Annotated in this window: 61 protein-coding genes, 1 pseudogene and 1 CRISPR repeat array (2 of these 63 only partly in view); of the genes and pseudogenes, 25 read left to right on the top strand and 37 right to left on the bottom strand. The window is 52.8% G+C overall.

Annotation, left to right across the window (positions count from 1 at the left end; translation table 11 throughout):
* From B5F19_RS02370 to B5F19_RS02345, 6 genes are all read right to left on the bottom strand, one after another.
* On the bottom strand, positions 1–1,008 hold the beginning of the coding sequence (locus tag B5F19_RS02370) for a DEAD/DEAH box helicase family protein (protein ID WP_087287467.1). The gene continues 2,097 nt to the left of window position 1, outside the view; the window shows 1,008 of its 3,105 coding nt (coding positions 1–1,008); it begins with the start codon at positions 1,006–1,008; its stop codon lies beyond the left edge, outside the window.
* Between the two features lie 12 nt (positions 1,009–1,020).
* A complete protein-coding gene (locus tag B5F19_RS02365) occupies positions 1,021–1,209 on the bottom strand; it encodes a hypothetical protein (RefSeq protein WP_087287464.1) in 189 nt (62 codons plus the stop codon).
* Positions 1,202–2,260 carry a hypothetical protein gene (locus B5F19_RS02360; RefSeq protein ID WP_087287460.1) on the bottom strand — a complete coding sequence of 353 codons (1,059 nt, stop codon included), beginning with the start codon at positions 2,258–2,260 and terminating at the stop codon, positions 1,202–1,204. The genes B5F19_RS02365 and B5F19_RS02360 overlap by 8 nt, the downstream gene beginning before the upstream one ends.
* 121 nt (positions 2,261–2,381) lie before the next feature.
* A complete protein-coding gene (locus tag B5F19_RS02355; protein ID WP_087287457.1) occupies positions 2,382–3,686 on the bottom strand; it encodes a restriction endonuclease subunit S in 1,305 nt (434 codons plus the stop codon).
* Positions 3,679–5,457: a class I SAM-dependent DNA methyltransferase gene (locus B5F19_RS02350; RefSeq protein ID WP_087287454.1), complete on the bottom strand. Its 1,779-nt coding sequence runs from the start codon at positions 5,455–5,457 to the stop codon at positions 3,679–3,681. Before B5F19_RS02350 ends, B5F19_RS02355 begins: the two co-directional genes overlap by 8 nt.
* A gap of 89 nt (positions 5,458–5,546) precedes the next feature.
* Positions 5,547–5,762, bottom strand: coding sequence for a helix-turn-helix transcriptional regulator (locus B5F19_RS02345; RefSeq protein WP_087287451.1), 216 nt, complete (start codon positions 5,760–5,762; stop codon positions 5,547–5,549).
* Between the two features lie 239 nt (positions 5,763–6,001).
* Between B5F19_RS02345 and B5F19_RS02340 the strand changes: the two genes are divergently transcribed.
* Together B5F19_RS02340 and B5F19_RS02335 are read left to right on the top strand one after the other, a co-directional pair.
* Positions 6,002–6,472 carry a sigma-70 family RNA polymerase sigma factor gene (locus B5F19_RS02340; RefSeq protein ID WP_087287448.1) on the top strand — a complete coding sequence of 157 codons (471 nt, stop codon included), beginning with the start codon at positions 6,002–6,004 and terminating at the stop codon, positions 6,470–6,472.
* The gene (locus B5F19_RS02335; protein WP_207740556.1) at positions 6,472–7,131 is read left to right on the top strand and encodes a zf-HC2 domain-containing protein; all 660 of its coding nucleotides are present in this window, start codon (positions 6,472–6,474) and stop codon (positions 7,129–7,131) included. Before B5F19_RS02340 ends, B5F19_RS02335 begins: the two co-directional genes overlap by 1 nt.
* Before the next feature lie 56 nt (positions 7,132–7,187).
* On the opposite strand, the gene B5F19_RS02330 is transcribed toward B5F19_RS02335, so the two are convergent.
* Genes B5F19_RS02330 through B5F19_RS02320 form a run of 3 tightly spaced genes read right to left on the bottom strand, consistent with a single transcriptional unit; the run spans position 7,188 to position 9,232 of the window.
* Positions 7,188–7,502 (bottom strand): DUF6809 family protein, encoded by a 315-nt coding sequence (locus B5F19_RS02330; RefSeq protein ID WP_242823752.1) that lies wholly within the window; start codon positions 7,500–7,502, stop codon positions 7,188–7,190.
* Positions 7,503–7,556: 54 nt separating this feature from the next.
* Positions 7,557–8,525, bottom strand: a complete 969-nt coding sequence (locus tag B5F19_RS02325) for a site-specific integrase (protein ID WP_006574959.1) — start codon at positions 8,523–8,525, stop codon at positions 7,557–7,559.
* Positions 8,522–9,232 carry an integrase gene (locus B5F19_RS02320; protein ID WP_087287444.1) on the bottom strand — a complete coding sequence of 237 codons (711 nt, stop codon included), beginning with the start codon at positions 9,230–9,232 and terminating at the stop codon, positions 8,522–8,524. Before B5F19_RS02320 ends, B5F19_RS02325 begins: the two co-directional genes overlap by 4 nt.
* Before the next feature lie 598 nt (positions 9,233–9,830).
* Between B5F19_RS02320 and tnpA the strand changes: the two genes are divergently transcribed.
* The 6 genes from tnpA (at position 9,831) to B5F19_RS02290 (ending at position 16,319) form a co-directional block, all read left to right on the top strand.
* The gene (gene tnpA / locus B5F19_RS02315; RefSeq protein ID WP_087287441.1) at positions 9,831–10,307 is read left to right on the top strand and encodes an IS200/IS605 family transposase; all 477 of its coding nucleotides are present in this window, start codon (positions 9,831–9,833) and stop codon (positions 10,305–10,307) included.
* Between the two features lie 418 nt (positions 10,308–10,725).
* Complete coding sequence (locus B5F19_RS02310; protein ID WP_087287438.1) at positions 10,726–11,058, top strand: TnpV protein; 333 nt, start codon at positions 10,726–10,728, stop codon at positions 11,056–11,058.
* Positions 11,055–11,312 (top strand): DUF6809 family protein, encoded by a 258-nt coding sequence (locus B5F19_RS02305; RefSeq protein ID WP_087287435.1) that lies wholly within the window; start codon positions 11,055–11,057, stop codon positions 11,310–11,312. The genes B5F19_RS02310 and B5F19_RS02305 overlap by 4 nt, the downstream gene beginning before the upstream one ends.
* Positions 11,313–11,475: 163 nt before the next feature.
* A complete protein-coding gene (locus B5F19_RS02300) occupies positions 11,476–13,161 on the top strand; it encodes an AAA family ATPase (protein WP_087287431.1) in 1,686 nt (561 codons plus the stop codon).
* A complete protein-coding gene (locus tag B5F19_RS02295) occupies positions 13,161–14,693 on the top strand; it encodes an ATP-dependent helicase (RefSeq protein WP_087287429.1) in 1,533 nt (510 codons plus the stop codon). The genes B5F19_RS02300 and B5F19_RS02295 overlap by 1 nt, the downstream gene beginning before the upstream one ends.
* Before the next feature lie 435 nt (positions 14,694–15,128).
* Complete coding sequence (locus tag B5F19_RS02290; RefSeq protein ID WP_087287426.1) at positions 15,129–16,319, top strand: IS256 family transposase; 1,191 nt, start codon at positions 15,129–15,131, stop codon at positions 16,317–16,319.
* Here the strand turns inward: B5F19_RS02290 and B5F19_RS02285 are convergent.
* The 12 genes and pseudogenes from B5F19_RS02285 to B5F19_RS02230 all read right to left on the bottom strand — a co-directional run bounded on the left by B5F19_RS02285 (position 16,306) and on the right by B5F19_RS02230 (position 24,730).
* Complete coding sequence (locus B5F19_RS02285) at positions 16,306–16,527, bottom strand: DUF2200 family protein (protein ID WP_087287422.1); 222 nt, start codon at positions 16,525–16,527, stop codon at positions 16,306–16,308. The genes B5F19_RS02290 and B5F19_RS02285 overlap by 14 nt on opposite strands.
* A gap of 4 nt (positions 16,528–16,531) precedes the next feature.
* Positions 16,532–17,041, bottom strand: a pseudogene (locus B5F19_RS02280) (RNase III inhibitor); the annotation flags it as partial.
* Between the two features lie 92 nt (positions 17,042–17,133).
* Complete coding sequence (locus tag B5F19_RS02275) at positions 17,134–18,762, bottom strand: site-specific integrase (RefSeq protein ID WP_087287419.1); 1,629 nt, start codon at positions 18,760–18,762, stop codon at positions 17,134–17,136.
* Positions 18,755–19,963 (bottom strand): site-specific integrase, encoded by a 1,209-nt coding sequence (locus tag B5F19_RS02270; protein ID WP_087287416.1) that lies wholly within the window; start codon positions 19,961–19,963, stop codon positions 18,755–18,757. The genes B5F19_RS02275 and B5F19_RS02270 overlap by 8 nt, the downstream gene beginning before the upstream one ends.
* Positions 19,964–19,966: 3 nt before the next feature.
* The gene (locus B5F19_RS02265; RefSeq protein ID WP_087287412.1) at positions 19,967–20,269 is read right to left on the bottom strand and encodes a DUF6809 family protein; all 303 of its coding nucleotides are present in this window, start codon (positions 20,267–20,269) and stop codon (positions 19,967–19,969) included.
* A 216-nt stretch (positions 20,270–20,485) separates the two neighbouring features.
* Positions 20,486–20,821 (bottom strand): type II toxin-antitoxin system RelE/ParE family toxin, encoded by a 336-nt coding sequence (locus tag B5F19_RS02260; protein WP_087287409.1) that lies wholly within the window; start codon positions 20,819–20,821, stop codon positions 20,486–20,488.
* On the bottom strand, positions 20,814–21,068 hold the full coding sequence (locus B5F19_RS02255) for a type II toxin-antitoxin system prevent-host-death family antitoxin (RefSeq protein WP_009260451.1): 255 nt from the start codon (positions 21,066–21,068) through the stop codon (positions 20,814–20,816). Before B5F19_RS02255 ends, B5F19_RS02260 begins: the two co-directional genes overlap by 8 nt.
* A gap of 87 nt (positions 21,069–21,155) precedes the next feature.
* Complete coding sequence (gene mobP3, locus B5F19_RS02250) at positions 21,156–22,961, bottom strand: MobP3 family relaxase (protein ID WP_087287406.1); 1,806 nt, start codon at positions 22,959–22,961, stop codon at positions 21,156–21,158.
* The gene (locus B5F19_RS02245; protein WP_242972672.1) at positions 22,961–23,368 is read right to left on the bottom strand and encodes a hypothetical protein; all 408 of its coding nucleotides are present in this window, start codon (positions 23,366–23,368) and stop codon (positions 22,961–22,963) included. The genes mobP3 and B5F19_RS02245 overlap by 1 nt, the downstream gene beginning before the upstream one ends.
* 359 nt (positions 23,369–23,727) lie before the next feature.
* Positions 23,728–24,090, bottom strand: coding sequence for a hypothetical protein (locus B5F19_RS02240; RefSeq protein WP_242972671.1), 363 nt, complete (start codon positions 24,088–24,090; stop codon positions 23,728–23,730).
* Positions 24,084–24,524: a helix-turn-helix domain-containing protein gene (locus tag B5F19_RS02235; RefSeq protein WP_087287400.1), complete on the bottom strand. Its 441-nt coding sequence runs from the start codon at positions 24,522–24,524 to the stop codon at positions 24,084–24,086. The genes B5F19_RS02240 and B5F19_RS02235 overlap by 7 nt, the downstream gene beginning before the upstream one ends.
* Positions 24,521–24,730, bottom strand: a complete 210-nt coding sequence (locus B5F19_RS02230; protein ID WP_006877022.1) for a helix-turn-helix domain-containing protein — start codon at positions 24,728–24,730, stop codon at positions 24,521–24,523. Before B5F19_RS02230 ends, B5F19_RS02235 begins: the two co-directional genes overlap by 4 nt.
* Before the next feature lie 508 nt (positions 24,731–25,238).
* Here B5F19_RS02230 and B5F19_RS02225 point away from each other — a divergent pair.
* Positions 25,239–26,204 (top strand): DUF6076 domain-containing protein, encoded by a 966-nt coding sequence (locus B5F19_RS02225; protein WP_087287397.1) that lies wholly within the window; start codon positions 25,239–25,241, stop codon positions 26,202–26,204.
* Between the two features lie 245 nt (positions 26,205–26,449).
* Here B5F19_RS02225 and B5F19_RS02220 read toward each other — a convergent pair whose 3' ends face one another.
* Positions 26,450–27,505, bottom strand: a complete 1,056-nt coding sequence (locus B5F19_RS02220; protein ID WP_087287395.1) for a HindVP family restriction endonuclease — start codon at positions 27,503–27,505, stop codon at positions 26,450–26,452.
* A gap of 116 nt (positions 27,506–27,621) precedes the next feature.
* Between B5F19_RS02220 and B5F19_RS02215 the strand changes: the two genes are divergently transcribed.
* The 3 genes from B5F19_RS02215 (at position 27,622) to B5F19_RS02205 (ending at position 29,830) form a co-directional block, all read left to right on the top strand.
* On the top strand, positions 27,622–28,779 hold the full coding sequence (locus tag B5F19_RS02215) for a DNA cytosine methyltransferase (RefSeq protein ID WP_087287392.1): 1,158 nt from the start codon (positions 27,622–27,624) through the stop codon (positions 28,777–28,779).
* A 5-nt stretch (positions 28,780–28,784) separates the two neighbouring features.
* Positions 28,785–29,204, top strand: coding sequence for a very short patch repair endonuclease (locus B5F19_RS02210; RefSeq protein ID WP_087287388.1), 420 nt, complete (start codon positions 28,785–28,787; stop codon positions 29,202–29,204).
* 377 nt (positions 29,205–29,581) lie between these two features.
* A complete protein-coding gene (locus B5F19_RS02205; RefSeq protein WP_087287386.1) occupies positions 29,582–29,830 on the top strand; it encodes a hypothetical protein in 249 nt (82 codons plus the stop codon).
* 736 nt (positions 29,831–30,566) lie between these two features.
* Here the strand turns inward: B5F19_RS02205 and B5F19_RS02200 are convergent.
* Both B5F19_RS02200 and B5F19_RS02195 read right to left on the bottom strand, forming a co-directional pair.
* The gene (locus tag B5F19_RS02200; protein WP_235370174.1) at positions 30,567–30,728 is read right to left on the bottom strand and encodes a hypothetical protein; all 162 of its coding nucleotides are present in this window, start codon (positions 30,726–30,728) and stop codon (positions 30,567–30,569) included.
* A gap of 203 nt (positions 30,729–30,931) precedes the next feature.
* Positions 30,932–31,618 carry an FCD domain-containing protein gene (locus B5F19_RS02195; protein ID WP_087287383.1) on the bottom strand — a complete coding sequence of 229 codons (687 nt, stop codon included), beginning with the start codon at positions 31,616–31,618 and terminating at the stop codon, positions 30,932–30,934.
* Between the two features lie 291 nt (positions 31,619–31,909).
* On the opposite strand from B5F19_RS02195, the gene larA reads away from it, so the two are divergent.
* From larA to B5F19_RS02170, 5 genes are read left to right on the top strand one after another with little or no spacing between them, the layout of a single operon-like run.
* Positions 31,910–33,199, top strand: coding sequence for a nickel-dependent lactate racemase (gene larA / locus B5F19_RS02190; protein ID WP_087287380.1), 1,290 nt, complete (start codon positions 31,910–31,912; stop codon positions 33,197–33,199).
* 37 nt (positions 33,200–33,236) lie between these two features.
* On the top strand, positions 33,237–34,658 hold the full coding sequence (locus B5F19_RS02185; protein WP_087287377.1) for an FAD-binding oxidoreductase: 1,422 nt from the start codon (positions 33,237–33,239) through the stop codon (positions 34,656–34,658).
* Between the two features lie 41 nt (positions 34,659–34,699).
* Complete coding sequence (locus tag B5F19_RS02180) at positions 34,700–35,839, top strand: acyl-CoA dehydrogenase family protein (protein WP_087287371.1); 1,140 nt, start codon at positions 34,700–34,702, stop codon at positions 35,837–35,839.
* A gap of 19 nt (positions 35,840–35,858) precedes the next feature.
* Positions 35,859–36,650, top strand: a complete 792-nt coding sequence (locus B5F19_RS02175) for an electron transfer flavoprotein subunit beta/FixA family protein (RefSeq protein ID WP_087287368.1) — start codon at positions 35,859–35,861, stop codon at positions 36,648–36,650.
* 13 nt (positions 36,651–36,663) lie between these two features.
* On the top strand, positions 36,664–37,653 hold the full coding sequence (locus tag B5F19_RS02170; RefSeq protein WP_087287365.1) for an electron transfer flavoprotein subunit alpha/FixB family protein: 990 nt from the start codon (positions 36,664–36,666) through the stop codon (positions 37,651–37,653).
* A gap of 257 nt (positions 37,654–37,910) precedes the next feature.
* Here B5F19_RS02170 and B5F19_RS02165 read toward each other — a convergent pair whose 3' ends face one another.
* Positions 37,911–38,381, bottom strand: coding sequence for a phage integrase SAM-like domain-containing protein (locus B5F19_RS02165; protein WP_087287362.1), 471 nt, complete (start codon positions 38,379–38,381; stop codon positions 37,911–37,913).
* 194 nt (positions 38,382–38,575) lie between these two features.
* On the opposite strand from B5F19_RS02165, the gene B5F19_RS02160 reads away from it, so the two are divergent.
* From B5F19_RS02160 to B5F19_RS02150, 3 genes are all read left to right on the top strand, one after another.
* Positions 38,576–39,325, top strand: a complete 750-nt coding sequence (locus tag B5F19_RS02160) for a metallophosphoesterase (protein ID WP_087287359.1) — start codon at positions 38,576–38,578, stop codon at positions 39,323–39,325.
* Positions 39,326–39,901: 576 nt separating this feature from the next.
* Positions 39,902–40,474, top strand: a complete 573-nt coding sequence (locus B5F19_RS02155) for an SGNH/GDSL hydrolase family protein (protein ID WP_087287356.1) — start codon at positions 39,902–39,904, stop codon at positions 40,472–40,474.
* A complete protein-coding gene (locus B5F19_RS02150; protein ID WP_242972669.1) occupies positions 40,471–40,713 on the top strand; it encodes a hypothetical protein in 243 nt (80 codons plus the stop codon). The genes B5F19_RS02155 and B5F19_RS02150 overlap by 4 nt, the downstream gene beginning before the upstream one ends.
* Before the next feature lie 96 nt (positions 40,714–40,809).
* Here the strand turns inward: B5F19_RS02150 and B5F19_RS17380 are convergent, their stop codons facing one another.
* The 7 genes from B5F19_RS17380 to B5F19_RS02115 all read right to left on the bottom strand — a co-directional run bounded on the left by B5F19_RS17380 (position 40,810) and on the right by B5F19_RS02115 (position 45,069).
* Positions 40,810–41,088: a hypothetical protein gene (locus B5F19_RS17380; protein ID WP_162612497.1), complete on the bottom strand. Its 279-nt coding sequence runs from the start codon at positions 41,086–41,088 to the stop codon at positions 40,810–40,812.
* 296 nt (positions 41,089–41,384) lie between these two features.
* Positions 41,385–41,996 carry a carboxymuconolactone decarboxylase family protein gene (locus tag B5F19_RS02140; RefSeq protein WP_204248285.1) on the bottom strand — a complete coding sequence of 204 codons (612 nt, stop codon included), beginning with the start codon at positions 41,994–41,996 and terminating at the stop codon, positions 41,385–41,387.
* Positions 41,997–42,024: 28 nt separating this feature from the next.
* Positions 42,025–42,372 carry a cyclophilin-like fold protein gene (locus B5F19_RS02135; RefSeq protein ID WP_087287352.1) on the bottom strand — a complete coding sequence of 116 codons (348 nt, stop codon included), beginning with the start codon at positions 42,370–42,372 and terminating at the stop codon, positions 42,025–42,027.
* Positions 42,373–42,447: 75 nt separating this feature from the next.
* A complete protein-coding gene (locus tag B5F19_RS02130; protein WP_087287348.1) occupies positions 42,448–42,882 on the bottom strand; it encodes a cupin domain-containing protein in 435 nt (144 codons plus the stop codon).
* A gap of 49 nt (positions 42,883–42,931) precedes the next feature.
* Positions 42,932–43,294, bottom strand: a complete 363-nt coding sequence (locus B5F19_RS02125) for a MerR family transcriptional regulator (RefSeq protein ID WP_087287345.1) — start codon at positions 43,292–43,294, stop codon at positions 42,932–42,934.
* A gap of 96 nt (positions 43,295–43,390) precedes the next feature.
* A complete protein-coding gene (locus tag B5F19_RS02120; protein WP_087287342.1) occupies positions 43,391–44,281 on the bottom strand; it encodes a LysR family transcriptional regulator in 891 nt (296 codons plus the stop codon).
* 389 nt (positions 44,282–44,670) lie between these two features.
* Positions 44,671–45,069 (bottom strand): TIGR04076 family protein, encoded by a 399-nt coding sequence (locus B5F19_RS02115; RefSeq protein WP_087287340.1) that lies wholly within the window; start codon positions 45,067–45,069, stop codon positions 44,671–44,673.
* Positions 45,070–45,099: 30 nt separating this feature from the next.
* On the opposite strand from B5F19_RS02115, the gene B5F19_RS02110 reads away from it, so the two are divergent.
* Complete coding sequence (locus B5F19_RS02110) at positions 45,100–45,906, top strand: Crp/Fnr family transcriptional regulator (protein WP_242972668.1); 807 nt, start codon at positions 45,100–45,102, stop codon at positions 45,904–45,906.
* A gap of 112 nt (positions 45,907–46,018) precedes the next feature.
* Here B5F19_RS02110 and B5F19_RS02105 read toward each other — a convergent pair whose 3' ends face one another.
* On the bottom strand, positions 46,019–46,912 hold the full coding sequence (locus B5F19_RS02105) for a LysR family transcriptional regulator (protein ID WP_162612498.1): 894 nt from the start codon (positions 46,910–46,912) through the stop codon (positions 46,019–46,021).
* A gap of 122 nt (positions 46,913–47,034) precedes the next feature.
* Here B5F19_RS02105 and B5F19_RS02100 point away from each other — a divergent pair, with 122 nt between their 5' ends.
* Positions 47,035–47,880: an aldo/keto reductase gene (locus tag B5F19_RS02100; RefSeq protein ID WP_087287334.1), complete on the top strand. Its 846-nt coding sequence runs from the start codon at positions 47,035–47,037 to the stop codon at positions 47,878–47,880.
* A 13-nt stretch (positions 47,881–47,893) separates the two neighbouring features.
* Positions 47,894–48,382, top strand: coding sequence for an aldo/keto reductase (locus B5F19_RS02095; protein ID WP_087287331.1), 489 nt, complete (start codon positions 47,894–47,896; stop codon positions 48,380–48,382).
* A 50-nt stretch (positions 48,383–48,432) separates the two neighbouring features.
* On the opposite strand, the gene B5F19_RS02090 is transcribed toward B5F19_RS02095, so the two are convergent.
* Positions 48,433–49,470: an aldo/keto reductase gene (locus tag B5F19_RS02090; protein WP_087287328.1), complete on the bottom strand. Its 1,038-nt coding sequence runs from the start codon at positions 49,468–49,470 to the stop codon at positions 48,433–48,435.
* 322 nt (positions 49,471–49,792) lie between these two features.
* On the opposite strand from B5F19_RS02090, the gene B5F19_RS02085 reads away from it, so the two are divergent.
* Complete coding sequence (locus B5F19_RS02085) at positions 49,793–50,041, top strand: flavodoxin (protein ID WP_255378390.1); 249 nt, start codon at positions 49,793–49,795, stop codon at positions 50,039–50,041.
* 16 nt (positions 50,042–50,057) lie between these two features.
* Positions 50,058–50,267, top strand: coding sequence for a tautomerase family protein (locus B5F19_RS02080; RefSeq protein ID WP_087287323.1), 210 nt, complete (start codon positions 50,058–50,060; stop codon positions 50,265–50,267).
* A gap of 192 nt (positions 50,268–50,459) precedes the next feature.
* Positions 50,460–53,210: a CRISPR direct-repeat array (repeat unit 33 nt; unit sequence ATTTCAATCCACGCTCCCCGTGAGGGGAGCGAC).
* Positions 53,211–53,393: 183 nt separating this feature from the next.
* Here B5F19_RS02080 and cas2 read toward each other — a convergent pair.
* The 3 genes in view from cas2 to cas4 are tightly spaced (at most 9 nt apart) and all read right to left on the bottom strand, a layout consistent with a single transcriptional unit that may run on beyond the window.
* Positions 53,394–53,684 (bottom strand): CRISPR-associated endonuclease Cas2, encoded by a 291-nt coding sequence (cas2, locus tag B5F19_RS02070; RefSeq protein ID WP_087287321.1) that lies wholly within the window; start codon positions 53,682–53,684, stop codon positions 53,394–53,396.
* A 9-nt stretch (positions 53,685–53,693) separates the two neighbouring features.
* Positions 53,694–54,725 carry a type I-C CRISPR-associated endonuclease Cas1c gene (gene cas1c / locus B5F19_RS02065; protein WP_087287318.1) on the bottom strand — a complete coding sequence of 344 codons (1,032 nt, stop codon included), beginning with the start codon at positions 54,723–54,725 and terminating at the stop codon, positions 53,694–53,696.
* Positions 54,722–55,178, bottom strand: partial view of a CRISPR-associated protein Cas4 gene (gene cas4 / locus B5F19_RS02060; RefSeq protein ID WP_087287315.1) — the 3' portion only. 206 nt of this gene lie beyond the right edge of the window; the window shows 457 of its 663 coding nt (coding positions 207–663); the start codon falls outside the window, past its right edge; its stop codon occupies positions 54,722–54,724. Before cas4 ends, cas1c begins: the two co-directional genes overlap by 4 nt.

Below are 55,178 nucleotides of genomic sequence, written 5' to 3'. Positions count from 1 at the left end.
AGCAATCCACGCAATGGAATTGGATTTGCCGGAGCCTGCGGAGTGCTGGATCAGATAGTTTGTGCCAACGCCGTTTTGCCGCACATCAGCCATAATCTTACGCACCACATCGTATTGATGATAACGAGGAAAAATCATCTTTTCCTTGGTGACTGTTTTGCTGATACCGTTCTTGACCACTTCTTCTTTTTCTTTTACAAAGGAAATGAAACGGTGGATCAGATCCATTAGACTGTCTCGTTGCAGCACTTCTTCCCACAGATAACTGGTGGCATAGCCCTTAGGGTTTGTGGGATTACCCGCACCACCATTTACACCTGCACCGTTGGAGCCCCGGTTGAATGGCAGAAAGTGAGTACTGCTGTCCGTAAGCTGAGTAGTCATCCATACTTCATACAGGTCAACGGCAAAGTAGGCCAGAAAGCGGTGGTTTAAGCGAAACGCAAACTCTTTGGAATTGCGGTCATTCTTATATTGATTAATGGCACAAATGTAATCCTGACCAGTGAGCTGGTTCTTTAATTCCAGCGCCACAATAGGGATGCCGTTAACGGAAAGTACCATATCAATAGTGTTAGTGTTAGCCGTGGAATAGCGGAATTGGCGGGTGCATCCGAGGATATTGGCTTCATATCGCTCGGTAGCAATAGGGTTCAGTTCAGACTCCGGTTTGAAAAAGCAGACTTTCAGTTTGCAGCCCATATCCTCGATGCCGTTTCGCAGTACATACAGCAGACCTTGATTTGAGATGGTAGTCTCCAAACGGTGATACAATTTGTCCTCAGCATTAGTGCCATAATATTTGGTGTACTTGGCCCATTCCTTGGGCTGGGTCTTTGCTATAAATTCACAGAGCACATCCATGTAGATGCACCTGGAAATATCATGCTGTCGAGTATGTACCCAGTTGCCTTCAGTATCTTGCCCACAAAACTGGATATAGCCACCTTCGGGTGAAATAAGGAAGGATTCGATATCTCGCTCAAACCGTTTTTCACTTTTGTCCATAATATACGCCCCTTATATCTTTATGACCCGGCCTGTAAATTTGAGGGCACTCTTTCCGATGGCTTTTAGATTATCCTTATTTTTAACAAAAAGCGCGATAGACGCGGCCAATCCAACCCCACACTTCAGATACTTTGCGCCCTGTTCCATACCCTTGTAATCTTTACTATCCAGTTTCTGCTTTTTAAACTGTTTATCCATTTCCCAACGCCTCCAACAATTTCTCTCCGCTGACCTCAATGGCCATATAATCATAACGCCTTGCCTTCTCAAGGCATGCAACCCGTTCTGTGTCAATATACCTGGCAGGGTGTGAATAGAACATATCTGTCAATGCCTTATGCTGATAGCGTATGGTTTCCACTTTGCTGAAATCGATAGACTGAATAGCATCTTCACTCAATAGAAAAGTTTGTTCTGCTGTCTCCAAATTTCCGCACATGGCATAAGAGGCTGCAAGTAACTTGGTTGCCTGCAAATACAAATCATAATAGTCCTGCATTTCCTGAACCGCTCGGCTTTTTTCTGCCAAATAGCCACTATGGGCAACCTCGCGCATGAATCGGATTAGCCCTGATTTGGGCAGTGGTTCAAATTCGCCAGCGCGGCGTTCAAGAGTCTTTTTAATCTGCGCCTGAGCGATAAGGAGATTCTGTCTGCTGGAGTTGATCTGCCGGTTACGTTCTTCACCTTCTGGCATAGACATTGCCAGGATTAAGCCGTTTTTACCAGCTTCCAGCAGACCGATGCGATCATCCATCTGGCCGTGCTTTATTTGCTCGACCACACGATATGTGCGCTCTACCATTTCGGTTAGCCTTGCCATCTGCTGTTGCATCAGGATATTATGATGACTATTGGCTAATTCTTGTATCGGATTACCTTGAACGATTGCCTGCTCCGCAATAGGAAGAGGTGTCACAACCTGCTTCTTTCCGTTTTCGGCGATCTTCATCAGGCTGGGCCACTTTTTGCCGGTCTTCATGTTTTCCATGATAAACATCTCGCCAGATTCATAGGCTGCTTGGAACTCGGCAGGAATCTGAACCACATACTGTGTTCCAGCTTTGATCTCGGCCAGAATTTCACCCATATTTACGCATTGAATAACTTGGCCCAAAATGGCTTGGAAGTCAAAGCCTTTGCTTTCTTGGGTAATGTATAGGCACTTTCCCTCTTCCGGGACGGGCATCGCATCCTGCGGTATTTCAACTGGCATGCTACCTGCTTTGTCGGGAATCAATTCATCCATTAGGATACCTCCATGAGATATTATTGTGGTCATAATATACCTTGTTTTTTTCGCGCCAGAGTTAACCTTAGGAGCTCTTTGAAGGCATCCTGGAGTTTCTTCGTATTTATCCCCAGGGAGCTTATACAGTTACCTCTTTCTTTCCAGTAACATACTCATAAATCAGAGAACGCTTATACTGTTCCAACTTTTCAATTTTGTCTTGCTTGATGGAAATCAGACGATCCACAGCTGCAAATTTCTTGGCAAAGAAACAGAGTATTTTTTCTTGTTCCTTTAACGGCGGTACAGGGAACCTTATATTCAAGAAATCCTTGGGATAACACCGAAGGCGAGAAACTCTAATGCCAGTCGACAATGAAGCGTATTCTTGAACCAGCATGGGTGCCCTCAAAAGAATGTCTAAATACTCAGGTACATATTCGCTGGATTTTTGTCTATACACATTGTAAGAAGGGCTGATCACCCCACGATATTTAGAAACACCAATCGCTCCAGCCCATAACCACATTGTATTTGCGGCAATATCTCCAATTTCGCATATCTTATATCCTTCTAAAGTGAGGGCCTCAAACATATTTACATTCTTCTGCGATCTCGGAGTAATACCTGTATATTGTGATACGGTCAGTAATTCTTCGCTTCCATCAATGGATCTTGCTTCGGTTTCTTGGAACAGTGCCTTTCCTCTTTTTACTTCCCAATGCGCTGGAATATCCCCAATCCATGCAACACCGCTGTCTTTCATTGGCACCGTTGGGTCAAGTCCCTTCGTGACGACCTCGGCAATCACACTTTGCTTGTATTGCTTCAATTTTTCAATTTGGGCTTCTCCGTTGGCAATGAGATCATTAATTTGACAGCATTTCAAATCAAGGATGGATACAATTTTTTGCTGTTCACTTGTAGGTGGCAGCAAGATTGAAACGCTTTTAAGCATTGTCTGCGTCACACTATAAACCTTGATTCCAAATGCCCTTGCACGGAGTTGGCTTCTCCAACAATCTGAGCGGCAAAGATAGGCCAAATACTTCCTCTCCATGTCAATTGTTGGCCGCACAATAATAGTGTGATATCCTGCAAAAACGCATTCCGAAGTATCAAGGTAGACGGCATTTCCGATTCCCTCATAATCTTCAGAGGTATCTGCAAATAATAAATCGCCATATTTCCCTATTGATGATGGGTTGCTGCTTAAATAGGACGGCGAAACAAAACGAATTAAGTTATCACTAAGATGTGTTCCACTATTCAGCTTGGAGTGGATTTGCCCATAGCTAACAACTGGTATCCCTGTTTCGGACAAATCAGCTTTTGTAATAGACAACCCTTTCCTGTACTCTGCTACCATTTTAAGGGGAATGATAGCCCAGTCCTTTGGGATATTATCAATCCATGCAACACCACTGTCCTTCATTTCACGCATTTCCAAACAACTCCTTCATCAGAATTGTTTCTTCTGCCTCCAGAGCCTTAATCTCCCCGAAAATGGAATCAGAGGATGCTGGTGCCTCAAACTTATAGAACAGGCGGGTAAAGGGTACCTCATAGCCAATTTTATCCTTTGCCGGGTCGATGTAGGCCAGAGGGTTATACGGCAGAACATTCTTTTTCATGTATTCTTCGCTATCTTCGGACAAGGGGATGATTTCCGTATCGGATGCTCCCTTGACTGGTTGTTTCTTGCCTTTCTTCAGGATGGGCTTGCCGTCCTTGTCTGCCTGGGCGGTCTCCACCGTTACCTTTGTGAAACCGAAGAAACTATTTTCAAATACTTTGGACTCTACTACAAGATCGTCTTCTTTATAAATTTCATTTTCAAAACCCTCATAAGCTCTAAGGATAAGATCAATGCAAACATCATCCAGATCAACTCGTTTAGACCCAATGTTCTTGCGGCGCTTCACGAAACATTTGCTGGCGTCGATGAGTTGTACCTTTCCTCTGCGGTACACATCTTTGCCTTTGGTAAGTACCCAAATATAGGTTGTAATTCCAGTATTGTAAAACAGATCGGTTGGCAACTGAATGATAGTATCCACCAGGTCACCTTCAATTACAAACCGGCGGATTTCAGATGCGCCGGAACCCGCATCACCGGTAAATAGAGAAGACCCATTCTGAATGATTGCCATTCTGCCGGAGCCCTCCTTCAGCTTCTTTACTCCATTGAGCAAGAAGAGCATCTGTCCATCGGAGATGGCAGGCAGTCCCGGACCAAACCGGCCGTCATAGCCGCGCTTGGCCTCCGCCTCCACCTGAACTTTTTCACGTTTCCAGTCAATGCCGAACGGAGGATTGGAGATGATATAGTCAAACTCATAACCGCTAAAGGCATCATCGCTCAATGTGTCACCGTACTTCATTCCGGATGCATTGCCGCCCTTGATGAGCATATCCGCCTTTGCAATAGCGTAGGTTTCGGGGTTGAACTCCTGTCCGAAGCAGGTTAGCACGGCCTCCTCGCTAATAGAATGAAGTCGCTCAGTCAGGCACCCCAACATCTGAGATGTGCCCATGGCCATATCATATGCCGTCTTAGTACAGCCCTCCTCCATAATTTGCGTCTTTTCTGGGGCAACCAGGAGCTCCGTCATCAGATAAATAATATCCCGACTGGTAAAGTGGGCTCCGGCTTGCTCATCATAAGATTCAGAAAATTTTCGAATTAGTTCTTCAAAAATGTAGCCCATGTCGGCGGAGGTAATCTTCTCCGGGGACATGTCAGCCTTTGCTGAGTTGAACTCCTGAAGCGTCACGAATAGAACGCCACCTTTGACCATTAGCTTTACAGTATTCGCAAAGTCAAAGTTGTCGATGATATCTTTGATATTGGAGGAAAAGCCCTGCAAATATGCTTCAAAATTGATCTCCACATTATCCGGGTCAGCAATCAACTTTGCAAAATCATAATTGCTGGTATTGTAGAAGTCAAAGCCAGAGATGCGACACAGGATGCCATCACGGGCAGCACCTTCAACATGCTGTGCATCCAGTTTCTCTGCCATTTCTACAACGGAAGCTTTGGTTGGCCTCAGGGCATCATCAAAACGCTTCAGCACCGTCATAGGCAGAATGACCTTACCGTATTCATGGGGTTTAAATAGTCCTACTAAGTGGGTAGCAATTTCCCAAATCAGATTCGCTTTTGCCTGTATATTTGCATTTGTCTGCTGTTGCAGTTTATTCATTGACATATTTTTACCTCCGGGATTGTTTGGAAAAGATACTAATTCCTCATAATAGCAGTCTACAGATTTGTCTGTCCTTAAAAACGGACTTATAGTCAATCGTCATTTTTCTCCTTCACCAGCTCGATAATATCGCAAAAATCACAGTCCAGTGCTTTGCAGATCTTAGTGAGGATCTCCGTGCTGACATGCTCATTCTTGCCCAGTTTGGCAAGAGCAGTGGTAGAAATACCTGTAGCCAGGCGCAGATCCTTCTTTTTCATATTCTTATCAATCAAGAGTTTCCACAGTTTATTGTAGCAAACGGTCATAATAACACCTCATGTGCTGGGTTTATACTTATATGGAATAATTTTAGCAAAGGCGGAGCGCTTTGTCTATTAAAAATCCATTTTTCAGATTTTTGCTTTTATTTTCAGACACTTGTTTCAAATCAAACACAGCTTCTAAATAACTTTTGGAGATACCATGTGCTCTGGGTCAATTCATAAAAATTCTGTAACAACCCGCATTGATGTGCGTCATATAGGCAGAAAGCGAGGTGGTGTGGATGGATTTTGACCAACTGTACAAGGAGCAGTTCCCCGTGGTGTACCGCTATCTGACAGGACTCTGTGGGAACCAAGCGTTGGCAGAAGAATTGACCCAGGAGACCTTCTGTCGTGCCATTGAACACAGTGCCTCCTTTCAAGGAAAATGCAGGCTGTCCGTATGGCTGTGCCAAATCGGAAAGAACTGTTGGCTTTCCTACTTGAGAAAGGCAAAACGGCAGGCCGGAGATGAGGCCCTGGAGCAGATGCCTTCCCCTCAGAATGTAGAAGAGGATCTGCTCATCCAGGAAAACGCTCGCCAGATCCATCAGCGACTCCATGCTCTGCCAGAGCCATATCGGGAAGTATTTACCCTGCGGGTCTTTGCAGAACTACCCTATACTCAGATCGGCGAATTGTTCGGCAAATCTGAAAACTGGGCCAGAGTGACTTATTATCGTGCGAAACAGAAAATCAAGGAGGGATTATAATGAAATGTGATATCATCCGCGACCTGCTGCCCCTGTACTGCGACGGGCTGTGCAGCGAGGCCAGCAAGCAGGAGATCGAAGCCCATGTGGCACAATGCCAGGAATGCCGCGCCTGTTTGGCGGAAATGAAGGAGGATGCTCCCGTCCCCTCGCTCTCTCAGGAGTCGGAAACGGAAGCCCGTGTTCTTCAGGGAGTGAAGAAGAAGTTTTCCCGTGGGCGTCGGCGGGCGGTCCTGATCGCCGTGGCGGTCATGCTGATCTTCTCCATTGTTTTGGCGGGTGCGGCCGATGTTCCGCAGCCGATATCCTATACGGACGGTCTGGTGACGGCAGAGCTTGCGGTGGATGAGGTGATCGACCTCTACTATCACGGCGGAAGCTACGATTCTTTCCACGGCTTCAGCCGGGAGGTGAACGGACGGAATGCTGTTTTCCTCTATTTTGACCGCACCCTTCGCTCAGATGTGATGCCGGATCGTGAGGGACATTTGTGCATCGGCAACGGTCTGCTGACCGACTTTGAGACAGCTACCTATCAGGTGGATCGGCAGGTGGATGCGGTCTACTATTTGGTGGGAGATTATCTGGAACTCCCCGGTCTGGCGCAGGCCGAATTTGAGCAGGCTGTGGCGGATGCGGTCCTTCTGTGGGAACGCTGAACCAAGCCTACAAGCAGAATGCCTGGGCAGCTTTTCGAGGGCTGCCCAGGCTCATTTTATATTTCGTCTTCCCATACACAACGAGCGCCCGTTCTCCTGGTCCGATAGGAGAATGAGCGCTCGTTTTCGTCATTTTGCAGTTCTATTGAGAGCCTCCACGCCAGTTCAAAGCCAGCAATAAAACTGTCGAGGGAGGTCTGTTCTATGATCAAGTTCTGGGCATCAATGATTCGTAGCACCAGCTTGCGTTCCGGCTTTGCCAGCGCCTCGATCAATGCTTTGTGGCACTCCTCCACTTCGTTCTCCTGTTCGTCAAGCTCCGGGCGGACATAAAAGTAATCATACAGCTCTTTGAGCAGTTTGTTTTCCATCGTCATCATCTCCTTGTGACCCAAACATATACCACACCTTCCGCAGAATATCCATCAGAATTTCAGAAGATTATCCAGAATATTTGCCGCTTTCCTAAGATCTTCCGTGGATGCTTCATTGGGCTTGCTTTCGCTTTTGGCGGCAGTATGGGCCAGGTATGGTGCATAGTTCTGCCGCGTCATTGCGATCCTGAAGTGGCCCAGCATCTGAGAAACCTCTTTCGTGTCCATTCCGTTTTTCAGCGACAGGACGGCGCAGGTGTGCCGGAGATCCGCAAACCGGATGTGATCCAGCCCGGCCTCTTGGATGATCTCATTGTGCAGCCGGCGCACCATCTGGGGTGAGTAGGGCTTCTGGGTGGCCGGGTGCATGAACATGAGCGGACTTCTCGAGTGTTTGGCATGTTCCAAGCGCAGGAGCTTAACGACTTCCTCCGTTAGACTGACGGTTCTGGTATCATTTCCGTATTCCACCAGCTCCCGCCGTTCCACTGAGCGTTTCTCGGTGATAGTCAGCGTCCGCGCTTTTACATCCAGGTCGCTCCATTTTAGGGCAATCAGTTCGCCTTGCCGAAGTCCCACCGTCAGCGCCAGCAAGAACATGGGGAGGTGGCCCAACCGCTCCGCTGCGTCCAGATAGTCCTCCACTTCTGCGGGCGTCAGCACATTGGCGCTGACCTTCTTGGGCTTTGGGTGGTGAAATGCTCGGGCGGGGTTGTCCGCTATCAGCCCATCTCGGATCGCCTGATCCAGACATTGCTGGAGCAGCCGGTGGATGTGCCGCATGGTATGCTCCCCCAGCCCTGGGTATTCAGGGCTTTCCGGACGGTGACCGCCAAAGCGTTTTCGCTCCTCCAGGAAATCTCCGACTTGCTCTACAGTCAATTCAGAGAGCTGGATCTCCCCAAGTCCGGGGAGAATGTGGTTCTTGAAGAGGTAGCCATGAGCTGCGTATGTGGTCGGACGGCTCTGGTTCTTGTCGTAGACCTCCTGCCAGCGGAGAATATAGTCTTTCAGCGTCATATCCCCACCTCCATGCACTGACGCTGCAGGTTCCGGAAGGCCACCCACGGAAGCCCTGCTTGTTTTAGAATCCGCTTGTGCAGATAGTAAAACTCGTGGAGCTGGTACGGCGCTCCGGTCTTGGGGTTGAGAAACACATGGCGGCCGGTTTCCGGTATCCGTTCCAGAAGATGCTCCGCCCTGCTGTTGAGGGTCAGCAGGCGCTGTCCCTTGAGTATGTACCGGCAGCGGACATGAAAATCGGCCCACGACAAGGTGATGAGTTCACATTGTCGCAGGCCGCTGGATAGTCCTGTGTAGATGAGAGGGAGTGCGCCCAGTTGTTCCGCTGCGTTCAGGTACCGCTGGAGCTGCCCCAGGCGCAAGGGAGCAGTTTTATACGCTTCTGCTTGTGGCTCCTGACAAAGCCGCACCGGGTTGTAGGGGATACGCTGGTCGCGGGCCGCTTCGTCCATGCAGCGCCGCAGGAGCAGATGGACGCACCAGACGCTTCTTGTGCTCAGTCCCTGGTTCCGCAGGCTATCATAGAAACTGGTGACGGTGCCTTCTGATAGCTCCGCCAGCCGGATATCCCCGATTCCGGGGAGGATGTGGCGGTAGATCAGGTTGCGGTATCCGCCCACAGTGCTGCCGCTCCATCTGACCTGATTCTCGTAAAACCAGCGGTCGCACCACCGGCCTACCGTGAGGTTAGTTTCTTTCTGCATATCGTCGCCTCCTTTTGGCAAACGAACAATACCACAGAAAGAGAGAAATAGCCACTACTTTATTGCCCCGTGTATGCCTTTGTTGTCTTTTGCGCGGCGGCATGGTAAAATGAGTTAACTTTACTGGCTGCTTGCAAAGAGTGCTTTATTCTTTGTTTATGCGGCGCAGTTTCTGCGCCTCTGCTCTGAGGTGATTGGCCTGTCATCGCCCCTCAAATCTGGCGGAACATCTTTTAATACACAGAATCTAATCCCACACAAATCCCAAAAGACGAAAGGGTTTCTTGAAACAAGCAGGGCAAAAGAGTGTTAAAGAGGAACTGCCCAAGCAGAGGAAAGGGCCAAAGAGGGCGGTAGAGTACCAGCTGAAGGTTCAGACACACATTTGGGAGCAAGATGCCGGGAGTTCGAGTCTCCCCACTCGGACCAAAACCCTCTGAAATCGTCTGATTTCAGAGGGTTTTTCTTGTAAAAGAAAACCACCGGCAATGCCGGTGGTTCCAAAAAGCTTTAGCTATGCGAAAAAAGCATCCTCCTTTGGTAGAATAGTGGAGGTCTGCCAACCGCCAGAAAGAACCAAAGGAGGAATCAAGTCCAGATGAAACTTGATGTATCGAGTTTAGCACACACGAAGTGGGAATGCAAATATCATATTGTATTTGCTCCGAAATACCGTAGACAGGTGATATATGGAAAGATCAAACAGGATATAGGGCAAATGCTGAGGAAATTGTGTGAGTACAAGGGGATAGAAATAATAGAGGCAGAAGCATGCAAAGATCATATTCACATGTTGGTAAGTATCCCACCCAAGTACAGTGTTTCACAGATTATGGGGTACTTAAAAGGGAAAAGTAGTCTGATGATCTATGAAAAGTATGCGAACATGAAATATGAATATGGAAACCGACATTTCTGGTGTAGGGGGTATTATGTGAGTACAGTTGGACGAAATCGGCGTGCAATAGAACAATATATCAGGAATCAATTACAAGAGGATTATACGGACGACCAAATGAGTATCAAAGAATACATTGACCCGTTTACGGGTCAGCCAGTGAAAGAAGGCAAATAAAATAAGCCCCTTCAGGGGCATGCCCGGGAAATCCGCGCGATTGGCAGACGATTCGACGAGCCTATAGGCTCTGCCCAGGACAAGCCCCAAGGGGGCTTGTGCAAACCACCGGCACGGCCGGTGGTTATGATTACCATTTGTTTGTTGGAAAGAAGCTCATCCGCAAATCTCTCTCGACCAAACTGAAAAATACTGGTATAATGCAGACAATAATAAAGTTTCGGAGTTCGATCAGTGTGAAAAGCTGCTTTTTGTGTGTCACGGCAGGATTTATCGGGCATGATAAAAAGTCTCATATCGTCTCATAAACCCCGTTTTTAAGCGTTTTTTGTTTTAATCTCAAATTTACCGAAGATTTACCAATATTTCTGGAGAGTCAGACTTACGGATCTAATACCAGAATAAGGAGATCAATACTATGACTGAGATGAAGAAACTCATTTATGATGGGAGCAATGGCCTTTGGTATGAACGCATTGGCGATTATTATATTCCGGTTTTTACCTTGTTCTCCGAGGAACAGCGCCCCATTGGTAAATGGGAACGGATGCACCGGGATTACCCCAAAAAACATCGCCCAATCCCCTTTAATGACCTAATCCTGAGTGGTCAACTCTGGACATATCTGGCTGATCTGAACGAGCAGGCACAGGAGCGTTTGCCCCTGGTTATTGAGCAGATGAAGAAAGTTGAGGACGTGACCGAGGAAATCATCCTCCGAGAAATAATCTACGGGGAGGATGTAGCATGAGACTACTGGAGGAATTTTGGTACGGCAACATTGAGCCTACAGAGGACGACACTTCTTCTAAGGAGTACAAGAAACTGCAGGAGCAGATCTGCAGGAATGAAGAAAAGCTCAAAGCTACCATGACTGACGAGCAGAAAGAGGTGTTTGAGAAATACACAAATTGCGTGCGAGAGCATCAAACCATCACAGATTGCCTGATCTTCCAGAACAGCTTTAGGCTGGGTGCCAGGATGATGGTTGAAGTTATGGCATAATAACCGGAGTTAAAATAAGGCAGGACACGCTTAATAAAAGCCAGGGTATATAAGGCAGAAAAGAAACCGGATTTTATTTAAATATGAGATCCGGTTTCCTTGGTAATATAAGCAATACATGGTATAATTTATATATTCAGAAGAACTTTCGAGGTGGAATATTATGAAATTTGATGCGGTAACAATAAAAAATTTCAGAAATTTTGAAGATATAACAATTGATCTAACGAACAAAAATGTTCTTTTTGGAATGAATGATGTTGGAAAGACCAACTTCCTGTATGCATTGAGGTTTTTGTTTGATAAAGATATCAGAAGACAAAATTTCACTGATACAGATTATTACAAAAAGAACACCAATACGCCAATAGAAATCCTTATCTCAATAGATATCGGAGACACCGAAGATGGCGATAGCCAGAAGCTTCGTGCTAAATTGAAGGGCGCTATCCTTTCAGGACAAGACAAGGTCTATATTAAGGTAAAAGCTACTTATGACGAGAAAGAAATGGTTGGCATACCTGTTTTGTATTGGGGCGGAGATGCCGAAGACCTTGAAGAAATGAAGGTTCATGGAACATTCTTCGAAATTGACTATGTTTTCAATGTATTCTACATTGACGCATATGTTAATCTCTATACTCTGTTTAAGAAAAATGCTAATACATTGCTCGTAAATGACAAAGAGCAGGACAAAGAAATTTTAGAGAACATACAGAAAGCCTGTGATGATTTAAATACCCAGATCTCTGGTCTGTCTGGTATTAAAGCATTTGAGGAGAGAATTGCGCCTGAATACAAAAAATACAGACACGAAGATGTCTCTGTATCTGTCAAATCAGAAATTGCAGTGAAGGGCTTATACTCTAATATTGTGCCTTACATTAAGCAGGATTCCGATAATTCGCTATACCCAACTTCTGGTGAAGGACGAAAAAAGTTACTGGTATATGCTATTTTTGACTTGTTGTCGAAAGAGGAGGAAGAAAAGAAGATCAATCTTTTCCTGATTGAAGAGCCGGAAAATCATTTGCATAGATCTATGCAAATTGCATTGTCACATATTCTCTTCCAGGATGAAAAATATCAGTATTTGTTTATGACGACCCATTCCCCTTACGTGTTGGCAGAGATGGATCGTGTAAATCTAATTCGTATATATAATGCTGATAAGATTATAAGCAAAAGTGCGCTCTATAATGTACCAGCAGAGTTTAAGACCCAGAGAAAAATGCTGAATCGTGGATTAGTAGAAGCGGTGTTCGCAGATAAGGTATTACTTGTTGAAGGGCCTTCTGAAAATGTATTGTTTGGTAAGGTCCTGTCAGAACTAAACCCGTTTTTTGAAGCAGACGGTATTTATATACTTTCGGTTTGTGGCTTTGGATTTAGACCATATTTTGAAATATTAGATGCATTAGAGATTGATAACATTATCAAGACCGACAATGATTTAAGAAAAATCAAGGGCAAGGAAAAATATAGTGTACTGGGGTTCTCCAGACTGAACAACTATATCGGTGAAGATCTTCTTCCTACGGAACCTATTGACGAAAGCGGCGTGGAAGCTAAACGAAAGCTATATGACAGCAACAGAGAAACTCTGGATCAAATTAGAAAAGAACATGCGCTATATTTGTCGAGATGTAGTTTGGAAGAAGATTTGGATGAAGTTCTTCATGATAAAATGGTTGAATATCTTCCTCAAGCAGGTGGAGATGTAATTGGATATTTACAAGATGCCAAGAATAATCACATGGTGGAACTTGTTGAAAAGCTTACTCCAGAGGACTGTACCCGCATTTTTGAACACTATAACTTCGCTTGTTTAAAGGAGGTAATACCGTAATGCTATCTCCTATACAAAAAGAAATCGTAGAGTTACCGGGAAATCTAATAGTAAGAGCGAGTGCCGGTACCGGAAAAACTCATACTATGGTATCTAAAATTGAATATGATATAGCTCATTGTCACACGCATAAAGCAGTTGCTGCAATTACATTTACAATTAAGGCGGCTGCTGAAATCAAAGATCGATTAACTATCGATACAAGCAATCATTTCATTGGAACGAATAATAGTTTTGCAATCGAAGAAATCATTAAGCCTTTCATGAAAGATGTGTTTGGAAGAGCTTATAAGTTGGATATGAGTACAGATTATTCTGTAAAGGTAAAAACGTTTGCAGAAGGATTGACAAAAATAAAGGATGAACAAATCCTTTGCTCATATGCAAATAGCAAGGAGAACTTCATATTCCAACTTGCATTAGAGATTCTACAGAAATCAAAGGCATGTCAATTGTATTTAAAGGCGAAGTATTTCAAAATCTATGTAGATGAATATCAAGACTGCGATAAGGATATGCATGCATTGTTTATGTACATCTGTGAAATTCTAAACATAGATACTTTTGTAGTAGGCGATGAAAAGCAATCAATCTATATGTGGCGAGGAGCATATCCGAAAGCTTTTATGAGTATTTGGGACAGGGAAGATTTTTCAAAAAAATTTATGAGAGATAATTTCCGTTCCTGTCAACAGATACAGAATTATTCGAATCTGCTCTGTGATGAAACGAGGGATCTCTATAAAACTGTCGATGATCTATCTCCCGTAATTGTGATATGCACGACAATGTCGAATTGGGTTGCTTCCGTAACACAACATTTGGACCCCAATAAGAAATGTGCATTGTTGCGATATAGCAAAGCTAACGCAGAAGCGGGCGCTAAGGCATTAAGCGATGGAGACATGGAGTTTAACTACATTCCACAGACACCTATCTCAGAAATCACTACAGACGCAGCATGGATTTACAATGCGATTGCCAAGTATTTTATTCTTCCAAAGTATTCAGCTTATGATTTTAGAGATGACATACCTAATGAGGTGGTTGGAAATAAGAAAATTTTGAATTACATAAAAAAATCTCTTAGCCTTTTGGATGAGTGCATAAAGCAAGAGGATACATCTGCTTTCGTAAAACAGGTTGAATTGATTGCAGATTATTTGGGTTACGATACCAAAGAAGAACATTGCAAAAAAGTATATGAAACAATTTGTGACCCTAAGTTTCATCCTGCGTTCAATATGGACGAATTGAAGCGAATTGCGATTACCTTTCATTCTTCGAAAGGGTTGGAGTTTGAACAAGTAGTTTTATTTGTATCTGACTATAGGCTGGCGAGTGAAGAAGATGTTTATAACCATTATGTTGCTGCTACACGAGCTAAAGCAAAACTGATTTTGGTATATATCAATGGTGATTGGAGTGCCAGTCAATTTGCAAAGAATATAAATAATATATTGGGGAAGTCTGGCTTAAAAATGAAGGATATAGCAACTGTAATCAACTGTTTAGATTGCTTGAACAATTGAATATGTCGTGAGGGAAGCGTCTTTACTTCTTTCTGTAAGGGGTACAGAAAATTAGTGGCACTAAAGTTCAAAGCCTCCATGATGGATGAACAGAAATACGGTTTGAGAAGTACAGGGATTGCCTGATCTTCCAGAACAGCTTTAGGTTGGGTGACAGGATGATGTCGGAAGTCATGGAAGAATGACAAAATATATTTTTGAATAGGTAAAAGCCATGCCGCCCGTGGGAGAATCCTACGGGCGGCTTTGTAAGCGTCAAAGCTAACGGCGACTTACGTTAAATGAATTATGTGAAAGAATAGCTGGTGTCGGACTGTTCCAGGATAATGTACAATAAATTGCGCAAATTGAAAAAAGGATAAAAAATAGACATGGTTTGCAGAGCTCTGGTAGAATGAAGTCACGACACACCATTCTGAAAGGAGACTGTAAACCATGTCCGAAAAGATTGTACAGCTAAACGAGGAAGTAATCAAGGGTCAGCTTAAGGAATTGGTCCGGGGCAGCGTGGAAGAAACGCTGAACGAACTGCTGGAGCAGGAGGCTGAGAAGCTGACCCAGGCTGCCCGCTACGAACGTAATGAGGCCCGCCAGGGCTACCGCAGCGGCCACTATGACCGAAACCTTACCACCACCTCGGGAGATGTCACGCTCCATGTGCCGCGCCTTAAGGGCGTCTCTTTTGAAACGGCCATCATTGAGCGGTATCGCCGCCGGGAGAGCAGCGTGGAGGAAGCGCTCATCGAGATGTACCTTGCCGGCGTCTCCGTGCGCCGTGTGGAGGACATTACTGAGGCCCTGTGGGGCAGCAAAGTATCTCCAGCCACCATTAGTGAACTGAACAAGAAGGCGTATGTCCACATTGAAGATTGGCGCAACCGCCCCTTACAGGGCGGCAAATACCCCTATGTCTATGTGGACGGTATCTACCTGCGGCGAAACTGGGGCGGAGAGTACGAAAATGTTGCGATTCTGGTGGCAATTGCGGTGAATGAGGACGGATACAGTGAGGTCCTGGGTGCTGCCGAAGGCATGAAAGAGGATAAGGCCAGCTGGGTGAATTTCTTCCAGTGGCTCAAAGGCCGTGGACTGGACGGCGTAAAGCTCATTGTTGGCGATAAGTGTCTGGGGATGCTGGAAGCCGTAGGAGAAGTGTTTCCTGATGCCAAATACCAGCGCTGTACAGTGCATTGTTACCGCAATGTATTTTCCGTCGTTCCTCGATCCAAGGTAAAGCTGGTGGCTAAGATGCTCAAGGCAATCCATGCTCAGGAGAACAAAAAAGCCTCCCGCGAGAAAGCCAAAGCTGTGGTTGCAGAACTGAGAGCGATGAAGCTGAAGGAGGCCGCCAAGAAGGTGGAGGACAGTGTTGAGGAAACGCTGACCTACTGTGATTTTCCCTATGAACACTGGACCCGGATCCGTACCAACAACGTGATTGAACGACTGAACCGGGAGATCCGCCGAAGGACTCGGGTGGTGGGAACCTTCCCGGACGGCAACTCTGCCCTCATGCTGGTCTGTGCCCGCCTGCGCCATGTAGCCGGCACTCAGTGGGGCAACAAGAAGTACATGAATATGAAGCACTTAGAGGCGGCTCTGGAAGACGTCTCTATTGCCGGCTGACTTCATTCAGCCAGAGTCTGCAAACGAATTTGCGCATAACTCTTGACAGTACCTGTTCCAGCTGGGACAATTCCTGTAGCGTGTATCCGGTGAGCCATGAAGTCACCTGATCCATTTCCTCCCAGGTGCGACCCTTCCGCTCCGCTTTCGCCACCAGCAGTGAATATAGCTTGGCGAAGGGCATTATCGTTACATCTGCTTTCAGCATAGGTTCAACCTCCCAGCAGGCTCTGGTCGAAGGCGAACAGGGCCTCATTGATCTCGAAAATGTTGTAGTTCTGGTTGACAATAAAATATTCCACGATGATGTCGAACTTGCTGGCATGGGAAAAGGTAAAGCACGCTTTCCTCAGCATCTCCCGGGCCTCCTCCAATGGCAGCTCCAATGCTACGGCGAGGGCCAATGGCGGTGGGCTTGAAGGGCTTGTAGTGGACATCCGAGCGGATCTTAGAGAATAGTTTGCGGTCGATGTTGGCTTTCTTATAGCACTGGGTGTCGGTGATACCAGCCTTGTCGATCTTCCGCAGTAGCATCTGGGAAAAGCTCTCGTCCAGCTTGTTGAGGGTTTCGTCCCAATCGGCTGGGGCCGCGGCGGGAGCCAGGGTATCTTCCTCCATAGGCATGGAGGCCATAGTCATCCGGCGACGCTGGTTTCCCGGCTGTCGGTGTGGGCATCCACATAGCGGTCGTCGATGTAGGCAGCAATGTCGGCAAAGAGTTTCCTACCGATGGTAGCATCCATCTTCGTGGTGGTGATGTCATTTCGTACGATCTGCAAGGGCATTGCGGCACATCCTCATATTTCTGCCCTCATCATACCACAAGCGCCCCTGTCTGGCAATCCGCTGGAAGGCGGGAGGTGCGTTCCGGTATTCCCAACATCCCTCTCACCATCTCATACCACTTAGCCGCAGTATGCCTCGTCACCCCGGCGCCCCTGGCAATAGCTCGATAGCTGGTCACGTCGGGGTGGAACTTCATGAACAACCAGATTTTCTTCTGCGTTTTGGTGAGCTTATCCGGCGGAGTGATGCCCCGCATTTTGTCCCGTAGGGCCTGCCGCTCCGCATTCATCTGCTGGATCAGCACCTTCAGCTTTGCCTCGCACTCCTCCCGAGTGTGGGCGTAGACGCATTTAGAGTGCTTGGTGCCGTCCGGCCAGGTGGGGGAGTAGCGTCCCTCAAACAGGTGGTCATTGATCTGGGTGATGCACCCGGTGCCGGGCTTCCGGGTCTTTCTCTGCACCGGCTGGAAGTATGAGGCTGCGTCCCGTTCCGACTGAGCGGATTCCTCCCGCACTTCGTTGCCCAGCCCACGGTCGATCTTGGCCGCCGCCTCGGTCTGCATATCCCCGGTGACATGGGTGTAGATGTCCAGAGTGGTGGCCGCCGACACATGGCCCAGCATGGCGGAGAGGGTCTTCACATCCATGCCATTTTCCAAGGATAATGTGGCAAAAGTATGCCGTAAATCATGAAATCTAATTTTCTTGCACCCGGCCCGCTCCAGAATGATCTGGAGCCGCCGGCGCACCGCTCCCGGCGTCATGGGCATATCCTCTTTGACCGGGGAGGGGAACATCCACCGGGAGTCCACCGTCTCCCGGTATTGCCGCAGCACCTCCACCACGCCGGACGGCAGGACCAGCCTGCGGATGGAGGCGCGGGTCTTCGGAACGCTCACCTGGAGCTGTCCCCGCACCTCGTAGACCTGCTTGTTCACGGTCAGGGTCCCGGTCTTGAAGTCCAGGTCGTCCCACTGGAGGGCCAGCAGCTCGCCCCGCCGCAGGCCGGTACATAAGTCCAGAAGGAACAACTCAAAGTATCCCTCCGCCTGGGCCTGGATGAGGAACCGCTGGAGTTCCTCCCGGCCCAGAACCTGCATCTCCCGGCCCCGCTTGGGCGGCAGCTTGCAGCCCACCGCCGGATTGGTGCGGATCAGTTCCTCCTGCACCGCCTTCTCCAGAGCGGACCGGCAGGCGGCATGGAGGCCGCGCACCATGGAGTCGGACAGCCCCTTGCCGAACTGCTCCGTGCGGATGAGCCGCCCGGCCGTTTTCATCCGGGCATAGAACTGCTGGAGGTCCTTCTGGGCCAGCTGGTTCAGGGGGATCTTCCCCAGCTCCGGGATGATGTGCTGATAGATCTTCGCCTCGTAGTTGGCCTGGGTGGTGGGGCGGATCTGAGGCTTGACGTAGTTCTGATACCAGAAGTCCAGCCACTCTCCGAAGGGCATCTCCGGCCGGACTTTCTCCGTCCTGGGACCGGTCACCGTCTCCCGGAGCTGCTTCAGTTTCTCTTGGCACTCCCGTTTCGTCTTGGCCAGGACGTTCTTTGTCTTGGGCAGGCCCTTCTCGTCGTAGCCGATGACCACCCGGCCCTCCCAGCGGCCGTCCTTGCGCTGGCGGACGGAGCCCTCACCCTTTTTCCGCCGCTTAGCCATGGCATCTACCTCCTTCCGGTCTGTTTTTCTGCCACGGTTTCAGGTCTTTCCCCAGGAGATTTTCCAGAAAGCCGCCCACGATGTGGCTGGCCTCCTGCTGCATGTCCGGCGTCACATGGGTGTAGGTGTCCAAGGTGAAACTGGCGTTGGTGTGGCCCAGGATGCCGGACAGGGTCTTGGCGTCCACGCCGCTGGTGAGGGCGTGGGTGGCAAAGGTATGCCTTAAATCGTGAAATCGGATCGCAGGAAGCCCTGCCTCTCTTAAGATCCGCTTCATCCAGTAGTAGGCGGCACTGGGCCGCACCGGTTTCTCCGGAGCCAGCGGTTCCGGGAAGATCCACTGACTGACGGCGTGCTTCCTCCGCTCCTTCAGCCGCTGGACGGTGCTGGGCGGCAGGCGGATGGTCCGCCGGCCCTGGCTGGTCTTCGTCTCGCCGATCTCCAGCTCCCCGGCCTTGGGGACGTTCACCGACCGGAGGATCTTCAGCGTCCCGGCCTTCTCGTCGAAGTCCTGCCACATGAGGCCGCAGATCTCGCCCCGGCGGAGACCGGTGGTCAGCTCCGTGTAGAAGAAGTCCCGCCAGATCTCGTTGCGGTCCACCGCTGCCAGGAAGGTATCCATCTGCTCCTTTGTGAGGATCTGCTTGGGTCGATAGCTGGCCTTGGGCACCACGGCCCCGTCGGTGGGGTTCCGGGCGACCACATGGGCGGCCTCCGCGTCCTTCAGGCACCGGTGGAGCATGGCGTGGATGCGGAGCACCATGGTGTCCGACAGTTCGTGGCCGTATTCCGGGTGCTCACGGACACGGCCCTCGTGTTTCAGTTTTCGGTACAGCTTCTGGATGTCCATGCGGGTCACCCGGGAGACGATCTTATCCCCCAGATAGGGCTTGATGTAGCACCGGATGAACTGCTCATAACTCCGCAGGGTGTTGGGCCGCAGGGTGGCCGCGCCGTAGTCCTCCATCCACCGGTCCAGCCATTCCCCCAGGGTCATGCGGCTGTCCTCGGTGAGCTCCACATCCTGAAAGGCCTCCAGGTCCCGGTGGAGCTTGTCCAGCAGTTCCTTCTGGGTCTTTGCCAGGACATACCGGAAGATGGGCTCGCCGTTTTGTTTGTGGCCCACCACGATGCGGCCCTCCCAGCGGCCGTCCTCCCGCTTTCGGACCATGCCGTCGCCGGACGGCCTGCGTTTTGCCATAGGCTATTCCTCCTTATTTGGGTCGATCAGACTGCCGTCATCCTCGTCCAGGGCCTCCAGGATCATGCGCACTCCCAGCCGGAAACCCAGGATGAAGTTCTCCAGGGCCATGGTGCTGCCGATCTCATTCTCCGCGTTGATGAGCCGGAGCAGCAATGTTTTTTCCTTGTCCTCCAGCAGGGCGGTGAGTTTCTCCTCGCACTCTGCTGACTGTTCCATGGCTTTTTTCAGGGCAGTCCCCGATTTGACGATTTGATCGTTGGGGGTGATATTTCCAAAGTACAGATTTTCCAGTGTGTCGCGCATGTGTGCCGCCTCCTTTGTCAGCAACACACAATACCCGAACTTCCTCCAAATAGCCACCCCCAACCGCAACTATTTTCAGAAAGTTATCATCTGCGGGCAGGATTTTATCTTTGTATTGCGGTCCAGATTTTGATATGCCTGCCATAGAAAAAACCGCCTGCATCTCTGCAGACGGTTCCGGTGACAAATCGTTTCTCCCTATGGAGAAGATTGTCTCTATTCGTTTGTTTCGTCGTCCTGCACATCTCCAAAGAGGACGCGAAGATAATCCCGGCGGCCGTAGAGCACACGATCCACATAGACATCGTTGTCAAGAACTCGGTAAAAAGTGAGGTAACTGCCGGTCACCAGGAAACGATAGTCACTCTCGACATCGGCAATCGAGGACAGGGACGCGCCAATCAGACTGTGCTCCCGCAATCTGCGGATGTCCTTTGTGATGTTCCGTACCGTGGAGATCGCTGCGCTGGGATTTTCCAAATTCTTTGCGATATAGGACTTGATCCCGGCCAAATCAGCCTGCGCCTCGTCGGATAAATGCAGGTTATTCATCTGCGATTCCGAGATGTTTTTCTACGGCCTCCAGCGTCAACCAGCCCTTTTCCTCCCCGGACTTGCGGCCCTTGGCCAGCTCGTTCATCAGCCGGAGGGTGGCCTGTGTCCGCTCATAGTCCTGCATGTCCACGATGGCGTAGCGGCCCCGGCCATTCTTCGTCAGAAAAACCGGAGCGCCTACAGCCACGTCATGCAGAACCTCCGTGTAATTACGCAGATCGGAGATGGGTTTGATGTTCGGCATGGTGTTCAGCCCCTTTCTTGCCCTTAGTATACCTCGATCTGCTGTAAAATTCAACAGCATTTTTTACTGCGGTTTCGTTGGCGATTGCTACCACCCCATAGTCATGCCGCCCATGTCCTGCCGGAGAGTTTCCTCATGGTCATCTGGCTTGTGGCCCATGGCGATCTTCTTTTTCTGGATTTTCCGCCGCAGCTTTCGGTCCACCCGCTGTCCCACCGGAGCGGCGGGCGGCACCGAGTTGTCACGAAAGATCTGACTCAGATGGTGGAGCAGCCGGGTGGCCGCCAGGAACACATTGGGCCTGCCCGCCTGATCGAAGTGCTCCAGAAAGAAGTCGGCGTATTCGTTTCCCTGTTCCGCCGATTCATAGAAATACGTCCAGGCCCGCTCCCGGTCCTGTTGGACATCCTGCCCGGCGAGGTACAACTTACCCAGAGTGTACCGGGCATACTGGTTCCCGTGTTCGGCGGACTCGGTGAGGCAGGCCACCGCTTTTGGCACGTCTTTCGGGACATCTTTCCCCTCCAGATACAGCTTTCCCAGGCGGTAGGCGGCCCAGGAGTTCCCCCGGGCCGCCGCTTTTCCATACCAGGATACCGCCTCATTCGTTCGATTTTGGCCTTGAAGGAACTTTCCCAGCGCGTACTGAGCGAAGTCATATCCTGCGTCCGCCGCCCGCCGGAACCACAGTTCCGCCTGCTCGTCGTCGGGGAGAACGCCTCGTCCGTCCCGCCAGCACTTGCCCAGCTGATAGGCGGCCAGGGGGAAGCCTCTCTGCCAGAGCTGTTCCAGCACCCGCACCTGTTCCGCTTTTTCACTCTCCGGGTTTTCGTACTCCTCCAGCACCTCCTTGGCGCTTTGGTAGGCCTCGGTCATCCGCCAGTTGGAGTCCCAGGCGAAGTACACCGCATCCTGGTCCTCATCCACTTCATCTCTCACACGGGAATCCTCGAAGGTAAACGTACCGAGCCGGAGCTGTTCCGCCTCCCGGATGACCATGTTCTTGATGGCTTTGAACTCCTTCTGCTGGGAGAGCGGCAGGTGCTCTCTGGGCACGTCCTTGTAGTAACGCTCCAGCTCGTCCCGGAGTTGATTCCACTGTTCGTAGCACTCTGCCACCTCCGGGACCTTGGCCAGTTCATCCACGATGGCGTCCACCTGCGCCTTTGCCGGTTTTTTCAGGTAGCCGTAGACCTTTTTGCCCTTGTGGTTCTCCAGCATTTCGGCCAGCTTCTCCACCTGCTCCATGATGATAGGGCTGTGGCACAGGCCTGTCTCCATCTCCCGGATGAGCCGCCCCATGGCCTCCGTTGCCGCGTCCCGCACTTGGCTGTAGGACAGATCTTTCTTCTGGTAGAGAGACAGTAGTTCGTCTCGGAAGATCTCATTGGACAGCTGGGAGCGCATCTTCTCGATACCCTTTTCTGTTAGAAAACCTTGCTTGGGGTCCGCTGACCAGACCATCATATGGATGTGGGGGTGGTGCTTCTCATCGTGGAAGGCGGCCCGCCATCGGAAATTGTTCGGGGAAATTTTCATGGCCTGAGCCAGTTCCGTCTGGTGGGCCAGCAATAACTTACGCCAGCTCTCACTGTTCTCATAGCCCAGCCGGTGGGCGTCCTCCCGCTTCAAGGAGTAGACGAAGGTCCACACCGGCCCGGTATGCCCGTTGATCTCTGCCATGGTTTTCTCCAGATCAGCGGGACTGTCGGCGGAGAACAAACCGTGGGAGCGGGGACGCTCCGCCATATATTCCAGGTATCCGCCGCCGTCATGGAAGGGGCGCGGAGCCTCGATCAGCTCCACACCCTCCCGGGTGGCGATGTACTCGGCGTAGTGTCCGCCGCCGTTTCCCGGCTTGATGTAGCCCGACTTCTGGATCAGTCCCGGCATCACTCAGCCTCCTGTTGATAGCGGACAGCGTCCTCAAAACTGATTTCACCGTTGGTTTCCTTCACCTCTTTGACGCACCGGACCCGGGCTTTTCGCAGCTGATCCGGGTCGATCTCTATGTCGGCGGCCAGGATATTTCCCATGAGGTTTTGGTCCACCGACAGCTTGAACAGCAGGCGTCCCATCCGTTTGCCCAGGGCTCCCAGCTTACCCTCCAGCACATCGGCGAGGACCCGCGGCAGGTAAGCATCGGCAGACTCCGTATCCAGGTAACCGGAGTAGAACCGAATGGCCTTTTCGATAAATTCGTTTCTGGTGGAGCAGTTATCCCGCCGGTAGCGCGATTCCACCTCGGTCCAGGTGGCTTCACTGAGCCAGACGGAATGTTTCTTATTTTCCTTTTTCAAATTCAAAATCCCCTCCTTATTGCATCAGCGCCGCCCGAAAGCCTGTCACAGCGGGGATTCAGGCGGCTTTTGCGAAAAACAGCGCCAATCTCAAATCGGGTTGGTCGGAACAGCGCCAACTCCAACCCCTGAAACCGCCCGCACTGCGGGCGGAAGTGACCGCCCAGGCGCCATAAAAGCGCCAAGGCTTTCTCCTGCTTTTCCTTTCGTCCTCCGTAAATCAGTTATGGGGCGGCAAATTCCCCGGATAGGCCTCCTCCACAGCGGTGGAACAACGGGCCAAATCCGCCCCGAGACCGCCGGGAGGGGCAGGGACTCTGCCCCTCCCGAAATCGAGGCACACAGCGGCTCACAGGCCGCTACACGGGGGAAGCCGATTGCTGCAGGGGGACGGTGTACTGCGGCAGAAAGATTCGGCAGTATTCCTCCGGTCCGGACACCAGATGCCGGTGCATCATCTCGCCGTACTGAAACATCTGGAACACCACATTTCGATAGCAGGCCTTGATCTCCTCACGGCACTCCCTCGCAAAGATCCTTTGTTCATCTGTCAGGGTTCCACGGTTCTCATCGCAGAGGAACAGAGCTACCGCATCTTCGTCGATAGGTTCCTCGTGCGTACGGTTCCACCGGTTGACAATGTATCGCCGCATGTCTATGGTGCGCCGTGCTGACAAAGACGGGTCCTGCTCGATCATGCAGTCGATCATCTGCATCAGCATCCGGAGGCACACTCCTTTCTCTCCAGCGCCGCCAGGCGCTGCTCCGCTCTCTGCCGTTCCAGCGCCAGGTCAGCTGCGTGGAGCTGCCGCGCATAGAACTGTTCGATGGACATCTGGATGGGTAGGATGTAGTAACGCAGACAGCCGTTGAGGGTGCGTCCGTCCCGGGTTGTGACGGTGGTGCGCTCCGTCCGGATCAGACCGCGATCCTCCAGCTCGGTCACATACTTGCGCACCGTGTTGACGCTCATCCCCACCGCCTCTCCGATGGTCCGGTAGCTGGCCACGCACTGGTAGGTCTTCCGGTCTTCCCGGTGGAGGAGAAATCCGTAGACTGCAATTGCCCCGGCAGACAGTCCCAGGGAGAAGATCTCGTTGGGGAGGGGGAAGTAGTTCTTGATAGGGTCCCGCTTGGGCCAGTACTGTTTTCTCATTTGGCACCTCCCGACTGTCCCTCCGCCCACTGGATGAACTTCTCTTTCGGAACTACCATACGGCTCCCCACCCGCAGCGTGGGGAAACCGGGATCGTTGAGTAGCTCGTAGGCGGTGGAGATGGACACGCCCAGTACCTGCGCAACCATCTTGGCGTTGAGGAACAGGGGCAGGTCGTCGTAGGATTTGTAGACAGACAGTTTCAATGTTTAGTACCTCCGGTGTTTCAAATTCAGAGAAAATATTTCTTGCGTTTCGGAGGTCTCTCTGTTAAACTGGGACACAGATCAGGCTGTGTTTTCCGAAACGCGGCAGGCCGCTGAACTGTTGCAGCAGTTCAGCGGTTTTTTTACAGGGTCTGTCTTTTTCTTTTCTGGTTTTGGCCATGCACCATACCGGTTCCTGCCCTGCGGCCTTATTTGACCAACACGGCGTTTTCTTCCCCTTGGCACGCTCAGCTGTCAGAGCCCTGCGACAACGTCCTGGCGTTACTTCCCCGTGGAGTATCGTCTCTGGTGATGGGTATTCATTTTTCAAGGTACCGTTCCGAATGTCTGGGACCAGTTTCCCGTTGACAATCGGATTTGTGGGTGTTAGACTATTGTAAGATTATTTTGACAGTTCCCTGTGAGAGTATTGTAGCATGTGAACCTACCCCCTTGTCAAGACTATTTTATAAAATTTTTACGATTGTCTATTTTGGAGGGCGCCGACATGTGGTATGCCAAGATGTACTTCTCTGAGAAAAAAGAGGTTTTCCAATTTGATAGCCACGGGGTCCAGGGGGTTCCCTCGACCTACAAGGAACTCCCGTTCCTGGAGAGCCTGCTGTCTTTTCTGGAGATGAACTGTAAGGAACTGGAGCCCCTGCTGCGGCGGGCCCATGAGAACTGGGTCCTTCTGATTGACAAAGATGATAAAGATGCTGGGGTCCGTACCTTGATGGACCTGGGTGACCTTGGGAGCCGGCACATCTACCTGCATCTTCTGTATGTGCGCTGGTTTGAACGGTTTGGACGCATGGGGATCACCCAGGACCGGGGAAGCAGGGAGGATCAGCAGATGCTGGAGGAGCTGCAGGGCCTCCCGGAACAGCTCCCGCTGTATCAGCAGCAGGTACAGCGTTTCTTTGATCTCGTTTTGGATGTGGACAAGGCGGGGCGGGATCCCCAGCAGCAGGCGTCGGCCCATTATCTCTACGATGCCCCCAAGGACCCGTCTCTGTTCTCCTTCCGGCCCATCCCCCTCAGCTTTGAGCCGGTGGAGCCGGGCCGGTGCTCGCCGGTCCTGTATCCCCTACACATTTCTGACATGATCGATTACTCCCTGCGCAGCTGTGTGGAGCGTGGGATTACCGTCCGGCGGTGCAAGAACTGCGGACGGTGGTTCCCCCAGACCGGCCGGGTCAGTGCGGAGTACTGCGAGCGCCCGGTGGCCTCCGGTCAGCAGACCTGCCGGGAAGCCGGAGCCTTCCAGCAGTGGACCAAGAAACAGTCCGACGATCCGGTGTTCAAGGCCTACCGCAAGGAGTACAAGAAGCGCTTTGCCTGGATCAAGGCCGGCCGTATTACCGACGAGCAGTTCTACGCCTGGAGCGAACAGGCCAGAGAGATGAAAAAGAAATGCGACCGGGAGGTCATCACCCTGGAGGAGTTCAAGGACTGGCTGGGGAAACCGTGAGGACAAATCGGCAGAAAATGAACAACGGGACGCGCCCAAGGGCGCGTCCCGTGTATTCTTTGATATAGCGTATCATTTTTCAATCATTGAATGATAATGATTTCATCCGGAGTACTTACTTATTAAAACTGGCAATAATACATTCTTGCTCCACGAATCCTCATTTGAGTGATTAGAGAGTTCAATACCAAGCAGTTTTACACACATTTTTTCCTATATGAAATAATTACAACCTACATATGTGACTATGTCTCTCTTGCAGTAAAATACAATGTTTGATCAAACCTACGCTCTGGACTCAATTTCTCAATATAGCCTGGTTGGATAATATCATTCACGACACTTTTGTGAAGAAATGGTCTTGTTATACGTTCTGCAGTAACGTATTGACGCCACTTTGAACCTCCGATAGCGAATTCCTTGTCTGTTTGGTTCCCAAACGCCATCTGACGATAGATATCCACCACTCGTATTTTACCGGACTTACTCAATTCCCATAAACAACGTGCAAGGCGGGCTGAGGCTCTCATTGGGCGACTCATAGTTGCCGCTATTTCGTAAGATGCATCAACGAACAATCGCGAGAATGCATAATCACTCCAAACGACAATATCAAAAGCTTGTTCCGCCAGAAGGGGAGATTTACCCTGCGTTTTCCAAATTGTTTGCATTAACAACGGTTTCTGCTTATCGAGATATTTACGTTCAAATGTATCTATGCTTTGGCTGATGCGTGGCATCTTATGAGTCATCTCATAATCATTGTCCCACATCTGAATCGCAGCACAAGCATCTTCAAAAATTTCTCTTACATCCCGTGCATCATTTTTAACCGTATCGTACATACCCAATGCACAATAAGATGTGGTCGCTGATCTTACGACCAATTCGCATCCCCACTTATCTTCAGTCTGTCGGCTTGTAGAATCGGTCGGAAGTACTGTTAACTTTACTTCAAGCGGAGACAAATAATTCCCATTCAAATCTTTAATAACCAAGTCAATACCATCAATTGCATCAAAAGAATATTGTTGGTATGGTTCGAAAACAGTTTCAAAATTGAAAGATAACTCTGAAGCAGACTTTACGCCACAGTTAAATACATCCCTTATAGAAATTTCTGTGGAAACAGTTTTCAATTCCCCATCAATATCTTCCAATTTGATATAAATGGCGGGAAGATCATGTTCCATCATGTAGCTTGCCATAGCAGCGGGAAAACTGGAATTAAAGCAATTCTTGCCCCAATGATCGTTAGCATCCCTATTTGAATGTTCAATTCCATACAAACCAGTAGGCATTTTACGCACCTCCACTACACCAATAATTCAAATAGTGACGTCAGCTCTTGACGCCATCGCACAAGTATGCTAAAATCCTTTATAAAATAATAACATGACAGAAAGTGGTTGTCTATATGCGAGTCGTTGATTTGTTTGCCGGGTGTGGAGGACTTTCACTTGGTTTTCAAAATGCTGGTTTTAGAATTGTGGGGGCATTTGAATTTTGGGATATTGCACTTGAAACTTATAAACTTAACTTTAAGCACCCAATATATAAACAAGATCTGTCGGATGTGGATACAGCAGTAAATCTGATCAATGCTTTGGCACCTGATATGATAATAGGAGGGCCTCCTTGTCAAGATTTTAGTCATGCAGGCAAGCGCATAGAAGCTGAGCGGGCTGGTCTAACCGGTAATTTTGCGGAAATTATTTCCGCTGTAAAACCTCGCTACTTTGTAATGGAAAACGTTGATAGAGCGAAAGACTCTGTCGCATATGCTTACGCTAAGAGTGTTTTTAGGAATGCTGGGTATGGAATTACCGAAACGACACTTGATGCATCTCATTGTGGTGTTCCCCAAAAGAGAAAAAGGTTTTTTGTTTTAGGTATCCTTGGAGGAAACGATGGTTTTGCAACTGAATGGTTAGACAATCACCAAACCAAGAAGGAAACAACCATCAGAGATTATTTTGGGAGTAATGTACTTGGGTTTGAGTATTATTATAGGCATCCCAGAAATTATAATCGCAGAGCAATATATAGCATAGATGAACCTGCGCCGACAATGCGAGGCGTGAACCGTCCTGTTCCTAAAGGGTATCCTGGTCACCCTCTTGATCCCCATCCTGTTGATGAAACAGTGAGAGCTTTAACTACATTAGAGCGCGCTTTGATTCAAACATTTCCTGCTGGGTACAAATGGGCGGGAAGTAAAACTGACATAGAACAGATGATTGGAAATGCTGTTCCTGTCAAATTGGCAGAGTTTGTTGCAACTTGTATGTCTCAATATGTTGTTGAAATCCCTGATTATTCTGGTTTCGAAACATGGCTCCACAAGACAAATTATTCTGATAGAGTAGTAAGTGACATTGTTAGCCGCTTAAAGCGAGCAAACAAAATAATTGCGGATGACCCAACTCCGACATACTTATTTCTTCTTGAACGAACGGATGCTTTTTTAAAGATTGATGCTTCGGTAAGGAGTCAGATTAAAAAAGCTGTTTCGTTGTATATTGAATATAAATTTGATACAATTGCTCGGCATCATGCCAATCCTAATTTATAACTATTATGAGTGATATATTTGATAAAAGGACGCGATCAGAAATAATGCGTTCAGTTAAAAGCAAGAACACCAAAAGTACAGAACTTGCCCTAATAAAACTTTTTAAAGAAAACCACATTACTGGTTGGCGGCATAATTACAATGTCAAAGGTCATCCGGATTTTGTGTTTCTTAACAAAAGAATTGCCATTTTTGTTGACGGCTGCTTTTGGCATGGGCATGATTGTCGAAATACACGACCAGCAGACCATGCTGAGTATTGGGCAAAAAAGCGCGAGCGCAACATTCAACATGATAAAGAGATAACATTGATGTTTGAGAAAAGAGGATGGACCGTTGTGCGCATATGGGAATGTGAACTAAAGAAGAAAAATCTCCCGCAAACTAAAGAACGTATTCTCTCTTTACTTGTTTCGAATGATTAAAAAGGCAATTGTAAGATAAAACTCCGGAGAGTTGGATTAAAGAAAAAGCTACTTAGAATTGTTAAAGGTGGTTCCCAGTTACTTTTTTAATGCATCAATCTTCCATTGTAATTCGGCTAAATTCAAGGAGTTTCTTGTTGCCGTTTTCCTTTCCGGCAGTTCCTATTCTTTGAATAGGTGTGTGAAAAATTGATACCCCGTCGCGCCGAAAAGACTTGCTTAACACCCCCTACAGAGGTACAATAGCCCAAACAGCAGAAAGGATTAAAATAATGGGTTATCACCGTTTTTCTTCTTGGCAGATAGGCTGCCTGTAAGAGAGCATGTTTCCTTGACGACTCTTGCAGGCGGCCCGAACTGTCAAGGAGTGAGCACAATTGAACAGAGACCGCAGTTACTATCGCAAACAGCGCATGCGTGCGATTCATCGCAAGGAAACGATCCTCCGCCAGCTTGGAGGGGAAGAGAATGTCCTTGCGTGGGAACACGGCGCCGCCGGACGGCTGTCCAAGGGAAAGATCCACTGCTCCTGCTGGATGTGCCGCAGAAAGTCGTATGACGATCCTAAGATCCGGGATAAGCGGGCGGCCATGGATGCCATCCAGCAGCTGCTGGAAACCGAGTAATTTCTCTCACGAAAAAACGCTTCCCAACCGGGGCTGGCAGACACCTGCCGCCCCTGGTCAGGAAGCGTTTTTGACCCCATATTTGACCACAGTCAGGACCGGAACACGCGGAAACAGCGGATTTAAGAGCGTCAAAAAATATTCAATACCGAGCGGAAAGTGCTGGAAAGCACTACAAAGCACCACAAAAAATTCGGTTCAAGCGTTTGGGTGCAAGATGCCGGGAGTTCGAGTCTCCCCACTCGGACCATTTTACGCAGAAAAACCGCCTGAAATGGCGGTTTTTCTGCGTTTTTTGTTCTATTTTTGTCTCTTGGACGATTGCGGTTCAGCGGCGATTTCAGGGACAGAAAAGCGGCGGGAGCATGAGCGAGGATAGCCGCTGAAACCGCCAAATCCCTAACCCATCCCTAACGACAAAATATCTCACTTTTTGGCGTATGTCAGTCGATTATCATGTTACCTTTCATAATAGTTACATGATAGCATAAAGACAAGGCTGTCGTATTATGCTGATAGGCCGACAGTCTATACAGAAGTGTTTTATAAGGAGTTTCACTATGGATGCACATAAAGCAATTATCACAAGTATATTTAATAACTCCACGCTTATAGAGGTACCCTTCTTCCAGCGATCCTATGTTTGGAAAGAAGATCTTTGGGCTCGGATGATTGAAGATATGGTCCTCCTCTCAGACAAATCGTGTCACTCGGGTGTGGAACCCTTTGGTTGAATCTATTTTACGGTATGGGGCATGGAGCGCTCATTTTCAATCTTCTCAATCCGCTCGGGAAACATGGTCACCAACAGCTCACTGGCGTCCTCCCGGGTCAGTTTCAGACTCTCCCGGGTCAGCTGGTAAATGGTCTTGTTTTCTTTGGTGGATACTCTGGCCATGATGCTTTCCTCACTCCATGCAAGAACCAAAACTTCTAGGCTCTGTTTTCTCCATTATACGGGATATGAGGGATAAAACAATTACTTTTCTTGCCCTTTTCTCCCGTACGCCCTATGGAAACAAAAAAGGCGTTTCCTTTCCCGCCGGAATGAATCGCCGGTAAAGGTCAGGGAGCGTCTTTTTCTGCATGATAAACATCTTGTCACAGGTTCTGTTCCATATTGGCGCTGATCACATTGAAGTGGTGGTTGATGGCCAGAATCAGCTGGGCCTTATCCCGGCGGGCCAGAGCGTCCACAATCTGTTCGTGGGCGTACTGCAGCTGGTTGCCGGTCTGGAAGTTGCGCAGGATATGCCGGCGCATATCGGCGATGAAGCGGTCGATAGTGGTGGAGAGGGCCCGGTGAATCTGGATAATCAGCTCGTTGCCTGAGATGGCGGCAATGGTATCATGGAGCTGCTTATCCAGTTGGGCGGCCCGCTTGGAGGAACAGGACGCCATCTCCTCCACCATTCCGGACAGCTCCCGGACCTGCTCGTCGGTGATGCGCCCCAGGGCCAACAGGGCGGCCTGCAGCTCCAGGCCCGCCCGCAGCTCCCCCAGCCTCCGGTAGTCGATCTGCTGCAGGAGCATCAGCAGGTCAAAGGAGTCCTGCAGATTGCGCTGGATGTTGCAGCAGATAAAATTGCCGGCCCCTTGGTTGCTGACGATAAATCCCATATGCTCCAGCAGCCGAACTGCCTCCCGCACCGAGTTGCGGCTGATGCCCAACTGCTCGGCCAGCTCCCGCTCCGGAGGCAAGGGATCCCCCAGGGACAGCTGTCCGCGGCGCAAGGAATCCTCCAGATAGGTGAGCACTTTTTCATAGGATTTGGGCTGTTCCGCCATGGAAATCTTCCTCCTTGGCATGATGTACATGTAAATAGTATAGCACAAGGAGAAGGCCACTGTAAAGGTGCGACCAACTCATTCTAACTGGTAGGACCAACGTGTTTTTAAAAAAGCCGATAATTGCAAACTTTTTCGTAATATTGTCCAATTATCGCCTTGACATCTAGAAGTCTCAGGAATAATATATAAATGTTCTAAAAATTCCTTGTATTGTTGCGCGCTTTTTATTTTATATGGTAGAACCAATTTAAGGAATAGGTCAACCACTGAAACAGGAGGTTATCATCTATGCAGACGATTTCCCTTCCTTACGGACGGGGCCGGGTTGAGGCTCAGATCCCGGACCAGCGCCTGGCGGCGGTTCTCCGCTCCGGCGCACAGAGCTATCGGCCTCAGGCCGACCAGGATCAGCTGGTGCGGCAGGCTCTGGAGAACCCCATCGGCACGCCCCCGCTCCGGGAATTGGCCAAAGGCAAGCATCAGGTTGTCATTATCAGCAGCGATCACACCCGCCCGGTCCCCAGCAAGGTTATTTTGCCCCAGTTGGTAGATGAGATCCGGGCCGGTTCCCCTTCTGCAAAGATCACCGTGCTGGTGGCCACCGGCTTCCACCGCCCCACCACCCGGGAAGAGATGCTGGACAAATACGGCGAGGAGCTTTTCCTCCGGTCCGGCCTGCACTTTGCCGTCCATCTCAGCGGCAAGGATGAGGACATGGTATCTCTGGGCACCCTGCCCTCCGGCGGCAAGCTGCTCATCAACAAGCTGGCCGCCCAGGCGGACCTGCTGGTGGCTGAGGGCTTCATTGAGCCCCACTTCTTTGCCGGTTTCTCCGGCGGGCGCAAGAGTGTGCTCCCCGGAGTCGCCAGCCGGACCACCGTACTGGCCAACCACTGCTCCGCTTTCATTGACAGCCTCTTTGCCCGCACCGGCATCCTGGACGGCAACCCCATTCACCGGGATATGATCTACGCCGCCCAGCAGGCTAAGCTGGCTTTCATCTGCAATGTAGTCATTGACGAGAAAAAAGAAGTGATTGCCGCTTTCGCCGGCCACTTCAATGAGGCCCACCGGGCTGGCTGCGCTTTTGTAGAACAGCTCTCCGGTGTCTCAGCTGTCCCCGCCCCCATTGTCATCTCCACCAACGGCGGCTATCCCCTGGACCAGAACATCTACCAATCGGTGAAGGGAATGACCGCTGCCGAGGCCACCTGCGCCCCCGGGGGTGTGATCATTATGGTCTCCGCCTGCAGCGACGGACACGGCGGCCAGTCGTTCTACGACACCTTCGCTCAGGAACCCGACGAGGAAAAAATCATGGCCTCCTTCCTGGCCACCCCCAGCGACCGCACCATTCCCGACCAGTGGGAAGCTCAGATTCTCTGCCGTATTCTCTTAAAGCACCCGGTGATCATGGTCACCCAGGCCCCCCGGGAGATGGTGGAGGCCATGCACATGCACTGGGCCCCCGATCTTTCGGCGGCCATCGACCTGGCCGACCGGCTGCTGGGCTGGGCGGACAGCCCCATCACGGTAATCCCCGACGGCGTGTCGGTGATTGTAAAGAAAGCAGAATAAATTACTTAATGAGAAGGAAAGAAAAGAGGAATCCGCTATGAGTCAGTATGAAAAAGTGACCCCCGAACTGATCCAGGCGTTGCAGGCTGCGGTGCCCGGCCGGGTCAGCGTGGACGGGGACATCAACGACGACTTCTCCCACGACGAGATGCCCATCTACGGCAAGGCCATGCCCGAGGTGGTGGTGGAGGCTGTCTCCACCGAAGAGGTGGCCGCAGTGATGAAGCTGTGCAACGAGCACCATGTACCGGTCACCCCCCGGGGCGCCGGCACCGGCCTGACCGGCGGCGCTGTCCCGGTCTGCGGCGGTGTGGTGCTGTCCATCGCCAAGATGAACAAGATTCTCTCCTACGACACCGACAACATGGTGGTCCGGGTCCAGGCCGGCGTGCTCCTCAACGATCTGGCCGAGGACGCAGCCAAGAAGGGCTTCCTCTATCCCCCCGATCCCGGCGAGAAGTTCGCCACCCTGGGCGGCAACGTGTCCACCAACGCCGGCGGTATGCGGGCGGTCAAGTACGGCACCACCCGGGACTATGTGCGGGCCATGACCGTGGTCCTGCCCACCGGTGAGATCGTAAACATGGGCGCCAGCGTATCCAAGACCAGCTCCGGCTACTCCCTGCTCAATCTGATGATCGGCTCTGAGGGCACTCTGGGCATCATCACCGAGCTGACTCTGAAGCTGATTCCCGCCCCCAAGGCTGTCATCAGCCTGGTGGCCCTCTATGAGAACCTGGAGGACTGCATCGCCACCGTGCCCAAAATGATGCGGGCCAACCTGCACCCCCAGGCCCTGGAGTTCATGGAGCGGGAGATCGTCCGCCTCAGCGAGTCCTACCTGGGCAAGAGCACCTTCCCCCAGACCTTTGAGGGCAGCGACGTGAACGCCTACCTGCTCATCACCTTCGACGGGGACAGCGAGGAGCAGCTGGACGAGATGATCGAGCAGGCCTCCGAGGTCCTGCTGGAGGCCGGCGCTCTGGACATCCTGGTAGCCGACACTCCCCAGCTGAAGAAGGACGCCTGGGCCGCCCGTTCCACCTTCCTGGAGGCCATTGAGGCCAACACCAAGCTGCTGGACGAGAGCGACGTGGTGGTGCCCGTCAACGAGATCGCCCACTATGTGAACTTCATCAACGAGATCGCCAAGGACTACGACTTCGAGGTCAAGAGCTTCGGCCACGCCGGCGACGGCAACCTGCACATCTACAACTGCTCCAACGACATGGACCCGGAGGAGTTCAAGCGCCAGGTGGCCGCCTTCATGAAGCGGGCCTACGGCAAGGCCACTGAGCTGGGCGGCCTCATCTCCGGCGAGCACGGCATCGGCCGGGGCAAGATGGAGTATCTGGCCGAGATGGTGGGCCCGGTGAACATGCGCCTGATGGAGGGCATCAAGCACACCTTTGACCCCAACATGATCCTGAATCCCGGCAAGGTCTGCTACACCCTGTAAACATACTGGAAAAGACAGAAAATCGAGCGGAGGAAAAACTCATGTCCTATTTGATTTCAGAGGCTGCCCAGGATCTGCTGGGCGATGTGAAGGATTTTTGTGAAAACGAGGTCAAGGAGCCCTGCAAGGAGTTTGACCGCAGCGGCGAGTGGCCCAAGGAGATCTACGACCAGGCTATCGAGATGCAGCTGCAGACACTGGAGGTCCCCGAGGAGTACGGCGGCCCCGGTCTGAGCCGGGTGGATGTGGCCGCCCTGTTTGAGGAGATGGCCAAGGCCGACGCCGGCTTTGCTACCACCATCTCCGCCAGCGGCCTGGGCATGAAGCCGGTGCTCATCGCCGGCAACGAGGCCCAGAAGAAGCACGCCTGCCAGCTCATCATGGACGGCGGCTTCGGTGCCTTCTGCCTCACCGAGCCCGGTGCCGGCTCCGACGCCAGCGCCGGCAAGACCACCGCCGTGAAGGACGGGGACAGCTACATCCTCAACGGCCGCAAGTGCTTCATCACCAACGGCGGCGTGGCCTCCTTCTACTGCGTCACCGCCATGACCGACAAGTCCGCCGGCGTGAAGGGCATGTCCATGTTCTTCATCGAGGCCGGCACCCCCGGTCTCTCCACCGGCCACGAGGAGGACAAGATGGGTATCCGCACCTCCAACACCTGCGACGTGGTGCTGGACGACTGCCGTATCCCTGCCTCCGATCTGCTGGGCGCTGAGGGGCAGGGCTTCACCATCGCCATGAAGACTCTGGACCAGGCCCGTGCCTGGATGGGCTGCATCGCCACCGGCATCGCCCAGCGGGCCATGGAAGAGGCCATTGCCTATGGCAAGGAGCGTGTCCAGTTCGGCAAGCCCATTCTGAAGAACCAGGCCCTCCAGTTCAAGGTGGCTGACATGGCCATCAAGATTGAGACCGCCCGTCAGATGGTGGCCCACACCCTGACTCTGATGGATCAGGGCCTGCCCTGCTCCAAGGAGTCCGCCATCGCTAAGTGCTATGCTTCCGACATCGCCATGGAGGTGGCATCCGAGGCCATCCAGATGTTCGGCGGTTACGGTTACAGCCGGGAGTACCCGGTGGAAAAGCTGCTCCGCGACGCTAAGATCTTCCAGATCTTTGAGGGCACCAACGAGGTGCAGCGCATTGTGGTTGCCAACAACACCATTGGAAAATTCTAATTGAAGGAGCTCGAGTGATATGGAGATTCTGGTCTGCCTGAAGCAGGTGCCCGATGACTCGGTGGAAATCCACCTGAAGCCCGGCACCGAGGAAGTGAATCTGGACGGCGTCACCCCCGTGGTCAACGCCTTTGATACCTATGCGCTGGAGATGGCCACCCGCCTCAAAGAAGCCGTGGGTGGCAGCATCACCGCCATCACCGTGGGCCCGGAGAAAGCCCGGGACGCGGTGAAGACCTGCCTGGCCGTGGGCGCCAACCAGGGCTATGTCATCAGCGACCCCACTTTTGAGGACGCGGACACCCTGGGCCGCAGCAAGATCCTGGCCGCCGCCATCCGGAAGCTGGAGGCGGACGCCGGCAAGCCCTTTGACCTGATTTTCTGCGGCCGCGAGGCCACCGACCGGGCCAGCGGCCAGCTGGGGCCCCAGCTGGCTGAGGCCCTGGGCACCGGCGTGATCGTGGACCTGGTGGACATCGAGCAGACGGACGCCGGCATCTGCGCCAAGCAGGAGACTGAGGAGGGCTACCGCAAGGTAGAGTCCGCGCTCCCCTGCGTGGTCACGGTGAACAAGCCCGCCTATGACCCCCGTTACCCCACCATCAAGAGCAAGATGGCCGCCCGGAAGATGGCCATCCCCGTGCTCTCCGCCGCCGATCTGGACTCTGTGGAGCCCGGCAAGCCCACCGCCCACGTGGTCAAGGTCTTTGAGCCCGCCAAGCGCCAGGCCGGTGTGAAAATCAACGAGGAAACTGCTGCGGAATCCGCCATCAAGGCTGTTGACATGATGGCCGCCGCCAAGCTGCTGTAAAGGAGAGACAGACATGGATTGGGGCAATTGCAAAGATATTCTGGTCTTCCTGGAGCAAAAGGAAGGCAAAGTGGTAAATGTGAGCCTGGAGGCTCTGACTCCCGCCCGCACCCTGGCCGGTCTCACCGGCGGTAAGGTGCTGGCTTTGGCAGTGGGCACGGACAATGCCGCCGCCGCAGAAAAGGCTGCTCCGCTGTGTGACGGCGTACTCTCGGTAGAGGGTGCTGCCTTCAGCGACGGCTGCAGCGACGCCATGGTCTGCGCGCTGGAGGCCATGGTCAACAAGTATGCGCCCGCCGCGGTGCTGGCCGGCAACACCCCCCTGGGCCGGGAGCTCACCGCCCGGCTGGACGCCCGGAAGGGCCTGGGCAGTGTGCAGGACGCCACCGCGCTGAAGATCGACAACGGCACCCCCGTATGGACCGTTCCCCTCTACGGTGGCACGGTGCTCAACGACGTGGTGGTGGACACCCTGCCTGTAGTGGCCACCGTCCGCTCCGGCGCCTTCTCCAAGCCTGAGGCCGGCGAAGCCGCCCCTGTCACCGCTGAGGCGGTGGAGGTGCCCGCCGACGCCATCAAGACCAAGGTAGTGGAAGCGGTGAAGGAGATCTCCGAGTCCGTGAACCTGGAGGAGGCCAAGGTCATCGTCACCGGCGGCCGTGGTATGGGCAGCCAGGAGAACTTCGCCCTGGTGGAGGAGCTGGCCCAGCTGCTGGGCGGCGTGGTGGGCGCCACCCGTCCTGCCATCGAGGAGGGCTGGGTGTCCCGTGCCCACCAGGTAGGCCAGTCCGGCAAGATTGTCTCCCCCGCCCTGTACATCGCCTGCGGCGTGTCCGGCGCCACCCAGCACGTGTCCGGCATGACCGGTTCCGGCTATGTGGTGGCCATCAACAAGGACGAGGACGCCCCCATCTTTGATGTGGCCGATGTGGGCATCGTAGGCGACGTGATGAAGGTTCTGCCTGCCATGATCGAAGAAATCCGCAAGCGCAAGGCGGAGTAACCCAGCGGGCAGCGCTTCGCTGCCCTTCCCCCGGCACTTTGCACGATGGCATGATTGGACAAAAACAACAACACACAACGGCACCCCGTTGGTCCAGCCTCACCGGTTGGTCCGACGGGGTGCCGTTTTTCTAAACCGGCCGCCCTCTGCCAGCAGCTAAGGTACAAATACAGAAACGGTGGGAGCCGGAGGTTCCCTCATCAGGACCTCCGGCTCCCGCCAGAAAGAAGGTCGGTATTTCCGAAACGCTTCCTGTCTCACCCCAGCAGTATCGTGATTGCATGGTCTAAAATATGGGGCGTTCTGTCATACAGGTCCTCCATCAGAACACGCTCGGTCAGCTTATGAAAATCTTTTGCAGCGGATAAGTAGTCGCGGATTTCATTGTCAGCTAGAATCGTAGCCTTTACTTGCTTTGGAGCCGAGCGACAGATTCCTTGTACTGGATTTCTTTCAATCAAGCCACGGTTTACTGCCTGGCTTAGCACCTTTGAGAGTAGATTTTGAATATGCCGCATAGTCTGCTGGGATAGTGGTTTCCCATTCCGTTTGTTTCCATGCAGTTGATGCTCTTCCAGAAACTCCTCTATCTTTTGCGTCGTCAGGGATTCCAGCGGACAATCCCCTATCCAAGGCAGAATATGATTTTTCAATACATAGCGATGCGCTTCGCAGGTCGTATGCCTCACACTCGGTGCGTCATAGTTTTTTGTCAGAAAGCGACCCATTCTTTTACTGTCATACGCAACTTATCTGGAGGAACATCTCAATGGCTTTCCTCACTATGATGACGAGGTCGTTCGCAAGATGATTGAACGGGTCACTGTAGTCGATGCGGAAACAATCCGGGTCAAGTTCCGATACAGCGATTTGGAGATTGAACAGTCCGTATGCTAAAATAGAGACAAGGAGCGATTTACTTATGGAAATTTTTATAACAGGAGATACACATGGAGATTTCTGCCGGTTCCGGCCCGACATCTTCTATGAGCAGGAACACATGTCCAAGGAGGATTTGGTTCTGGTCTGTGGAGACTTTGGTGGAATCTGGTACGGTGATCCACGGGATGATGCAGGACTGGACTGGCTGGATAGTCTGCCCTACACCACGGCCTTCGTGCTCGGGAACCATGAAAACTATGACGCCTACAAAGGTTATCCCAAAGAGGAGTGGCATGGCGGACAGATCCAGAGGATACGTCCCTCCGTCCTGCATCTCATGCGGGGCCAGGTATATGAGCTCAACGGCAGGAAGTTTTTTACCATGGGCGGCGCATCCTCCCATGATATCCAGGATGGCATTCTGGAGCCGGACGATCCAGACTTCGAGGAAAAGTTTCAGCAACTCGAACAACGCGGTGCGCTGTTTCGTGTGAACCATCGTTCCTGGTGGGCCGAGGAACTGCCCAGCGAAGCGGAATATCTGGAAGCCAGAGCAAATCTGGAGCGTGTCCACTGGAATGTGGATTACATCATCAGCCACTGCTGCCCCTCCAGCATACAGGATGTGTTCAGCGGAGGAATGTTCAAGAAAGACGCACTGACCGAGTTCTTCGATGAAGTGTGTCAGAGATGTACCTTCCGGTATTGGTTCTTCGGCCACTACCACAGCAACATGGTGATCGAGAAAAAGTATGCTATGCTATATGAGCAGATCATAAGACTGAAGTAAGAAAGAGGGCTGTGCTGACGCATGGCCCTTTTTTCGTATCCTGTTTGCACATGGCTTTGTCAGTATGTCAATATGGGGGTTCGGAAATGGCTTGAAAAAAGCGCAGAAAAACAAAAATACAAGTTGTGCAAAACCCTGAATCCATTGAGCCGCAAGGCTTTCCGGGCTGTATCTTTTTCGGCAACAAAAGACAAAAACCGCCTCAAAACTGATGTTTTGAGGCGGTTTTTGTAACTTTTTCGACAATGATTTGTTTGGCGTTCTGCATAAATAAGACCTCAAATGTGGTCAACACACTTTTTCGGATTTGTTTTGAATTTTCGTTGTAGACATAGTTTTTGGTCCGTCTCCGCCACAATTCGTTCCGAAAAGAGGCAAAGGAAAACTGCACAATTTTTGAAATATGGGGTCATGACCACCTATTCACGATCAGTTCATGCGGCCACAGCTTTATCTTTGAATCTTGCGTCGCAAAATCTGATGGGCCAGTCTGCGCCTCCCAGCCTTGTTCCTCTCAGCGGAGCCGTGTATAATGGCAGTGGAAAGCAGGGAAAGAAACGAGTAAGGAGCAGTACCATGCGGATCCTCATGCTGGGCAACAGCTTTACATTTACCAACCATATGCCCCAGATGCTGGCTGACCTGACCGGGGCGGAGGTGGTCCACCACACCCGGGGCGGGGCGCGGCTGTCGGAACAGCTGAACCCCAGTACCAGGCTGGGCAGTCAGACCCAGGCGGCGCTCCAAAAAGAGAAGTGGGACTATGTGGTGCTCCAGGAGATGAGCCATGGCCCCATCACCTCCCCCAAGAGCTTCTTTTCCAGCATGGAGGGGCTCTGCCGGCAGATCCGGGCAAACGGAGCGGTCCCCATTTTGTTTGCTACCTGGGCCTATCAGAAAGGCGGAGCCAAGCTGACGGACAAGGGCTGGGACTACGACGAGATGGCCCGAACGCTGTCCGAGGCCTGCCACAAAGCGGCACGGGAAAATAACGCTCTGATCGCCGATGTGGGGCGGCGGTTTTACGAGCTATCCGACACTCAAAACCTTTATGCCGCAGATGGCGTCCACCCCAGTGAGCTGGGCTCTCATATTGCAGCGGGAACCATTGCGGCAGTGATCCGGCGGCGGGAGGAGCGTGTGCAATGACGGCAGAGACGAAACCCCGCCGCAATAAGTGGAAGATCGCCGCCGGCATTTTGCTGGCGGTTCTGGTCCTGCTGGCGGGCGGCTTTTTCTGGTATGTGTCCGACTACTACCGGGCGGAGGACGTGGCCCTGGAGGTACTGGCCGGCGGAGAGCATCTGAAAGCCCAGGATATGGAAAAAATGGACTACTGGGGCGGTGGGCCTGCTATGTGGATTCTCTGCACGGCAATAATAAACTGATGAAGGAACTGATTTGCGCCTACCCCGAACGTTACCACAATTTCTTCTTTTCCATTTTGCAGATATTGCCCAAAACTGTAACAGACGATGAGGTCATCAGAACAGAGAGCCTATATAAAAGAAATTGCTCACGATTTCGTTTGGAATGAACGACAATTGAATATCGGGAGATGCGTCTATGACAGAAGATTTCCCAAACGCAGTAGTTGCGGACAGAACGCCAATATCTGTATCCAGCAGCGCTCGGGCGGCAGGTTCCTGTTCTGGGCGCAGCACCCCATTGAATGCCACATCAATGGAACGTCCCGGTGATCTGTGATCCTCCAGAATGACAGGGACTTCGTATTGATCGAATAATCCCTGAAGTCCATCCATACAACCGCGGGAAGGCCGATATAATTCTCATCCTCATATCCGCAATCCAGTACACAGGGAATGCCATATACGGAAATGAGCATGGCTTGCGTAAAGCGAAATTCCGGATTTGGAAATGCCGCAAGCCGTTTGAACGTACCCAGCAGGCCGTGCAGCAGGTAAAATGTCTGATAGGGTTTCTCTTCCCGCAGACCGCCGCCGTAGGAGCGCACTTTACCCGAGGGCAGGACCGCCTAGATGGGCACGGTCCGCTTCAGCGGCTGGGAGAGAAAATTGACCTGAAGGATCGCCATAGCTCATCCCTCCGCCGCCTTGTTCACGCAGGTCACGGCGTTCAGGCTCCTGGGGGAGCCGATATAGGGCAGGCACTGGGAGGTCACCCAGATCAGGAAGTCCTTGTCGTTGCCCAGGTTCATGTTGCCCTTGGCGTGGCTGGTCAGCTGGGGCTCACAGCAGCAGTTGGCTGCCAGCCAGCGGTTGATGTGCCCGGCCTTCCACGCCTCCAGCATCTGGGTGCCGAAGATGTCTGCCTGAGCCTGCGCGCCATTCTCCAGCCGGTCCTCCATGGTGGTGGTAGCCTGGCCCTCCAGCGGCAGGGCCACGCCCCGGGCGGTCAGCACCTCGTTGGTGATGTCCAGGAAGGGCAGAACCCGGCCCATCCCCAGGTAGTCCACCGCCTGATAGACGATCTCCTTGGCCATCACCGGAGTCACCCCGACATCCAGGGCCTGGGGCAGCTCCCGGCGAAAGACATCCGTCCCCTGGCAGCCCAGCAGGGTGGCCAAGATTGCCATGTGCCGGGTGACCTCGTCCAGCTGCTGGCCGGGTTCATTCACCACCTCGTCAAAGGCGAAGTGTTCCACGCGCTCCACGAATTCCGGATCAGTTTCCCGATAGTTCTTCATCATATTCAATGCACGTTCCTTTCTGTGCTATTTAATCCTGAGAGAGGGTGACCGTAACGTCACCCCGTCCCAAAATCTTCTTCAATTCCTGAGCGGTGACCCCTTCGATGTGCCCCAACTTGGTGAACCGCCAGGAGTTGGGGGCGTAGTAAATCACAAAGGAGCGGCCCAGATAGAGGATCAGGTCTCCAGCCTGTGTGGTGATGGACTGGTCGTTGGTGGGCAGACGGAAGGGAAGGTTCCCCACCTTTTCCATGCGGGCGTAGTCCTCCATCTGGATGGTGATGGGGCCGTCTTTCAATTTTGCCTCCAGCGCCTTTGCGGAGGAGTTGTCCGCCAGCGCGGCAGTCAAAACCGTCTCCCCGATGGTCAGCTTCATGGTTTGTCCTCCTTATGGTTCCAGACGCAGCCGGAACCCTGGTTTAGGGTCAGGTGCGTCTGGATTTCTGTTTCTTTACAGTTTGGAATAGGCCTCGTCGTCCACCGCTTCCAGCCACTCGTTGCGGGTCTCCTTGCCGGGTACCTCCACGGCGATGTGGCTGAACCAGCTGTCCGCCTTGGCCCCGTGCCAGTGCTTCACCTCCGGGGGGATGACGATGACGGTGCCGGGGGTCAGGCTGACGGCGTCCTTGCCCTCCTCCTGGTACCAGCCCTCGCCGGCAGTACAGATGAGAATCTGGCCGCCGCCGCTCTTGGCGTGGTGGATGTGCCAGTTGTTGCGGCAGCCCGGCTCAAAGGTGACATTGGCAAGTCCCACCACGCTCTCACCGGGTCTGGTCAGGGGATTCAGATAAGAGTTGCCGATAAAATATTGGGCAAAGGCGGTGTTGGCCATCCCCTGGCCGAACACATTCTGCTCATCAAATGCGGCTTTGTCCTGAATCTTCATAAAAAAATGCCTCCTTAAATATTTTGATCTGTTTGAATGGGAGCAATGGTCAACCTTGTTTTGCTTCCTGCTGTTTCCGGATGTGGTAGCGGAGATAGTCCAGCCGCTCCAGCTGCTTTTCCCGAAAGTGGATCTCATCCAGGGTACGGCCCCGCTTCTCGTCCAGTATCCGTAGGCGCTGTGCCTCGGTGCCCTCCTGCTCCAGCAGGAGCTTCATGTAGGTCTCGATCTCAGCGTTTTCAAACCCCACATCATGCAGCGTCATGATCATGCTCAGGCGTTCCAGGTCGGTGTCGTCGTACTGCCAGACACCCATGACTGTTTTCACCGTGCCGCACAGTCCCCAACTCTCGTATTCCCGCAGGATCTCCAGGGGGATGTTATACCGCTCACTGGCCTCATGGATCGTCATGCCATCACCCCTTCCCATGATCCGGCGCATAAAAAATATAGGCGTTCCTCTTGGAACACCTATATTTTAGCCCGGTCATAAAGCAATGTCTAATGCTTATATTAAATTTTGTTCCATACCGGAAATGTATTTCTCGGAAAACTCGATCAAGGCCGCTGCCGCGGCAGAGAAGGTCTGTGTCTTTTTCCACACCAGCACAGTGTTGGATTCCAAGGGTGGCGACAGTGGGATAAACCGAAGTCCCTCATAGGTGCAGTCCAGGTTCAGCGTGAGGACACTGCCGCCGCTGGCCCGGGCCAGAGAGGCCAGATTATAGAGCAGGTTTCCGGTGGCCGTGATTCGAAGACCCTCTGCGTAGGGGCCGAACCAGTTGAGCAGTTCGTTCTGCACGATCTCCCGCTCGGGCAGGATCAGGGGGACAGAAGCAAGATCCGCCGGGCTGACGCGCTCCCTGGACGCCAATTCCGAATCTTCTCGCACCAGCACGCCCCACTGTTCCCGGCACGGTGTGCGGACAAAGCTGTATTTGCTGATGTCCACCGGCTCCTGCAAAAGTCCCACATCCAGCAGGCCCCGCTCGATGCGCTCTTTGATATTGTCGGAGTTTCCGCTGTAAATCGTAAAACTGACCAGCGGATTTTTCTCCTGGAAAGCCGTGAGAAGCTGGGTCAAAAAGCTGGAACTTTGTAATTCCCCGCTTCCCACTGCGACGTTGCCGGTCAGCTGCTCCTCTCTGTGCTGAAGATCGTCTTTTGTTTTATCCGCCAGCGCCACGATCTCCTCTGCACGCCGGCGGAGCAGCATTCCCTCCTCCGTCAGGATAATGCGGTGCTTGCTTCGGCGAAACAACTGCACGCCAAGCTCCTCCTCCAGTTGCATCAGCTGCCTGGACAGGGTGGGCTGGGTCAGATGCAGGAGGTTGGCCGCTTTAGTGATGTTCTCCTCCCGGGCGACCAACAGAAAATATTTCAGCACACGGATCTCCATGGAATGTCACTCCCTTCTGCTCAAAAATAGCATAGCAGTCGAAAAAATCAACATAAATAAATGCTAACTATGCGCATTTTGGATATAAAATAACGCATGTCTACTGGTCTATATTCCGCATACATAATATCACAGTAGATTCGAGACAGAACGTTCGGAATAAACGCTTTGCAGCGTCTTGACAAAATCCAGGACTTCCTTTCGCTGCTCTCCGCTGTGGGTGCACAGGACACAGGGGATATTCTCCTCACAATCAAAGGGAATCTACGCAAACTCGCTGGAGCCGTCGTTCAGAGCACCGGGGACAGGCAGACTCCCTTATGGGAGGCCACATTGGTCAGGGGGGTGTCGCAGTCGGGGCCTGTTTGCGTTACTATCAACCTGGAGCCTTATTTAACACTGTCATCCAGCCGCTCAATTTTGAAGATCACCGGCCTTGTGCCGTCGGAGCAGCAGGTGATCATCGTGTTCTCCTGGTTCATCCAGCCTTTCATGATGGAGCCGCCCTGCAATCCAGTGTAGATGTACCGGGCGATGGCGTCCCATGCCTCGGAACAGTGGGGCATCTTGGGGCCGCCGGCTACGGTGTCCGGGTCGGCGCTGGTCTTGATCAGGGTGTTCAGGCCCATGTGCCAGAAGTCGTCCCGGTCCCCGTTCCGCTCAAAGATGAACTCGTCTCCCACGTTGTAACAGGGACAGGCTCCGGCATTGGGGTCGGCGCAGTACTGCTGCTGCAGCTCCGGGTACAACTTCTTGTCGAGCACGGTGAGTTTCACTCTGTGTTTCATGGTTCGTTCCTCCTGTTGGCGGCGCCGTGCATGGAAAAAGCGGCTTCCCCGTGGTATAATCGATTCATCTCACTGGAGGACGGGGTGGCCGCCATGCTGACGCCCAGATATTATTTCGCGGATGACTTCCGTGTGTTTTACGACTACTTTCTCTCCCAGCCCCACAGGGAAACGGTGTTCCGCAAGGGCGACCTCCTGTGGAGGGACGGCCAGCCCTACGACCGCATCCACTACTTTCTCTCCGGTGCGGCGGTGCATTTTGCGGAGCATGAGACCGGCCGGCGCAGGATCATCAGCTTTCATGGCCCCGGGACGGTGTTCCCGGGCTACCACACCACGGATTTCCGGATCGAGCTGTCTCTGACCACGACAGCGCTGTCGGAGATCCATGTGCTGGAGTTTACGATCCCGCAATTCCAGGCCATGTTTGAATCCAATTCCGCCCTGGCTGAACAGGTGGTCAACTGGTACGCCATGTACGTCAACCGCTTTCTCTTTGAGACGGTGCACCAGGAGTTCAACTCCTCCCGGGTCAAGCTGTGCAACCTGCTGTACCTGCTGACCATGAACCAGCCGGCAAACTCCGGCCTGGTCATCGAAATGACCCAGGAGGACCTTGCGGACATCCTTGGAATCAGCCGGGTCCATATCACGCGGGAACTGACCGAACTGCGGCGGATGGGGGTCCTTACCACCACGCGGGGCAGGCTGACCATCACGGATCTACCAGCCCTGGCCGGTCTCTGCACGGACGAAACGGTGTATTGCATGGATCATTCTAACTGCTCCGTCCGCCCCTGTCTGCTACCAAGGTTACACAAGCCCGCTTTACTTTAATTTTTCTGGGCGTACTACGCCGCTGTCAAGATTCTGCAATTGCAACGAAAACCGGAAGAGCGTAAAAATGCGCTCTTCCGGTTTTCCCTCTTTTCATCGCCGTCTCCCGCGCTTATCCCGGCAGAGAATCCTTCAGGATCTGAAGAAACCGGGATACCTCCGGGGACGGCTCCTTTGCGTACAAAATGCCATAGGGAACCGTGTAGTCCCACTCCACCGGCAGTGTGATCAGGGAGGGATGGATCTCCGCCCAGGCGTCCAAAGTCAGCAGCAGGGTGCCGTTCTGCTCACAGGCGTTGAAGGTGTCCAGGTCGTAGTAGTAATCGGCCTCCTCCACAATGATTTGGGGATGGGTCAGCTGAAGGACATCCTGAAAGTGGTCTAACCGCTCCGTCTCCCCGCGCTTGACCTTGACCAGGCGCTCCCCGTGCAGGTCCTGGATGGAGAGCATCTTCTTTGCCGCTAGCGGGTGGCCCTCGGGCACGGCCACACAGAGGCGGTAGCCCCCCAGGATCAGGTAGTTGGCCCGGGAGCGGATGGTCTTGGAGTCGAAGGTGCCCACCAGCAGGTCAAAGGTTTCTCCCAGCGCCGCAATGACGGCAAACCGCTCCTCCTTAGTATCCGTATAGGGCACGATATGGAACTTGTACTGGGGGTAGGTGGCGCGGAGCGGCGCCCACAGGTCGGTCAATACCTTGCTGGGGTTCAGAAGGGACGAGCCCACCCGGATGACAATTCCCTCATCCTGCTCCGCACGTTTGGCTTTAGCCGCCGCATGATCTGCCAACGCCGCCATCTTTTTACCGTCCTGGTACAGTGACTGCCCCGCCGCGGTCAGCACAACACCCCTCTTATCCCGTTTGAACAGCGTCACACCCAGGCGGCTCTCCAGGGTGTTGATGTGCTTCATCACCGACGCGGGCGTGACCAGGAGCCGCTTGGCGGCTTTGGTGAAACTGCCGCAGTCCGCTACCTGTAAAAATACCTGCAGCTGCTGGCTGAGCATGAGACGCACCTTCCTCTGCCTGTTTACTTTTAGTATATAGAATGTAGCATTTCTGGTCATTCCCTGTCAAGGGAAAGGGCGCTAAAATAGAGCCATCCAAATCAAAATAGGAGGCATCGACAATGGAATATACAACTTTGCGAAATGGGGTCCAGATTCCCATGCTGGGATACGGTACCTATCAGATCCCGGCGGAGGACACGAAGCACTGCGTCCTGGAGGCCCTGTCGGTGGGCTACCGGAGCATCGACACGGCCCAGGGGTATTTCAACGAGGAGGGCGTGGGGGAGGCGGTCGCCCAGTGCGGCATTCCCCGGGAAGAGCTGTTCCTGACGGACAAGGTCTGGATCAGCAACGGGGGCTATGAAAAGGCCGCTGCCTCCATTGACGCGTCCCTGAAGAAACTCCGGACCGACTATATCGACCTGATGCTCGTCCACCAGCCCTTCAACGACTACTATGGTACCTGGCGCGCCTTAGAGGAGGCCTATCGGGCAGGGAAGCTCCGGGCCATTGGCGTGTCCAACTTCATGCCGGATCGTTTTATTGACCTGTGCAGCTTCGTGGATATCGCGCCCATGGTGAATCAGCTGGAGGTCCATGTGTTCCAGCAGCAGCGGGTGATCCGCCCCTATCTGGAGAAACACGGCACCCAGCTTATGGCATGGTCTCCGCTGGCCCAGGGGAGGAACGGGCTCTTCACCGATCCTACGATGACGGAGATCGGGGAGCGGTACGGCAAGACGGCGGCCCAGGTCGATCTTCGGTTCTTGATGCAGTCCGGCGTAGTGGTGATTCCAAAGTCCACCCACCGGGAGCGTATGGCGGAGAATTTTGACCTGTTTGACTTCCGTCTGACCGACGGGGAGATGGAACAGCTTCAGGCCATGGATCTGGGCCGCAGCCAGTTCATCGACCACTATGCCCCCAATGTGGCAGAGATGTTCGTGGGCGCCGGTTCTGTGTAAGGAGGAGGTATTGATGAGCAGCAGCAAACTCGGGTTCGGCATGATGCGCCTGCCCCAGCGCTCCCCGGAGGCCACAGATATCGACTTTGAGCAGGTCAGCCAGATGGTGGACCGATTCCTGGCGGCCGGTTTTACCTATTTTGACACCAGCTGGACCTATCACAACGAAGCCAGCGAAACAGCGGTAAAAAGGTGTCTCGTCAGCCGTCATCCCCGAGACAGCTTCGTGCTGGCCTCCAAACTGCCCACCTTTGCCATCACCAAGGAGGAAGAAGCGGAGGAGATCTTCAACCAGCAGCTGGAGCGGTGCGGCGTGGACTACTTTGACTACTATCTGCTCCACAATGTGAACTGGATGCGCTTGAGGTTATATAAGTGCATGTACCGGTCAATGATTTGTTCGGATCATGGAAAGATATCGTTCCCCTTGCTTTGCCTGGATGATAGCAATACTCCCCATGATGTATCTATTTCTCTACATCAGGGGGAGTATTTTGTCTAATATCCGTTATTCTGGAGCAGTTCAGCTGAACCCGGCGGATCTGTTCTGCCTCAAATTTTCTGATTTCCGGTGGACCAGACGTGGCTCTCCTGCGCCGTGGCCGGCGTGTTCTGGGCCATCACGCCTACCAGAGGATGGGGGACATAGGGCTCCTCCAGGTAGGCGCACTCCTCCGCCGTCAGTTCCAGGTCCACCGCCTTGGCCGCCCCCTCGATGTGGTGGAGCTTGGTGGCCCCCACCACCGGAGCCGTCACCTTTGTGAGCAGCCAGGCCAGGGAGATCTCAGTCATGGACACGCCGTGCCGGTCGGCCAGCTCCGCCACCCGCTGGATAATGGGGGCATCCTGAGTTGCCATGCCACCGTACTTCATCTGGGCGTAACTGTCCTCCTGAAGCCGCTTGGAGGTCTCGCCGGGGTGTTTGGAGAGGCGGCCACCGGCCAGAGCGCTGTAAGGCGTCATGGCGATGTTCTCCTCCCGACAGAAGGGGGCCATCTCCCGCTCCTCCTCCCGGAAGATCAGGTTGTAGTGGCTCTGTACCGACACGAACTTGGCAAAGCCCTCCCGCTCCGCCAGGGCGTTTGCCTTGCACAGTTGCCAGGCAAAGCAGTTTGAAATACCGATGTGGCGTGTCTTGCCCTCCTTTACCATCTGGTTCAGGCCGTCCATGATGTCATAGAGGGGGGTCTGGTAGTCCCACATGTGGTAGATGTACAGGTCTACATGGTCCATCCCCAGGTTCTGCAGACTCTTCTCCAGCAGGCGGCGAATGTGCGCTTGTCCGGAAATACCTGCCTCGATCTCTTCGTTGGTGCGGGGGAGAAACTTGGTGGCCACCACCACCTCGTCCCGCTTGGCAAAGTCCCGCAGGGCCCGGCCCAGGTACTGCTCGCTGGTGCCGTTCTGATAACCGATGGCAGTATCGAAGAAGTTGACGCCAAGTTCCAACCCCCGCTGGATGATCTCCCGGGAGTGTTCCTCGTTAATTGTCCAGCTGTGCTGGCCGTTGGAGGCGTCGCCAAAGCCCATGCACCCCATGCAGATTCGGGACACTCGCAAATCAGAATTGCCCAGTTGTGTGTATTTCATAGATAGCCTCCGTTCCAAAATTGAATTCATTTTAACCAAGTGCGGTGTGAAACGGCGTTGTCCACTACCGTTTCTATCGCAGTTTTCGATCAAAGCATACGACCTTATACAAGAAATGTGAAATGCCTTTTTCAAATAGAGAAACATGCAAAAATTGAATTTATACCGTATAGACGAATGGAAACAGCCTGTACTTTCCACACAAGCAATATCATGCAAAATACGTATTTCTCTAAATCTAATATAAGCATTAGACATTCCAAGTTTCTCATTCTACAATGTAGGTGTCAAATTAGAGGGGCGGTTTGGGAGTGTGCTCTGAATCTCCCCCAACTGGTGGAGCGACGCGCCCATGGCGGTCTATACCTTCCTGGAGTCCTATGACTGGGACGGAAAGACGCTGATCCCCTTTAATACCAGTGCCAGCGGCGGCTTTGGCAGAAGCCTGTCCGCACTGGAGGAGAGCGCGGCAGGAGCTTCGACTCTGGATGGGATCTCCTTCACCGAGCGTAACCTCGGGGACGCACAGAGCGAAGTGGCGGCCTGGCTGGATGAGCTGGACCTGAAATAGAAAGGAGGCGGCGAGTATGCCGCATGTAGCAATCACCATGATCCCGGGACGGGACGAGGAGACCAAGTTGGCCCTGGCCAAGAAGACGCAGGAATTTCTGGTGGGCGAGCTGGGAATCGACCCCAAGTTCGTGTCGGTGTCCATCCAGGACATCCCCATGGAGGACTGGCAGAAGTCCATGGAGCAGTTCCCGGATGACATTATGTATGTAAAACCCGGCGTGTGACCGGAGAGAGGCGGTATCTGTTATGAAGAAGAATGTTGGCTCTGTATTGGCCCTGTACCCCACGCCTCTGGTCATTGTGGGGACAATAGTGGACGGCAAGCCCAACTGGACCCTGGTTGGCCATCTGGGCATCATCGGGCATGACCGGGTGATGGTCAGCATGGCGGTTCCCCATTACAGCAATAGCATTAAATTTCAATCCACGCTCCCCGTGAGGGGAGCGACAGTACGGCGGAAAACAGAATAGGGGTGCAGCGTCATTTCAATCCACGCTCCCCGTGAGGGGAGCGACCCTGCATTTTCGCGCAATTCACGCAACCGCGTCCTATTTCAATCCACGCTCCCCGTGAGGGGAGCGACCAGCGGCCTCATGTGACGCTCACCTCCCCCGCCACCGATTTCAATCCACGCTCCCCGTGAGGGGAGCGACCAGCCGCCGCCCCCCGGGCTGGCGGGAGACGGAGATTTCAATCCACGCTCCCCGTGAGGGGAGCGACCGCCGCCTGGGTGTCCCGGTCCTTTGTGGTGGACGATTTCAATCCACGCTCCCCGTGAGGGGAGCGACGATGCCTCAGTGTTACCTGCTTGCTGCATGTTTTCAGTCATTTCAATCCACGCTCCCCGTGAGGGGAGCGACGCCTCTCTTGGGCCCGGCCCCCTGGGTTGACAATCCATTTCAATCCACGCTCCCCGTGAGGGGAGCGACCCAATGGAGATGCTGTGTTCCAGCCCTATGAGATTATTTCAATCCACGCTCCCCGTGAGGGGAGCGACCTTCAGCCCCTGCTCCAAGTCGTCCAGACTCTTATCATTTCAATCCACGCTCCCCGTGAGGGGAGCGACAGGGTCACCGACTTCTCCACCGCGTGCTGGGGCAATTTCAATCCACGCTCCCCGTGAGGGGAGCGACAAAATCCCGCCCAGGTGATGCAGCACCGGGCGGATTTCAATCCACGCTCCCCGTGAGGGGAGCGACGCCCGGCGCGAGCGAGCCGCAGCCGGGGCCGCCATTTCAATCCACGCTCCCCGTGAGGGGAGCGACGCCCCGGGGGGCCCGAAGGGCCCACCCCCGGCCCATTTCAATCCACGCTCCCCGTGAGGGGAGCGACCCGCGGCGGGGCGTCATTCGCCCGGATTCGACTCCATTTCAATCCACGCTCCCCGTGAGGGGAGCGACCGACGACCATGGTCTATGCCATGGCGTACCAGCTCTACATTTCAATCCACGCTCCCCGTGAGGGGAGCGACCCCACACGGTGGGCGGCGGCTACACCATGGATCTGATTTCAATCCACGCTCCCCGTGAGGGGAGCGACCCGACCCGGCCGCGCTGCGGCCTCTCGGATATGCATTTCAATCCACGCTCCCCGTGAGGGGAGCGACGTCGTACTGGGCGCAGCTGCTCGCCGGTATTGAATTTCAATCCACGCTCCCCGTGAGGGGAGCGACCGACTGCCTCTCCCCCAGCAAGACGCTGCACAGCCTATTTCAATCCACGCTCCCCGTGAGGGGAGCGACTCCGGAGAGGGGTGGAGGCCGCCCTGCTGGCCCCCACCGATTTCAATCCACGCTCCCCGTGAGGGGAGCGACGCCTCTCTTGGGCCCGGCCCCCTGGGTTGACTTTCCATTTCAATCCACGCTCCCCGTGAGGGGAGCGACTAAGCGGGCCGCCAGGGCCTTCCGGCTGCCCCAATTTCAATCCACGCTCCCCGTGAGGGGAGCGACGGGTGCTTTGTGCTTTGTGCCGGGAAAAAAGTGCAATTTCAATCCACGCTCCCCGTGAGGGGAGCGACGTGCCAAGCGAGGGACCCTGTACTATCTCCACGCAATTTCAATCCACGCTCCCCGTGAGGGGAGCGACGGACAACGACGGGGTGATAAGGGGGTATCTAGGTATTTCAATCCACGCTCCCCGTGAGGGGAGCGACGTATGCATCTCGTCGGCGATAACAATGTTGGCGTTATTTCAATCCACGCTCCCCGTGAGGGGAGCGACCAGTCTGGGCATAGTCCATGGTTCCGTCATCCTATTTCAATCCACGCTCCCCGTGAGGGGAGCGACCTCGGGCGGAGACAGAGGTATCCTCGTAAGCTGGATTTCAATCCACGCTCCCCGTGAGGGGAGCGACCTCGGGCGGGATGCAGAATGCCAGGCCACTGGTCGTATTTCAATCCACGCTCCCCGTGAGGGGAGCGACCTGACGACCAATACCAGGACGACGGCTCATCAAAGTATTTCAATCCACGCTCCCCGTGAGGGGAGCGACGCGGCCGTGGTACGGTACTGGTTTCCGGGTGGCTCTATTTCAATCCACGCTCCCCGTGAGGGGAGCGACTTCGTGTCATCAACTGAGGTTGATCTTTGATTGAATTTCAATCCACGCTCCCCGTGAGGGGAGCGACATTTACCCCCCTGTCAAGTTTCCCCGCCGTCGGAAATTTCAATCCACGCTCCCCGTGAGGGGAGCGACCTTCTATCAGCTCCGGCGGAGCTGTATCATCCGATTTCAATCCACGCTCCCCGTGAGGGGAGCGACTCCACTCCTGCACGAAAATCACCTGCCCAACAAATATTTCAATCCACGCTCCCCGTGAGGGGAGCGACCCGCCAACAATGCCATCCTGTCAGTTGCTAAAAAAATTTCAATCCACGCTCCCCGTGAGGGGAGCGACCGGGTTGAGCTTTCCATTTTGGCCAAGCATTGATATTTCAATCCACGCTCCCCGTGAGGGGAGCGACTCGGGCGGAGACAGAGGTATCCTCGTAAGCTGGATTTCAATCCACGCTCCCCGTGAGGGGAGCGACACAGATATCCACCGTCGCCCACATCGCCGCTGATGATTTCAATCCACGCTCCCCGTGAGGGGAGCGACTCAGATGGTGTGGTGACGGATTTTGGGAGGTGCCGGATTTCAATCCACGCTCCCCGTGAGGGGAGCGACTGCAAATATATCCAAAATGCTGCGGGCCATTTTGGATAGATTTTCTAATTTTTAAAAAAGATACTTATAAAATCAAAATAAAAATAATCACAAAATGGGATTTTTAATAAAGACAGGTATGTTTATCCTGCTTTTCAAGTGCGAACCGAGTAAGAAATCAGTGTGCGCTTCCTATTCGCACAGTTAAAGAATCATAGGTTCCTCTGGCAGGTACGTCTGTTTACGGCCGAAGTGTTCGATTTTATTTTCATAGCGTTTCCCTAAGTAATAAAACCGAAGGCTGTCCTTTTCCGGGTCCATGATCGCACATAGCTTTGCCTGGAGCAATTTACACTGGGCCGAGTCCAGTAGACATTCAAAAACAGAATTTTGGACCCGCTGCCCGTAGTTTACACATTGCTTGGCGATCTGCCGCAGCCGTTTCCGCCCAGCGGAATCTTCCGTGTTGACATCATAGGTAATCAAGACCAGCATTCCAGAACCTCACTTCCACAAAAAAGGCGGATAGGAATCCAGATCTCCTCGGAGACAGCGTGCCAGAAGAAGCGCTTGAATATAGGGAACCAATCCCCAGGGAAGTTTTTCATGCAAATATGGATGGGTCAGTATCTCTTGTTTTCGAGTCTGCCAATGCTTCAAAAAAGTCCGGCGGCCCGTGTCATTTAGAAAGACAGCACCATTTTCTCGAATATCAAAGTCTGAGTTGCCCACGACACGGTTATTGACGAGCGTCAGGACGAACCGGTCCGCCATACAGGGACGTAGTTCTTCCATGAGATCTAATGCCAGAGAGGTGCGTCCGGGGCGGTCACGGTGGAGAAAGCCTACATAGGAATCCAGGCCCACACTCTCCAGAGCGGAGGCACAGTCGTGGGTCAGCAGGCTATAAGCAAAGGAGAGGAGCGCGTTGATTGGGTCCTGAGGTGGGCGGCGGTTCCGACCGGAAAACTGAAAGAGAGGCTTTTCGCCTAAAATCATCTGGTCAAACACACTGAAATAAAGTGTGGCTCCTGCACCTTCTAATCCGCGTAAATTGTCTAAAGAGGCTTCTTCCGCAACTTGTGGAAGAAGCACTTTCATCTTAGAAGAAACAGAGGAAAAACGGTCCGCATCCAACCGAAGCCCATGGTCGCGCCGGGTCCGCTCAATGCTCCAGCGGGCATTATATATCTTCCCCAAAATCATATTACGGGCGATACGGCAACACGGCCCTGGATCATCTGCAATTCGGTACTGAGTACGGCGAAGCAATACGTTCCCAGAGCTTGCCCCGGTAACACGGGCCAAAAAACGGCCTCGGGGGGTACAAAACGCCAGAGAGATATCCCGCTTTGCGCAGGCGCCCATCAGAGCAGGGGAGGCCCCGGGATAGGAAAACGATATGATCCCGTCCAATGTGTGGAGAGGGTATCGGGCGATTTCCTGCCGTTCCCGGTTTGCGACCACATTTTCCCCGTCCAAGGAGAGGTAGATATCCTCACTGGTGACAAAGAGGGTGTTCAACAGATGTTTCATATCAACTCCTCCATGGCCTTCTTCAGATAGTTGGACACAGAGCCTCGCCGGGTCAACTGGGGCAGGCAAAGGTCCTTTAAAGAGCAGGCGTTACAGGACTTGCTGGGCTTTGCTTTCGGCGTATGCCCCCGGCGGTAAAACTGGTGCATCTCGTCTGAGTAAGACCGGACACGCTCCCGCAGTTCTGGTGAAAAGGCGACCGGTGTGCGCCGCCGCGGCTCTCCATAAAAGAGTGCCCCCTCAGGGATAGAACAGCAGAGCATCTCCTCCAGGCACATGGCCTGGGCGCAAAGCTGGAGTTCGTCCGCCTGGTGAGCTTTGGGACGGCCGCGTTTATACTCCACGGGGAAGGGAAGCCAGAGGCCCTCCTCCCCATGGAGCGGGATGCCCTCCGGCGAGGCATGAAACTCCACTACGTCGCACTGACCGGACAGACCCAAGGTGTGGGAGACG

The sequence above is a fragment of the Pseudoflavonifractor sp. An184 genome, from assembly GCF_002160305.1.
Taxonomy (GTDB): domain Bacteria; phylum Bacillota; class Clostridia; order Oscillospirales; family Oscillospiraceae; genus Lawsonibacter; species Lawsonibacter pullicola.
Note: the sequence above shows the minus strand (reverse complement) of the source record. Positions and strands in the feature narration are given on the sequence as shown.

Coding starts and splice junctions, on each gene's coding strand:
- B5F19_RS02340 (WP_087287448.1), top strand. CDS start 6,002: ATGGATTTTGACCAACTGTACAAGGAGCAGTTCCCCGTGGTGTACCGC.
- B5F19_RS17380 (WP_162612497.1), bottom strand. CDS start 41,088: ATGGATGGACTTCAGGGATTATTCGATCAATACGAAGTCCCTGTCATT.
- B5F19_RS02345 (WP_087287451.1), bottom strand. CDS start 5,762: ATGACCGTTTGCTACAATAAACTGTGGAAACTCTTGATTGATAAGAAT.
- B5F19_RS02120 (WP_087287342.1), bottom strand. CDS start 44,281: ATGGAGATCCGTGTGCTGAAATATTTTCTGTTGGTCGCCCGGGAGGAG.
- B5F19_RS02290 (WP_087287426.1), top strand. CDS start 15,129: ATGTCCGAAAAGATTGTACAGCTAAACGAGGAAGTAATCAAGGGTCAG.
- B5F19_RS02235 (WP_087287400.1), bottom strand. CDS start 24,524: ATGAGAAAACAGTACTGGCCCAAGCGGGACCCTATCAAGAACTACTTC.
- B5F19_RS02115 (WP_087287340.1), bottom strand. CDS start 45,069: ATGAAACACAGAGTGAAACTCACCGTGCTCGACAAGAAGTTGTACCCG.
- B5F19_RS02105 (WP_162612498.1), bottom strand. CDS start 46,912: ATGCTCAGCCAGCAGCTGCAGGTATTTTTACAGGTAGCGGACTGCGGC.
- B5F19_RS02300 (WP_087287431.1), top strand. CDS start 11,476: ATGAAATTTGATGCGGTAACAATAAAAAATTTCAGAAATTTTGAAGAT.
- B5F19_RS02200 (WP_235370174.1), bottom strand. CDS start 30,728: ATGGCCAGAGTATCCACCAAAGAAAACAAGACCATTTACCAGCTGACC.
- B5F19_RS02135 (WP_087287352.1), bottom strand. CDS start 42,372: ATGAAGCTGACCATCGGGGAGACGGTTTTGACTGCCGCGCTGGCGGAC.
- B5F19_RS02090 (WP_087287328.1), bottom strand. CDS start 49,470: ATGAAATACACACAACTGGGCAATTCTGATTTGCGAGTGTCCCGAATC.
- B5F19_RS02275 (WP_087287419.1), bottom strand. CDS start 18,762: ATGGCTAAGCGGCGGAAAAAGGGTGAGGGCTCCGTCCGCCAGCGCAAG.
- B5F19_RS02325 (WP_006574959.1), bottom strand. CDS start 8,525: ATGACGCTGAAAGACTATATTCTCCGCTGGCAGGAGGTCTACGACAAG.
- B5F19_RS02360 (WP_087287460.1), bottom strand. CDS start 2,260: ATGGATGAATTGATTCCCGACAAAGCAGGTAGCATGCCAGTTGAAATA.
- B5F19_RS02285 (WP_087287422.1), bottom strand. CDS start 16,527: ATGCTGAAAGCAGATGTAACGATAATGCCCTTCGCCAAGCTATATTCA.
- B5F19_RS02100 (WP_087287334.1), top strand. CDS start 47,035: ATGGAATATACAACTTTGCGAAATGGGGTCCAGATTCCCATGCTGGGA.
- B5F19_RS02175 (WP_087287368.1), top strand. CDS start 35,859: ATGGAGATTCTGGTCTGCCTGAAGCAGGTGCCCGATGACTCGGTGGAA.
- tnpA (WP_087287441.1), top strand. CDS start 9,831: ATGAAACTTGATGTATCGAGTTTAGCACACACGAAGTGGGAATGCAAA.
- cas1c (WP_087287318.1), bottom strand. CDS start 54,725: ATGAAACATCTGTTGAACACCCTCTTTGTCACCAGTGAGGATATCTAC.
- B5F19_RS02270 (WP_087287416.1), bottom strand. CDS start 19,963: ATGGCAAAACGCAGGCCGTCCGGCGACGGCATGGTCCGAAAGCGGGAG.
- B5F19_RS02125 (WP_087287345.1), bottom strand. CDS start 43,294: ATGACGATCCATGAGGCCAGTGAGCGGTATAACATCCCCCTGGAGATC.
- B5F19_RS02150 (WP_242972669.1), top strand. CDS start 40,471: ATGACGGCAGAGACGAAACCCCGCCGCAATAAGTGGAAGATCGCCGCC.
- B5F19_RS02310 (WP_087287438.1), top strand. CDS start 10,726: ATGACTGAGATGAAGAAACTCATTTATGATGGGAGCAATGGCCTTTGG.
- B5F19_RS02265 (WP_087287412.1), bottom strand. CDS start 20,269: ATGCGCGACACACTGGAAAATCTGTACTTTGGAAATATCACCCCCAAC.
- mobP3 (WP_087287406.1), bottom strand. CDS start 22,961: ATGCCGGGACTGATCCAGAAGTCGGGCTACATCAAGCCGGGAAACGGC.
- B5F19_RS02140 (WP_204248285.1), bottom strand. CDS start 41,996: ATGATGAAGAACTATCGGGAAACTGATCCGGAATTCGTGGAGCGCGTG.
- B5F19_RS02110 (WP_242972668.1), top strand. CDS start 45,100: ATGGAAAAAGCGGCTTCCCCGTGGTATAATCGATTCATCTCACTGGAG.
- B5F19_RS02320 (WP_087287444.1), bottom strand. CDS start 9,232: ATGCAGAAAGAAACTAACCTCACGGTAGGCCGGTGGTGCGACCGCTGG.
- B5F19_RS02225 (WP_087287397.1), top strand. CDS start 25,239: ATGTGGTATGCCAAGATGTACTTCTCTGAGAAAAAAGAGGTTTTCCAA.
- B5F19_RS02170 (WP_087287365.1), top strand. CDS start 36,664: ATGGATTGGGGCAATTGCAAAGATATTCTGGTCTTCCTGGAGCAAAAG.
- B5F19_RS02295 (WP_087287429.1), top strand. CDS start 13,161: ATGCTATCTCCTATACAAAAAGAAATCGTAGAGTTACCGGGAAATCTA.
- cas2 (WP_087287321.1), bottom strand. CDS start 53,684: ATGCTGGTCTTGATTACCTATGATGTCAACACGGAAGATTCCGCTGGG.
- B5F19_RS02155 (WP_087287356.1), top strand. CDS start 39,902: ATGCGGATCCTCATGCTGGGCAACAGCTTTACATTTACCAACCATATG.
- B5F19_RS02210 (WP_087287388.1), top strand. CDS start 28,785: ATGAGTGATATATTTGATAAAAGGACGCGATCAGAAATAATGCGTTCA.
- B5F19_RS02335 (WP_207740556.1), top strand. CDS start 6,472: ATGAAATGTGATATCATCCGCGACCTGCTGCCCCTGTACTGCGACGGG.
- B5F19_RS02255 (WP_009260451.1), bottom strand. CDS start 21,068: ATGCCGAACATCAAACCCATCTCCGATCTGCGTAATTACACGGAGGTT.
- B5F19_RS02330 (WP_242823752.1), bottom strand. CDS start 7,502: ATGGAAAACAAACTGCTCAAAGAGCTGTATGATTACTTTTATGTCCGC.
- B5F19_RS02240 (WP_242972671.1), bottom strand. CDS start 24,090: ATGCTGATGCAGATGATCGACTGCATGATCGAGCAGGACCCGTCTTTG.
- larA (WP_087287380.1), top strand. CDS start 31,910: ATGCAGACGATTTCCCTTCCTTACGGACGGGGCCGGGTTGAGGCTCAG.
- B5F19_RS02355 (WP_087287457.1), bottom strand. CDS start 3,686: ATGCGTGAAATGAAGGACAGTGGTGTTGCATGGATTGATAATATCCCA.
- B5F19_RS02365 (WP_087287464.1), bottom strand. CDS start 1,209: ATGGATAAACAGTTTAAAAAGCAGAAACTGGATAGTAAAGATTACAAG.
- B5F19_RS02195 (WP_087287383.1), bottom strand. CDS start 31,618: ATGGCGGAACAGCCCAAATCCTATGAAAAAGTGCTCACCTATCTGGAG.
- B5F19_RS02080 (WP_087287323.1), top strand. CDS start 50,058: ATGCCGCATGTAGCAATCACCATGATCCCGGGACGGGACGAGGAGACC.
- B5F19_RS02095 (WP_087287331.1), top strand. CDS start 47,894: ATGAGCAGCAGCAAACTCGGGTTCGGCATGATGCGCCTGCCCCAGCGC.
- B5F19_RS02185 (WP_087287377.1), top strand. CDS start 33,237: ATGAGTCAGTATGAAAAAGTGACCCCCGAACTGATCCAGGCGTTGCAG.
- B5F19_RS02215 (WP_087287392.1), top strand. CDS start 27,622: ATGCGAGTCGTTGATTTGTTTGCCGGGTGTGGAGGACTTTCACTTGGT.
- B5F19_RS02165 (WP_087287362.1), bottom strand. CDS start 38,381: ATGGGTCGCTTTCTGACAAAAAACTATGACGCACCGAGTGTGAGGCAT.
- B5F19_RS02130 (WP_087287348.1), bottom strand. CDS start 42,882: ATGAAGATTCAGGACAAAGCCGCATTTGATGAGCAGAATGTGTTCGGC.
- B5F19_RS02305 (WP_087287435.1), top strand. CDS start 11,055: ATGAGACTACTGGAGGAATTTTGGTACGGCAACATTGAGCCTACAGAG.
- B5F19_RS02260 (WP_087287409.1), bottom strand. CDS start 20,821: ATGAATAACCTGCATTTATCCGACGAGGCGCAGGCTGATTTGGCCGGG.
- B5F19_RS02160 (WP_087287359.1), top strand. CDS start 38,576: ATGGAAATTTTTATAACAGGAGATACACATGGAGATTTCTGCCGGTTC.
- B5F19_RS02350 (WP_087287454.1), bottom strand. CDS start 5,457: ATGTCAATGAATAAACTGCAACAGCAGACAAATGCAAATATACAGGCA.
- B5F19_RS02220 (WP_087287395.1), bottom strand. CDS start 27,505: ATGCCTACTGGTTTGTATGGAATTGAACATTCAAATAGGGATGCTAAC.
- B5F19_RS02180 (WP_087287371.1), top strand. CDS start 34,700: ATGTCCTATTTGATTTCAGAGGCTGCCCAGGATCTGCTGGGCGATGTG.